47 protein-coding genes, 1 tRNA gene and 1 pseudogene (2 of these 49 cut by a window edge) are annotated in these 57238 nt (G+C 73.2%); 25 read left to right on the forward strand and 24 right to left on the reverse strand.

Features of this window, described 5'->3' with window-relative positions; all coding sequences use genetic code 11:
• Nucleotides 1-2294 carry the 5' portion of a carboxypeptidase regulatory-like domain-containing protein gene (locus tag PV364_RS09840; RefSeq protein WP_319659397.1) on the reverse strand. 655 nt of this gene lie to the left of the window's left edge, so 2294 of the gene's 2949 nt are visible here — the first part of the coding sequence; the start codon lies at nt 2292-2294; the stop codon falls past the left edge of the window.
• A 505-nt stretch (nt 2295-2799) separates the two neighbouring features.
• Nucleotides 2800-4002 (reverse strand): cytochrome P450, encoded by a 1203-nt coding sequence (locus tag PV364_RS09845; RefSeq protein WP_319659398.1) that lies wholly within the window; start codon nt 4000-4002, stop codon nt 2800-2802.
• 237 nt (nt 4003-4239) lie between these two features.
• Between PV364_RS09845 and PV364_RS41220 the strand changes: the two are divergent.
• From PV364_RS41220 to PV364_RS09865, 4 genes and pseudogenes are all read left to right on the forward strand, one after another.
• A pseudogene (locus PV364_RS41220) lies at nt 4240-4428 on the forward strand (alpha/beta fold hydrolase); the annotation flags it as partial.
• 193 nt (nt 4429-4621) lie between these two features.
• Nucleotides 4622-5041 carry a hypothetical protein gene (locus PV364_RS09855; protein WP_319659400.1) on the forward strand — a complete coding sequence of 140 codons (420 nt, stop codon included), beginning with the start codon at nt 4622-4624 and terminating at the stop codon, nt 5039-5041.
• Between the two features lie 122 nt (nt 5042-5163).
• Nucleotides 5164-6210, forward strand: a complete 1047-nt coding sequence (gene mgrA / locus PV364_RS09860) for an L-glyceraldehyde 3-phosphate reductase (protein WP_319659401.1) — start codon at nt 5164-5166, stop codon at nt 6208-6210.
• Between the two features lie 131 nt (nt 6211-6341).
• On the forward strand, nt 6342-7079 hold the full coding sequence (locus PV364_RS09865) for a hypothetical protein (RefSeq protein ID WP_319659402.1): 738 nt from the start codon (nt 6342-6344) through the stop codon (nt 7077-7079).
• Nucleotides 7080-7284: 205 nt separating this feature from the next.
• Here PV364_RS09865 and PV364_RS09870 read toward each other — a convergent pair whose 3' ends face one another.
• A complete protein-coding gene (locus PV364_RS09870; protein ID WP_319659403.1) occupies nt 7285-7869 on the reverse strand; it encodes a hypothetical protein in 585 nt (194 codons plus the stop codon).
• 73 nt (nt 7870-7942) lie between these two features.
• Here PV364_RS09870 and PV364_RS09875 point away from each other — a divergent pair, with 73 nt between their 5' ends.
• The 6 genes from PV364_RS09875 to selB all read left to right on the forward strand — a co-directional run bounded on the left by PV364_RS09875 (nt 7943) and on the right by selB (nt 18399).
• Complete coding sequence (locus PV364_RS09875) at nt 7943-9124, forward strand: cysteine desulfurase family protein (RefSeq protein WP_319659404.1); 1182 nt, start codon at nt 7943-7945, stop codon at nt 9122-9124.
• A gap of 83 nt (nt 9125-9207) precedes the next feature.
• Nucleotides 9208-12501, forward strand: coding sequence for a formate dehydrogenase (gene fdh, locus PV364_RS09880; RefSeq protein ID WP_319659405.1), 3294 nt, complete (start codon nt 9208-9210; stop codon nt 12499-12501).
• Nucleotides 12498-13517, forward strand: coding sequence for a 4Fe-4S dicluster domain-containing protein (locus tag PV364_RS09885; RefSeq protein WP_319659406.1), 1020 nt, complete (start codon nt 12498-12500; stop codon nt 13515-13517). Before fdh ends, PV364_RS09885 begins: the two co-directional genes overlap by 4 nt.
• Nucleotides 13514-14587 carry an NrfD/PsrC family molybdoenzyme membrane anchor subunit gene (nrfD, locus tag PV364_RS09890; protein WP_319659407.1) on the forward strand — a complete coding sequence of 358 codons (1074 nt, stop codon included), beginning with the start codon at nt 13514-13516 and terminating at the stop codon, nt 14585-14587. Before PV364_RS09885 ends, nrfD begins: the two co-directional genes overlap by 4 nt.
• Before the next feature lie 684 nt (nt 14588-15271).
• Nucleotides 15272-16615 (forward strand): L-seryl-tRNA(Sec) selenium transferase, encoded by a 1344-nt coding sequence (gene selA, locus PV364_RS09895; protein ID WP_319659408.1) that lies wholly within the window; start codon nt 15272-15274, stop codon nt 16613-16615.
• Between the two features lie 2 nt (nt 16616-16617).
• A complete protein-coding gene (selB, locus tag PV364_RS09900) occupies nt 16618-18399 on the forward strand; it encodes a selenocysteine-specific translation elongation factor (protein WP_319659409.1) in 1782 nt (593 codons plus the stop codon).
• A gap of 23 nt (nt 18400-18422) precedes the next feature.
• Here selB and PV364_RS09905 read toward each other — a convergent pair.
• Nucleotides 18423-18515 (reverse strand) — tRNA-Sec (locus PV364_RS09905).
• Between the two features lie 118 nt (nt 18516-18633).
• On the opposite strand from PV364_RS09905, the gene selD reads away from it, so the two are divergent.
• Nucleotides 18634-19662, forward strand: coding sequence for a selenide, water dikinase SelD (gene selD, locus PV364_RS09910; RefSeq protein WP_319659410.1), 1029 nt, complete (start codon nt 18634-18636; stop codon nt 19660-19662).
• 516 nt (nt 19663-20178) lie between these two features.
• Here the strand turns inward: selD and PV364_RS09915 are convergent.
• Nucleotides 20179-20727, reverse strand: coding sequence for a hypothetical protein (locus tag PV364_RS09915; RefSeq protein ID WP_319659411.1), 549 nt, complete (start codon nt 20725-20727; stop codon nt 20179-20181).
• 885 nt (nt 20728-21612) lie between these two features.
• On the opposite strand from PV364_RS09915, the gene PV364_RS09920 reads away from it, so the two are divergent.
• The 3 genes from PV364_RS09920 to PV364_RS09925 all read left to right on the forward strand — a co-directional run bounded on the left by PV364_RS09920 (nt 21613) and on the right by PV364_RS09925 (nt 25015).
• On the forward strand, nt 21613-23253 hold the full coding sequence (locus PV364_RS09920) for a phosphodiester glycosidase family protein (protein WP_319659412.1): 1641 nt from the start codon (nt 21613-21615) through the stop codon (nt 23251-23253).
• A 516-nt stretch (nt 23254-23769) separates the two neighbouring features.
• A complete protein-coding gene (locus tag PV364_RS41225) occupies nt 23770-23841 on the forward strand; it encodes a tryptorubin family RiPP precursor (RefSeq protein ID WP_401976997.1) in 72 nt (23 codons plus the stop codon).
• Nucleotides 23842-23962: 121 nt separating this feature from the next.
• Nucleotides 23963-25015 carry a cytochrome P450 gene (locus tag PV364_RS09925; protein WP_319659413.1) on the forward strand — a complete coding sequence of 351 codons (1053 nt, stop codon included), beginning with the start codon at nt 23963-23965 and terminating at the stop codon, nt 25013-25015.
• 231 nt (nt 25016-25246) lie between these two features.
• Here the strand turns inward: PV364_RS09925 and PV364_RS09930 are convergent, their stop codons facing one another.
• Nucleotides 25247-25744 (reverse strand): PaaI family thioesterase, encoded by a 498-nt coding sequence (locus tag PV364_RS09930; RefSeq protein WP_319659414.1) that lies wholly within the window; start codon nt 25742-25744, stop codon nt 25247-25249.
• Nucleotides 25745-25834: 90 nt separating this feature from the next.
• On the opposite strand from PV364_RS09930, the gene PV364_RS09935 reads away from it, so the two are divergent.
• Nucleotides 25835-26302, forward strand: coding sequence for a helix-turn-helix domain-containing protein (locus PV364_RS09935; protein WP_319659415.1), 468 nt, complete (start codon nt 25835-25837; stop codon nt 26300-26302).
• A gap of 60 nt (nt 26303-26362) precedes the next feature.
• Here the strand turns inward: PV364_RS09935 and PV364_RS09940 are convergent, their stop codons facing one another.
• Entirely contained in the window at nt 26363-26674 is a 312-nt protein-coding gene (locus PV364_RS09940) for a hypothetical protein (protein WP_319659416.1), read from the reverse strand.
• A gap of 760 nt (nt 26675-27434) precedes the next feature.
• On the opposite strand from PV364_RS09940, the gene PV364_RS09945 reads away from it, so the two are divergent.
• The gene (locus tag PV364_RS09945) at nt 27435-28667 is read left to right on the forward strand and encodes an MFS transporter (RefSeq protein ID WP_319659417.1); all 1233 of its coding nucleotides are present in this window, start codon (nt 27435-27437) and stop codon (nt 28665-28667) included.
• A gap of 51 nt (nt 28668-28718) precedes the next feature.
• Here the strand turns inward: PV364_RS09945 and PV364_RS09950 are convergent, their stop codons facing one another.
• Together PV364_RS09950 and PV364_RS09955 are read right to left on the reverse strand one after the other, a co-directional pair.
• Entirely contained in the window at nt 28719-29612 is an 894-nt protein-coding gene (locus tag PV364_RS09950; protein ID WP_319659418.1) for a LysR family transcriptional regulator, read from the reverse strand.
• Between the two features lie 118 nt (nt 29613-29730).
• A complete protein-coding gene (locus PV364_RS09955; protein ID WP_319659419.1) occupies nt 29731-30858 on the reverse strand; it encodes a PP2C family protein-serine/threonine phosphatase in 1128 nt (375 codons plus the stop codon).
• A gap of 407 nt (nt 30859-31265) precedes the next feature.
• On the opposite strand from PV364_RS09955, the gene PV364_RS09960 reads away from it, so the two are divergent.
• Entirely contained in the window at nt 31266-32162 is an 897-nt protein-coding gene (locus tag PV364_RS09960) for an alpha/beta hydrolase (RefSeq protein WP_319659420.1), read from the forward strand.
• On the opposite strand, the gene PV364_RS09965 is transcribed toward PV364_RS09960, so the two are convergent.
• Genes PV364_RS09965 through PV364_RS09975 form a run of 3 tightly spaced genes read right to left on the reverse strand, consistent with a single transcriptional unit; the run spans nt 32089 to nt 34834 of the window.
• Nucleotides 32089-32976, reverse strand: coding sequence for a metal ABC transporter permease (locus tag PV364_RS09965; protein ID WP_319659421.1), 888 nt, complete (start codon nt 32974-32976; stop codon nt 32089-32091). The two genes, PV364_RS09960 and PV364_RS09965, sit on opposite strands and share 74 nt — an antisense overlap.
• Nucleotides 32964-33878, reverse strand: a complete 915-nt coding sequence (locus PV364_RS09970) for a metal ABC transporter ATP-binding protein (protein WP_319659422.1) — start codon at nt 33876-33878, stop codon at nt 32964-32966. Before PV364_RS09970 ends, PV364_RS09965 begins: the two co-directional genes overlap by 13 nt.
• On the reverse strand, nt 33875-34834 hold the full coding sequence (locus tag PV364_RS09975) for a metal ABC transporter solute-binding protein, Zn/Mn family (protein ID WP_319659423.1): 960 nt from the start codon (nt 34832-34834) through the stop codon (nt 33875-33877). Before PV364_RS09975 ends, PV364_RS09970 begins: the two co-directional genes overlap by 4 nt.
• A gap of 176 nt (nt 34835-35010) precedes the next feature.
• Here PV364_RS09975 and PV364_RS09980 point away from each other — a divergent pair, with 176 nt between their 5' ends.
• Entirely contained in the window at nt 35011-35850 is an 840-nt protein-coding gene (locus tag PV364_RS09980) for a patatin-like phospholipase family protein (RefSeq protein WP_319659424.1), read from the forward strand.
• Nucleotides 35851-35917: 67 nt separating this feature from the next.
• Here the strand turns inward: PV364_RS09980 and PV364_RS09985 are convergent, their stop codons facing one another.
• The 4 genes from PV364_RS09985 to PV364_RS10000 all read right to left on the reverse strand — a co-directional run bounded on the left by PV364_RS09985 (nt 35918) and on the right by PV364_RS10000 (nt 42300).
• Entirely contained in the window at nt 35918-38809 is a 2892-nt protein-coding gene (locus PV364_RS09985) for a M4 family metallopeptidase (RefSeq protein WP_319659425.1), read from the reverse strand.
• Nucleotides 38810-39048: 239 nt separating this feature from the next.
• Complete coding sequence (locus PV364_RS09990) at nt 39049-40386, reverse strand: GAF domain-containing SpoIIE family protein phosphatase (protein ID WP_319659426.1); 1338 nt, start codon at nt 40384-40386, stop codon at nt 39049-39051.
• 301 nt (nt 40387-40687) lie between these two features.
• Nucleotides 40688-41635 carry a N(4)-(beta-N-acetylglucosaminyl)-L-asparaginase gene (locus PV364_RS09995; RefSeq protein ID WP_319659427.1) on the reverse strand — a complete coding sequence of 316 codons (948 nt, stop codon included), beginning with the start codon at nt 41633-41635 and terminating at the stop codon, nt 40688-40690.
• A 71-nt stretch (nt 41636-41706) separates the two neighbouring features.
• A complete protein-coding gene (locus PV364_RS10000; RefSeq protein WP_319659428.1) occupies nt 41707-42300 on the reverse strand; it encodes a CGNR zinc finger domain-containing protein in 594 nt (197 codons plus the stop codon).
• A gap of 137 nt (nt 42301-42437) precedes the next feature.
• Here PV364_RS10000 and PV364_RS10005 point away from each other — a divergent pair, with 137 nt between their 5' ends.
• Nucleotides 42438-43298, forward strand: a complete 861-nt coding sequence (locus PV364_RS10005) for a DUF427 domain-containing protein (RefSeq protein WP_319659429.1) — start codon at nt 42438-42440, stop codon at nt 43296-43298.
• Nucleotides 43299-43431: 133 nt separating this feature from the next.
• Complete coding sequence (locus PV364_RS10010; protein ID WP_319659430.1) at nt 43432-44148, forward strand: SDR family oxidoreductase; 717 nt, start codon at nt 43432-43434, stop codon at nt 44146-44148.
• 575 nt (nt 44149-44723) lie between these two features.
• On the opposite strand, the gene PV364_RS10015 is transcribed toward PV364_RS10010, so the two are convergent.
• Nucleotides 44724-45974: an MFS transporter gene (locus PV364_RS10015; protein ID WP_319659431.1), complete on the reverse strand. Its 1251-nt coding sequence runs from the start codon at nt 45972-45974 to the stop codon at nt 44724-44726.
• A 583-nt stretch (nt 45975-46557) separates the two neighbouring features.
• Between PV364_RS10015 and thrS the strand changes: the two genes are divergently transcribed.
• Complete coding sequence (gene thrS, locus PV364_RS10020) at nt 46558-47877, forward strand: threonine--tRNA ligase (protein WP_401976995.1); 1320 nt, start codon at nt 46558-46560, stop codon at nt 47875-47877.
• A gap of 18 nt (nt 47878-47895) precedes the next feature.
• On the opposite strand, the gene PV364_RS10025 is transcribed toward thrS, so the two are convergent.
• Entirely contained in the window at nt 47896-48357 is a 462-nt protein-coding gene (locus tag PV364_RS10025; protein WP_319659432.1) for a MarR family winged helix-turn-helix transcriptional regulator, read from the reverse strand.
• A 66-nt stretch (nt 48358-48423) separates the two neighbouring features.
• Here PV364_RS10025 and PV364_RS10030 point away from each other — a divergent pair, with 66 nt between their 5' ends.
• Nucleotides 48424-49953, forward strand: a complete 1530-nt coding sequence (locus PV364_RS10030; protein WP_319659433.1) for an FUSC family protein — start codon at nt 48424-48426, stop codon at nt 49951-49953.
• Nucleotides 49954-50618: 665 nt separating this feature from the next.
• Here the strand turns inward: PV364_RS10030 and PV364_RS10035 are convergent.
• Nucleotides 50619-51254 carry a flavin reductase family protein gene (locus tag PV364_RS10035; protein ID WP_319659434.1) on the reverse strand — a complete coding sequence of 212 codons (636 nt, stop codon included), beginning with the start codon at nt 51252-51254 and terminating at the stop codon, nt 50619-50621.
• Between the two features lie 169 nt (nt 51255-51423).
• Here PV364_RS10035 and PV364_RS10040 point away from each other — a divergent pair, with 169 nt between their 5' ends.
• Complete coding sequence (locus tag PV364_RS10040) at nt 51424-51789, forward strand: hypothetical protein (RefSeq protein ID WP_319659435.1); 366 nt, start codon at nt 51424-51426, stop codon at nt 51787-51789.
• 33 nt (nt 51790-51822) lie between these two features.
• On the opposite strand, the gene PV364_RS10045 is transcribed toward PV364_RS10040, so the two are convergent.
• On the reverse strand, nt 51823-52611 hold the full coding sequence (locus PV364_RS10045; RefSeq protein ID WP_319659436.1) for a hypothetical protein: 789 nt from the start codon (nt 52609-52611) through the stop codon (nt 51823-51825).
• 242 nt (nt 52612-52853) lie between these two features.
• Here PV364_RS10045 and PV364_RS10050 point away from each other — a divergent pair, with 242 nt between their 5' ends.
• Nucleotides 52854-53423, forward strand: a complete 570-nt coding sequence (locus tag PV364_RS10050) for an NAD(P)H-dependent oxidoreductase (protein ID WP_319659437.1) — start codon at nt 52854-52856, stop codon at nt 53421-53423.
• Between the two features lie 32 nt (nt 53424-53455).
• Here PV364_RS10050 and PV364_RS10055 read toward each other — a convergent pair whose 3' ends face one another.
• Entirely contained in the window at nt 53456-53644 is a 189-nt protein-coding gene (locus PV364_RS10055; protein ID WP_319659438.1) for a hypothetical protein, read from the reverse strand.
• A gap of 50 nt (nt 53645-53694) precedes the next feature.
• The gene (locus PV364_RS10060) at nt 53695-54663 is read right to left on the reverse strand and encodes an alpha/beta hydrolase (RefSeq protein WP_319659439.1); all 969 of its coding nucleotides are present in this window, start codon (nt 54661-54663) and stop codon (nt 53695-53697) included.
• A gap of 162 nt (nt 54664-54825) precedes the next feature.
• Between PV364_RS10060 and PV364_RS10065 the strand changes: the two genes are divergently transcribed.
• Nucleotides 54826-55290, forward strand: coding sequence for a MarR family winged helix-turn-helix transcriptional regulator (locus tag PV364_RS10065; RefSeq protein ID WP_319659440.1), 465 nt, complete (start codon nt 54826-54828; stop codon nt 55288-55290).
• A 9-nt stretch (nt 55291-55299) separates the two neighbouring features.
• On the opposite strand, the gene alsS is transcribed toward PV364_RS10065, so the two are convergent.
• A complete protein-coding gene (gene alsS, locus PV364_RS10070; protein ID WP_319659441.1) occupies nt 55300-56985 on the reverse strand; it encodes an acetolactate synthase AlsS in 1686 nt (561 codons plus the stop codon).
• A gap of 76 nt (nt 56986-57061) precedes the next feature.
• On the reverse strand, nt 57062-57238 hold the final stretch of the coding sequence (gene budA / locus PV364_RS10075) for an acetolactate decarboxylase (RefSeq protein WP_319659442.1). Its footprint extends 633 nt past the window's final position; only the last 177 of its 810 coding nucleotides appear in the window; its start codon lies off the right edge, out of view — the gene reads right to left on this strand; its stop codon occupies nt 57062-57064.

Raw genomic sequence — 57238 nt, forward strand, 5'->3', positions numbered from 1 at the left:
GCCCAGTGGTAGCCCCAGTTCGCGACGAAGTGGAAGCGCAGCTGGACGGCCTTGTGCCCGGCGAAAGCGCCGAGGGCCACGTGGAGCGTGCGGTTCTGCGCGGTGTCGCTTGACTTGGGCGAGGCCCAGGCGTTCGTCCAGGTGGCGCCGCCGTCGGTGGTGACGTCCACGCTCATCTGCTGGTTGTTCGGGTTGTACCCGTACTCGGTCCTGAAGGAGAGTTCGGCCGACTGTCCTGCGGAGAAGTCGTAGACCGGGCTGATGAGTTGGCTGTCCTGGTGCGGGCCGATCGGTCCGTTGTCGCTCTCGGCGACCGCGAAGGCGCCGCTGCCGCCGGTGAGGTTGCCGCGCTGGATCGGGTCGTCGAACTCCCAGCCGCTGTCGGTCCCGGGGGCGTTGACGACGCTCCAGCCCTGCGGGGCGCCGGCGGTGGAGTCGAACGTCTCGGTGCCGCCGACGCGTTCGAGGCTGTAGCCGACGGCGGTGGCCGCGTCGGGGTCGGCGGTCAGCGCGACGTCGGCGGTGACGGACCTGTGCCCGACCGTGACGCCCTGCTCCCGCGCCTCGTAGCCGGGCAGGCTGCTGGTGACGTCCAGGGTGTAGTCGGCGCCCTGGGGCAGGTCCAGCCGGTACGCGCCGGTGACCGGGTCGGTCCACACCGGGGCCTCCGGCGAACCGGCCACCGTGATCTTCGCGTAGAGCGGCCAGCCGTGGCCGGAACCGTCGGTGACCGTGCCGCGGACGTGCTCGCGCGGGATCGGGGTGAGCGCGACATCGCGCGTCAGGGACTGGCCGTCGGCGACGGTCAGGGTGACCGGGTCGGCGGCGGTGTAGCCGAAGGCCTTCACCGTCAGGTCCTTCACGGTGCCGGCGGGCAGGTCGAGGGTGTACGCGCCCTCGGTGTCGGTCGTAGTGACGTCCAGCCCGGAGCCGACGGTCGCGCGGGCGACCGGCTTGCCGGTGGCCGCGTCCTTAACGGTGCCGGACAGCGTGCCGTGCGGACCGCTGCGGAAGGCGGCCAGGCCCGCGGGCGTGCCGAGGCCCGTCGGTCCGTCGTAGCCGGGGCCGCCGGTGCACAAGTAGGCGACGGCGCAGGTGCCGTTGGAGCCGGTGGTGACGTCGTTGAGGCCCGCGCCGCCGGCCGCGTAGGGGTAGGCGTTGGGGTACGTGCCCGGGCGCGGGGGTCCGGCCAGGGCGTAGAGGGAGGCGATCACCGGAGTCGCGACGCTGGTGCCGCCGTAGCGCTGCCAGCCGGTCCCCTGGTCGCCGAACGTCAGGTAGACGGCGACGTTGTCGGCCACGGCGGAGACGTCCGCCACGCTCCGCCCGGTGCAGCCGGTGTCCTTCTGGAAGGCAGGCTTGACCTGGTTCTGCGCGCACCCGGAGCCGGGTCCGTAGTTGTCCCGGGCCCAGACCGTCTCCGACCAGCCGCGGGCGGACCCCGGGTCGGCGGTGAGGGTGGTGCCGCCGACGGCGGTCACGGTCGGCAGGGTCGAGGGGAAGGAGACCCCGTACTTGTTGTCGCCACTGGCCGCCACCACGGCGACACCCGGGTGGTCGTACGAGGCGCCGTAGGTGGCGAGGTCGTCGGCGGAATCACCGGGCCGGCCGTAGGAGTTGGAGACGTACTTCGCTCCGAGGGAGACGGCCTCGTCCACGCCGGCGGCGAGGTTGTCCAGGCCGTCGTTGTCGGTCTCCACGAGCAGGATGTGCGCGCCCGGGGCGGCCGCGGACACCATGTCCAGGTCGAGGGCGATCTCCCCCGCCCACCCCTGGCTGGGCTGCGGGTAGGAGGTGCCTCCGCGCTGGTCGACCTTCCGGAAGCAGCCGTTGGCCGTGGTGCAGGGCGACAGACCGTACTGCTGGCGGTAGACGGCGAGGTCGGCCTCGGCGTTGGGGTTGTCGTAGGCGTCGACGATCGCGATCGTCTGCCCCGCACCGCCGTCCGCGGGCAGGTTGTACGCGCTCTGGATGTCCTGCGGGCCCAGGCCGGCCGGGGTCGCCGAGGCGCCGAGGCGGAGGAGCGGCGGCTGACCGGTGGCGCGCAGCGCGTAGCAGGCGGCACGGCCCTTGGCGGGGGCGTCGCAGACGGGTTCGAGGTCGGGCGCGGTGTCCGGCGCGGCAGTTGTGCGGGCGGCATGGGTGACCGCGTGCACGACGGGGGTGGTCGGCCGGGCCTGTGCGGCCGGCTGGAGGCCCAGCGCCGCCAGGGCCGCGACGCCGAGGACGGCGGCGGCGCGACCGATTGCGCGGAAGGCCGGTGCGGCACTTCTCGCGGAGGGGGATATCGACACAATCAACCAATCCGGACAGGGCCCCGAATTCGGGGCCGGTGACGGCGGATTCACCGATCCACCGACGAACCATTACCGGACCCGCATTGACCGTGTGTCAATACCTCGCTTGGTGCCGTCACATGTCGCCGCCCTTTTGATGCGCATGATTCGAGCCACGGGTAAAAACGTTCCCAAAACTCGGCTCAACGTGCGGCCGGGCAACCCGGCGCGGCCGGATACGTCCTGGTGAGCAGCGTGATCCCGGACGAAGAGGCATCAGTGGCCATGAACGCGGGCAGACCGCCCGGCGCCGCACGGCCGGTATCGGGGAATTCCCGCCGACCGGGCTTCTCATATGTGCAGGCGCACATCTTCCCCCGGGTACCGGGTTGCCACGGGCGGCGGCAGCGGGCGAGAATCCGGTGCGGCCGACAAATGAACCGTGCACCGGCCAATCGGAAATGCGGTCATGGGACGGAGAATTCCCCGTGTCCGCGGGCGGTCCCCGGGGACGGCGGTCGCGTCAGAGGCGGACGGGCACCCGCGCCTTCGCGTTGAACACCGGTGTGGGCAGCGGTTCCAGCGCGTCGGCGGGCTCGGCGAGTTCCAGGTCGGGGAAGCGCGCGAAGAGGGCGGGCAGGGCGATCGCCGCCTCCAGCCGTGCCGGCGATTCCCCGATGCAGCGGTGAACTCCGTGGCCGAACGCCAGGTGCTCCTTGTCCGGCCGGTCGACGTCGAAGGTCGCCGCCGTTTCGCCGTGCACCCGCGGGTCACGGCCGCCGGCCCCGAAGCCCAGGAGGATCGCCTCGCCGCGGCGGATGACGACACCGTCCCCGAGGTCGATGTCCTCCAGCGCGTACCGCAACGGCATGTGCTGCACCGGCGCGTCCTGACGCAGCGTCTCCTCCACGACCGCGGACCACGGCGTCGTGCCCTCGGTGACGGCGAGCCGCTGCCGCGTGTGCCGAAGGACGTCGAGGACCGCGTTGCCGATCAGGCCCGAGGCGGACGGCACGCCACCGGCGATGGTGACGACCAGGGCGAGCAGGCGTTCCTCGTCCGTCAGGTGCGCGGCTCGCACAAGAGTCGTCGCCATGTCGTCCCCGTTGGCGTCCCGCTTGGCCGCCAGCAGGGCGGTCAGGAAGCCCATGGCCTCGCTCCTCCCGGCGGCGGCCGCCGCCGGATCGGCGGAGGGCTCCAGCAGGTGCCCGATCGCCTGCCGCGCGCGCCGCCGCTCCTCCTCCGGGACGCCCAGCAGGTCGCACACGGTCCCAGCGGCGATCACGTCCGCGTACGCACGGCGCAGGTCCACCACCCTGCCGGAGCCGTGCGCCTCCAGGGCGTCGAGGGCGGCGTCCACCTGCCGCCGCACCCGCTCGCCCAGCGCCGCCAGACGCGGCGGCGTGAACGCCTCCTCCATGACGCTGCGCAGCCTGCGGTGATCGGCTCCGTAGGCGTTGAGCACGGTGGGCGACAGGAGGAACGGCGCGAGCGGCCAGTCCGCCGGAACCCCGGCCAGCGCGGGCCAGTGCCGCCGTGCGTCGCGGGACACCCGGACGTCCTCCGCGAGCCGCCTGAGCAGGTCGTACCTCGTCACGGACCATGCCGTGACCCCGCCCGAGAGGTCGACCCGGGCCGCCGGGCCCACGCTCCTGAGCCGGGCGTTGGCCTCCTGGAGCCGGCGCCCGGTGGGGTCGAAGCGGAAAACCTCCGGATGCGTCTCCATCGCCGATCGCGCTCCATGCGGTGCTTGTGCCGTGCGGTGCGGTGCGCGGCGCCGTGGGACCGGCGCCGTACCGTCCCATCGTTCGACGCTTTTCCGCTGCGCGCACGGCGAGCGGCCACCACCTCGCACGTCACCGCTTCAGGGAGTCAGCATGGCACCGACGTGATCCACGCGACGCGCGAGGTGTCCCATGAACGACGCGACCGTCCGTGAAGGCGAGTGCTCACCGGCGACGGCGTGCGCCTGCGCTATCTGGAGTACGGCACCGGGGACCCGCTCGTCCTCGTCGCCGGCTTCTCGCAGACCGCCGCCGGGTTCGCCGGGCAACTCGACGGACTCGGCCGGCGCCGCCGCGTGATCGCCCTGGACCACCGCGGCCACGGACGGTCGGAGAGGCCCGCCCACGGCTACCGGGTCTCCCGGCTCGCCATGGACCTGCACGACCTGTGCGACGCCGCCTTGCTCGGACACTCCCTGGGCTGCGCGGCGCTCTGGTGCCACCGGGACCTCTTCGGCCGCGACCGCACCGGGCGCCTGGTCCTGGTCGACCGGTCGCCCGTCGTCGCCCGTCGTCGCGTCGCAATTGGCCGGTGCCGGGCAGGAGCCCCCGCCCGCCGCGGTGTTCACCCCGGAACTGGCCCTCGGCATCGCGGCGGGGCCGCGCGGCAGCGCCGCCACCGCGGCCGCCACCGCGCGGGCCGTCGCCGACATGCTGCACAGCCCGTCCCTGGACGAGAACCACGTGCGGTGGCTCGTGGAGCAGAACCGGCTGCTTCCGCCGCGCCACGCGGCCGACCCGCACCTGGACCACTACGGCGACGACTGGCAAGACGTCCTGCCCCGCATCACCGTCCCGGCCCTCGTCATCGGCGGCGAGCTCAGCCTTTTCCCGCCCGGCACGACCGAGTGGGTCGCCTCCCTCATCCCCGGGGCGCGCGCACACGTGTTCTCCGCGCAGGAGGCCGGCAGCCACCTGATGTTCTGGGAGAACCCGCAGCTCTTCAACCGTGTCGTGGCCGATTTCCTCGACGCCGCCTGAGCCGGCACCGCATTGAGAAGCCGCACCGCTCAATCCAAGAGGCGAGGACTGTTGGACTTCCGAATCACGACGCAGCAGGCTGGACGCCGCACCTGGCAACCCACACGTCGCGGAGAAGTCCCATGCCCCACGTCGCCAACCCCGATCGCTACGACGGCACGATGCGGTACCGCCGTACCGGACGCTCGGGGCTCGACCTGCCCCTGCTCTCCCTGGGCTACTGGCACAACTTCGGCGACGACAAGCCCTTCGAGCGGCAGCGCGAGATCACCTTGCGCGCGTTCGACCTCGGCATCACCCACCACGACCTGGCGAACAACTACGGCCCGCCCTACGGCGCCGCCGAACTCACCTTCGGCCGCATCATGAGGAACGACCTCGCGCCCTACCGCGACGAGATGGTGATCTCCACCAAGGCCGGCTGGGACATGTGGCCGGGCCCCTACGGCCAGGGCGGCGGTTCCCGGAAGTACCTGCTCGCCTCGCTGGACCAGTCCCTGCAGCGCATGGGCCTGGACTACGTCGACATCTTCTACAGCCACCGCCTCGACGCCACCACGCCGCTCGAGGAGACGATGGGCGCCCTCGACACCGCGGTCCGCCAGGGCAAGGCCCTGTACGTCGGCATCTCCTCCTACGACGCGAAGCGGACGAGCGAGGCCGCGGCCATCCTGCGGGACCTCGGCACGCCGCTGCTGATCCACCAGCCGTCGTACTCCCTGCTGAACCGCTGGATCGAGACCGAAGGGCTCCTGGAGACCGCGCACCACGAGGGGGTCGGCGTCATCGGCTTCACCGCGCTCGCCCAGGGGCTCCTGACGGACCGTTACCTCGACGGAGTCCCCGAGGACTCCCGCGCCGCGCACGGCTCGACGTTCGACGCCGCGTGGCTCTCCGAGGACATGCTGCGACGGCTGCGCGGCCTCGCCGCCATCGCCCGGGACCGCGGCCAGTCCCTGGCCCAGATGGCACTGGCCTGGGCCCTGCGCGACGAGCGCGTCACCTCCCTCGTGATCGGCGCGTCCCGGGTCGAGCAGGTGGAGCAGAACGTCGCCGCCCTGGGGAACCTCCACTTCGGCGCCGACGAACTGGCCCGGATTGACGAGTACTCCTTCGACGCGAGCGGCGTCGACCTCTGGCGCGACGCCCGCAACGGCGCCCTCGGCTGAGGCCCGTGCATTACCGTTCTCGCATGCGTTGATCTCCAGGGCGGCGGCCAGGCGCCGCCGCGGACGGTACCGGCGGCCCGGCGTGCGGGCCGCCGGCAGCCCTGCCCGGCCACCCTCCCGCGGAGATCACCGTGACCTCTCACCACCCGCTCACCTATGCGGCGTTCACCGAACGGGCCGTCGCCGACGACGCCGTCGTGGGCCTCGTCCTCAAGGGCTCCCAGGCGCACGAGGGCATGGCCACCACGCACTCGGACCATGATCTGTACGTCGTCCTCGCCGACGGCGCGGCAACGGACCTCACCCGCTTCGCGGGTCACCGCACCCCCGAACTCGACCTCGTCGTCGTCACCCTGGCCGGGTTCCGCGACGCCGGAGTGCCCGGCTTCGAGCGCTACGCCCTCGCCCGCGCCCGTGTCGTGCTGGACCGGCTCGACGGGGAGATCGCCCGGATCCTGGCCGCCAAGGCGCGCCTCGACAACGACGAGGCGTTCCGGGACTCCGGTGCCTGGCTGGACGCCTACGCCAACTCTCTCTACCGGTCGGTCAAGAACGCCCGTGACGGCCATGCCCTCGCCGCGCGGCTCGACGCCGCCGACAGCATCGGGTTCCTGCTGGAACTGCTCTTCGCCCTCGACCGCCGCCCCCGCCCGTACAACAGGTACCTGGAGTGGGAACTCACCCGCCACCCGTTGCCCGGCTGGGAATCCGCCGCGCTGCTGGAGGCGATCGACACCATCGCGCGCAGCGGCGACGTCCCCACGCAGCGGCGTCTCTTCGCCCGTGCCGAGGCGGCGGCGCGGCGCGCGGGACACGGCGCCGTGCTGGACGCGTGGGGCGAGGACCTGGCCCTGATGCGCCCGCGGTAGGCGTCCCGCGCGGGTGCCGGCGGCCGGCCCGGTCGCGGCACCGTGGCCACGAAGCACGGCGTCGTCGGGCTGACGGGCGCCGCGGCACTGGGCACTCGCGCCGCTCGTCGCCCACCTCCCGGGGGACAAGGCCGCCTGCCCGCGTCACCGGTGCCGTGCTCCCGATGCACGGCGGCGGCTGGACGGCCCGCCGCGCGGATCCCGCTCACGTGGGCCAGTGGTACCCGAGCGCGAAGTCGACCACGACGGCGAAGGTCAGGTACATGAGCCAGCAGGCGGTGAGGACGCGGAACAGCCCCATCACCCGCTCGGCGACCGGGACGCCGACGGACATGACGAGCTTGGCGGCGTAGACGCCGAAGAGGCCGATGAAGACGATGCCGACGGGCCAGTCGTTCACGGCGAAGAACACCGTCGCGCCCAGCGCCGACAGGACCATGTAGGCCACCGAGACCCCGGCGTTCACGCGCGGGTCGTTGCCCCGGTAGCGGTCCCAGCCCAGCGCGAACCAGTGGATGCCGTACGCGGAGAAGGCCAGCGCCGCCATGTAGAGGGACGGCGCCTTGAACACCTCGAACCACGTGAGTCCGACGAAGAGGATGACACCGGCCAACAACTGGCAGAAGCCCGGAAGCCAGATGCCCCAGGTGCCCAGCGCGCGGTCCACGCGCTCGTCGCGTTTGGGCCAGCCGAACAGCTCCTGCGGGCCCCAGATCAGGTAACCGGTGCCCAGGCCGAAGAAGCCGAGGGCGAGCGGCGGATACGCCGAAACGGGAAAAATGACGTCCATAAGTCGCTCATTCCCGGCAAATGGTAAATAATCCGCGGGTCCCCCGTCGCCGAATGGATGTGCAGGATCTCTCATGAACGTGCCGCCGCATCCGGGTCTCGACGGCGGCCCGGTGTACCTGGACCACAACGCCACCACTCCGGTCGACCCCCGGGTCGCGGAGGCGACGCGCCCCTGGCTGGAGCGCTGGTTCGGCAATCCCTCCAGCGGGCACGCCGTCGCCGCGGAACCGAGAGCGGCCCTCGCGCGCGCCCGGGAGCAGGTCGCCGCGCTCATCGGGGCCGCGGCCGACGAGATCGTGTTCACCGGCTCCGGGTCGGAGGCGGACACGCTCGCGCTGCGCGGCGCCGTGCTGGCCGCCGCGCCAGGCAGGTCCCGTGTGATCACCCAGGTCACCGAGCACCCGGCCGTTCTGGAGACCTGCCGCGCGCTGGCGCGTCTGCACGGGGTCGAGGTCACGCTCCTGCCGGTGGACGGCGAGGGTCTGGTGGACCCCGCCCGCCTGGCCGCCGCGCTCGACGAGCGGACCGCCCTGGTCTCCGTCATGGCCGCCAACAACGAGACCGGAACGCTCCAGCCCGTGGCCGAGCTGGCCCGGCTGACCCGGGCGCACGGCGCGCTGTTCCACTGCGACGCCGCCCAGGCGGCCGGCAAGGTTCCGCTGGACGTGCGCGACCTCGGGGTGGATCTGCTGACCCTCGTGGGTCACAAGATGTACGCCCCGAAGGGCGTAGCCGCCCTCTACGTGCGACGGGGCGTCCGCCTGGAGCCGCTGGTCCCCGGCGGCGGCCAGGAGAGCGGACGGCGGGCGGGCACGGAGAACGTGGCCTTCGCCGTCGCCCTGGGGGCCGCGGCCGGGCTGGCCGCCGCGGAGCTCGTCGGCGGCGGCGACCGGCGGGCCGCCGCGCTGCGCGACCGCCTGCACGACGGCCTCGCCGGGGCGCTTCCCGGGCGGGTCCACCTGAACGGCTCCGCCCGGCACCGCCTGCCCGGGACCCTCAACGTCAGCATCGACGGCACGGCGGGCCACGACCTGCTCGCCGCCGTGCCACTGCTCGCGGCCTCCACCGGTTCCGCCTGCCACACCGGAGTCCGCACGCCCTCCCCCGTCCTGCGGGCGATGGGCCTGGACGACGCCCGCGCCCTGGCCGCGCTGCGGCTGTCGGTCGGCCGCTGGACGACCCGGGCCGACGTCGACCTGGCCGTCGGGCTGCTCGTCGCCGCCGTGCGCTCCGCCGAGGCGGCCCGCGTCTGAGAGCCACCCGCCCGGACTTGCGGGCGTCCTCCCGGCCGGTAGCGTCGGAAGGACGCAGGGCCACCGCACGAAGGAGCAGGCGGATGGGCGTGAAGACGTGGATCTCGGCCTGGCCGGTGTACCGCCAGCTCACCGGGACGGACCCGCTGGGACGCGGTACGGCGACCCGCTCGAAGCGCTCGGCCGGACTCGGGTCGCGTACCGGGAGCGCGGACCGCGTGGTCGACTCGGTGTGCCCCTACTGCGCGGTCGGCTGCGCGCAGCGCGTGTACGTCAAGGACGAGAAGGTCATCCAGATCGAGGGCAACCCCGACAGCCCGATCTCGCGCGGCCGGCTGTGCCCGAAGGGGTCCGCGAGCAAGCAGCTCGTCACCGGCCCGCACCGTGAGCAGCGCGTGCTCTACCGGCCGCCCTACGGCGCCGCCTGGCAGGAGCTGGACCTGGACACGGCCATGGACATGGTCACCGACCGGATCCTGGACGCCCGGCGCCGGGGCTGGCAGGACACCGACGAGCAGGGCAGGAAGCTGCGCCGGACCATGGGCCTGGCGAGCCTCGGCGGCGCCACGCTGGACAACGAGGAGAACTACCTCATCAAGAAGCTGTTCACCGCCATGGGCGCCTTGCAGATCGAGAACCAGGCGCGTATTTGACACTCCGCCACGGTTCCCGGTCTGGGAGCCTCGCTCGGACGCGGCGGTGCCACCGACTACCTGCAGGACCTGGTCAACACCGACTGCATCGTCATCATGGGCTCGAACATGGCCGAGGCCCATCCGGTCGGCTTCCAGTGGGTGACCGAGGCCAAGGCCCGCGGAGCCCGGGTGATCCACATCGACCCGCGGTTCACCCGGACCAGCGCGCACGCCGACCAGCACGTCACGGTGCGCGCCGGCACGGACATCGCGTTCCTCGGCGCCGTGGTCAACTACATCCTCTCCAACAACCTGGAGTTCCGGGAGTACGTGACGGCGTACACCAACGCCCCGTTCCTGCTGAACGAGCGCTACCAGGACACCGAGGACCTGGACGGGCTGTTCAGCGGCTACGACCCGCACACCGCCGCCTACGACGCGTCGAGCTGGTCGTACGAGAGCGTGCGGACGCAACAGCGGCCGGGCTGCCACGCGAAGGAGACCTCCGAGCCCTACCAGCTCGGCGCCAAGGGGCCGTTCGTGGAGCCCGCGCCCGGGGAGATCGCGGCCGACCCCACCCTGGAGCATCCGCGGTGCGTGTTCCAAGTGCTCAAGCGGCACTTCTCCCGCTACACCCCGGAGATGGTGGAGCGGATCTGCGGAGTGCCCCGGGACCTGTTCCTGGACGTGTGCCGGGCATGGACGGAGAACTCCGGCCGGGAGCGCACCACCGCGCTGGTCTACAGCGTCGGCTGGACCCAGCACTCCGTCGGCGCCCAGTTCATCCGGGCCGGATCCATCGTCCAGCTCCTGCTGGGCAACATCGGCCGTCCCGGTGCGGGGATCTACGCACTGCGCGGTCACGCGAGCATCCAGGGCTCGACGGACGTACCCACCCTGTTCAACCTGCTGCCCGGCTACCTGCCGATGCCCGATGTCGCGCACGAGACCCTGTCCGACTACCTGGACGGGGTCCGCGGCCGGCACCAGAAGGGGTTCTGGGGCGACGCCGACGCCTACATGGTGTCGCTGCTGAAGGAGTACTGGGGCGACGCGGCGACGGCGGAGAACGACTACTGCTTCGACTACATGCCACGCGTCAACGGCGACCACGGCACCTACCGCACCGCCATGGACATGGTCGACGGGAACAAGATCTTCGGTTACTTCCTGCTCGGCCAGAACCCGGCGGTCGGCTCCGCCCACGGCCGCCTGCAACGCCTGGGCATGGCGAACCTGGACTGGCTGGTCGTCCGCGACATCACGATGATCGAGAGCGCCACGTTCTGGAAGGACGCGCCGGAGATCGAGACCGGTGAGATCGTCACCGACCAGTGCCGCACGGAGGTGTTCTTCTTCCCCGCCGCGTCGCACGTGGAGAAGGCCGGCACCTTCACCCAGACGCAGCGGATGCTCCAGTGGCGCGACCAGGCGGTGGATCCTTCCGGGGACCAGCGCTCCGAACTGTGGTTCTTCCACCAGCTCGGCGTGCGGCTGAAGGAGCGGCTGGCGGGCTCGACCGACGAGCGCGACCGCCCGATCCTCGATCTGGCGTGGGACTACGAGACGGAGGGCGACGAGCCGTCCCCCTCGGACGTGCTGCGCCACATCAACGGCATCGACCTGAGCACCGGCCGCACGGTCGACAGCTACCTCGACCTCAGGGCGGACGGCAGCACCGCGTGCGGCTGCTGGATCTACAGCGGCGTGTACGCGGGCGAGACCAACCAGGCCCGGCGCCGCACGCCGCGCACCGAGACCGGACCGTACGACCCGGAGTGGGGCTGGACCTGGCCGTTGAACCGCCGCGTGCTGTACAACCGCGCCTCGGCCGATCCGCAGGGACGGCCCTGGAGCGAACGCAAGAAGCTGGTCTGGTGGGACGAGAAGGCCGGCGAGTGGACCGGCAACGACACACCGGACTTCGAGAAGAACAAGCCGCCGGACTACCGGCCTCCCGAGGGGGCGTCGGGCCCCGCGGCACTCGGCGGCAGCGACGCGTTCATCATGATGCGCGACGGAAAGGCCTGGCTGTTCGCCCCGGCAGGGCTGGCGGACGGTCCGCTCCCCACCCACTACGAGCCGCACGAGTCACCCATGCGCAATCTGCTCTACGGCCAGCAGGGCAACCCGGTCCGCAAGGTCTACGGCCGCCCGGACAATCCGTCCAACCCGGCGCCCCCCGAGGCCCACAGCGCGGTGTTCCCCTACGTGTTCACCGCGGCGCGGCTGACCGAGCACCACACCGCCGGCGCCATGAGCCGGCAACTGCCCTACCTGGCCGAGCTCCAGCCCGAGCTGTTCGTGGAGGTGTCGCCGGAGCTCGCGGCGGAACGCGGCCTGCGGCACCTGGACTGGGCCCACGTGATCACCAGCCGGACCGCGGTCGACGCCCGCGTGGTCGTCACCGACCGGATGGCACCCCTGCGCCTCGACGGACGCGTCGTCCACCAGGTCTGGATGCCCTACCACTGGGGTTCGACGGGGCTCACCACGGGCGACGTGGTCAACGACCTGATCGGCGTGGTGTGCGACCCGAACGTGTTCATCCAGGAGAGCAAGGTGCTGACCTGCGACGTGCGGCCCGGACGCCGGCCGAGGGGCCCCGCCCTGCTCGACTACGTGGCCGGCTACCGCCGCCGGGCCGGCATCACCACGGAGACCGGCACCCGCATAGCGACAGCGGGCGGCCACACCTTGCGGGCGCACACCGAACCGGATCCGCCGGAGGAGCCGTCATGACGCACGAGCAGAGCCTGTACGGACCGCTCGAGGACCCCGCCGGCGACGCCGGCCACCGCGACCACCCGCCCCGCGTCGGCTTCTTCACCGACACGTCCGTGTGCATCGGCTGCAAGGCCTGCGAGGTGGCCTGCAAGGAGTGGAACGCCGTTCCCGAGGACGGCATCGACCTGCTGGGCATGTCGTTCGACAACACCGGGATGCTGGGCGCCAGTTCGTGGCGGCACGTCGCGTTCATCGAGCAGCAGCGACCGCTCGGGCAACAGGACGCCGGCCTGTCGGGACTTCCCGTCGGCCCCAGCGGCATCGACGGCACGACCGAAGTGGTGGCCGACGCCCTGGAGGTCGCCAAGCGCGGCGGCGGCGACCTCGGCACGGCACCCGTGGACCTGGGTTTCCCGTCCTTCGACCTGCCCGGGTCCGGCACCGGCGTCGAGAACCGCACGCAGTTCCGGTGGCTGATGTCCTCCGACGTGTGCAAGCACTGCACGCACGCCGGGTGCCTGGACGTCTGCCCCACCGGGGCCCTGTTCCGCACCGAGTTCGGAACCGTCGTGGTCCAGCCCGACATCTGCAACGGCTGCGGCTACTGCGTGTCCGGATGCCCCTACGGCGTCATCGACCGGCGGCCGGACGACGGACGTGCCTGGAAGTGCACCATGTGCTACGACCGGCTGCGTGACGGCCTGGAACCGGCCTGCGCCAAGGCCTGTCCGACGGACTCCATCCAGTTCGGCCCGCTGGACGAACTGCGTGAGCGCGCCGACCGTCGGCTGGCCGATCTGCACGAGGCCGGGGTGGCCGAGGCCCAGCTCTACGGCCGCGACCCCGACGACGGCGTGGGCGGCGACGGCGCGTTCTTCCTGCTTCTGGACGACCCGGAGGTCTACGGGTTCCCGCCCGACCCGGTCGTGCCCACCCGTGACCTGGTGTCGACGTGGAAGTACGTGGGCGCGGCCGCCTCGGCGATGCTGGTCGCCTCGGCCGCGGTCTTCCTGCGCGGGGGGCGGCGATGAGCGGCGACGGAACGACCCCTCGCGGCGAACGCGGGCCCCATGGCGACGGCCACGGCGACGGCCACGGTGGAGGCCGGGGCGGAGGCCGGGGCCGGGGACGCGACGACGACGGGAGCCGCGAGCAGCCCATGGTGCCGCGCGCCGACTTCCGCTCCTACTACGGGCGGCCGGTGCTGAAGCCGCCGGTGTGGGAATGGAAGATCCCGGCATACCTCTTCACCGGCGGGCTGTCGGCCGGTGCCGCCCTCATCGGGGCCGGCGCCGATCTGACGGGACGCCCCGAACTGCGCCGGGCGAGCCGCATCGGTGGCTTCGGCGCGCTGCTCGTCAGCATGTACCTGCTGATCGCGGACCTCGGGCGGCCCGAGCGCTTCCACCACATGCTGCGGGTCGCCAAGCCCACCTCCCCCATGTCGGTGGGCACCTGGGTCCTGGTCGCCTACGGTCCCGGCAGCGCGCTGGCAGCCGTCGCCGAGGTACTGCCCGCCTCGGTGCGCGCCACCCTGCCCGGCCGGCTGCTGCGGAGGGCGGCGCGCCCGGCCGGCCTGTCCGCGGCGCTCTTCGCTCCCGGGGTCGCGTCGTACACGGCGGCACTGCTCTCCCAGACGGCCGTACCGGCCTGGCACGGCGCCCGCCAGGAACTGCCGTTCGTGTTCACCGGCTCAGCCGCGGCCAGCGGCGGCGGCCTCGGCATGCTCGTCGCACCGGTGGCGGAGGCGGGCCCCGCCCGGCGACTCGCCGTGGTCGGCGCGGCGGCCGAGGTCGTCGCGTCCCGGCTGATCGACCGGCGGCCGGGCTTCGTGACGGGGGCCTACACCACCGGCCGTCCGCACCGGCTGCGCAAGGCGTCCGAGTACCTCACCCTGGGCGGCGCGCTCACCGCGCTGACCCTCGCCCGCCGCAGCCGCGCGGCGGCCGCCGTGGGCGGACTGGCGCTGCTCGCCGGCAGCGCCCTGCAGCGCTTCGGCACCTTCGAGGCGGGCGTGACGTCCACGAAGGACCCCGCCTACGTGGTGAAGCCGCAGCGCGAGCGTCTCGACGCGCGACGCGAAGGCCGCGACACGGAGTGAGCCGGGGCTCCCCCGTGCGGCTTACGCCACGCGCGTCGGCCGCGGGGAGGGAGGCGCCTACCGGCGCCCGGTGCAGTGCGGCGGCACGGGTGCTCGGCTCGGGCGGGAAGCGGCGTACGCCGTGACGATGTCGCTGAAGTGCGTCCGAGCGGGCGTGATCGCTCGTCGTCAGTGTCACGCCCGGCACTGGAGCGCGGCCCCGGCCCGCACGCCTTCCCCCAGCCGTGCGGACGCCGTCGACCGGCACCGCGATCAGCCCGATCATCCGCCGCGCGAAGACGCCGGGTCCCGTCCGGCGGGCCGCCGCGATGGCGTGCCCGCAGCGCCTCCCCCGACCACCCGCCGGCCCGTGAGCCGGACGCGATCGCCGCGGACACGATGCGCCACAGCCTGTCGTCCATGCCGAGAAGCGCCCAAGCGCCCGGCACCTGGCCGCCGCCCCGGCCCGGCCCACGTTCCCCCAGGCGTGCGGAGACACCGGCGGCCAGGGCATGGAGCCGGGTTCCATCCGGCGGACCGCCGCAACGGCGAGCTCGCAGCGCCACCCGACCACCCGCCGGCCGTGAGCCGGACGCGGGCCGGACCGCGGCACGACTCGGCGTTCCCCGGTGTGGCGCGGGCGCCCCGGGTCGTGACCGCGTAACCTGACGGGGCTTCAGCAGCGCCAGAGCGAAGGTGCATGGGATGGACCGCGATCACGCCTCCACCGCGCCGCCCGACGAGCGGCGCCGACTGCCGCGCACTGACGCGCTGTTGGCGGACCCCCGGCTCGCCGCGGCGGCGGAGCGGCTGGGACGGGGCCTGGTGAAGGACGTGGTCGTACAGGTCCAGGAGCGGGCGCGGGCGGGCGAGGTGCCCGTCGCGGAGGTCGCCGAGCACGTGGTGGCCGCGCTGCCGGCCACCGCGGCCGGGCTGCGACCGGTGCTCAACGCCACCGGGGTGCTGCTGCACACCAACCTGGGCCGGGCCCCGCTGTCGGCCGCCGCCCGCGACGCCGTCATGGCCGCGGCCGGGACCACGGACGTGGAGCTGGACCTGGCCACCGGCGGACGCTCCCGGAGGGGGCGGTCCGCGCTGGAGGCCCTGTTGCGGCACGTGCCGGACGCGGAGGCCGCCCACGTGGTCAACAACGGCGCGGCGGCGCTGGCGCTGGCCGCGACCGCGCTGGCCCAGGGCCGGGAGATCGTCGTCAGCCGCGGCGAACTCGTGGAGATCGGCGACGGCTTCCGCCTGCCCGACCTGCTCGTCTCCACCGGCGCCCGGTTGCGGGAGGTCGGCACCACCAACCGCACCACGCCGGCCGACTACGCCGCGGCCGTGGGACCGGACACCGGCTTCGTCCTGAAGGTGCACCCCTCCAACTTCCGGATCACGGGCTTCACGCGCGAGGTACCGGTCGCCGAACTGGCCCGGCTCGGTGTGCCCGTGGTGGCCGACATCGGCTCCGGCCTCCTCGCCCCGGAACCGCTGCTGCCCGAGGAGCCCGACGCGACGAGTTGGCTGCGCGCGGGCGCGTCCGTCGTCACCGCCAGCGGCGACAAACTGCTGGGCGGCCCGCAGTGCGGACTGGTGCTCGGCCGTGCCGGGCTGGTGGAGCGGATGGCGCGCCATCCGCTGGCCCGCGCGCTGCGCGTGGACAAGCTGACCCTGGCGGCCCTGGAGGCGACGGTCCTCGGGCCCGCCACGCCGACCCGTACGGCGCTGCACGCGGACCCCGCACGGCTGCGGCAGCGCGCCGAACGGCTGGCGGCGCGGTTGCGCGCGCAGGGCTTCGACAGCGGAGCGGTGGACACCGAGGCGGTGGTCGGTGGCGGCGGGGCGCCGGGGGTCACGCTGCCGAGTGCCGCCGTTTCCCTGCCCGCCGCGTACGCGGCCCTGCTGCGGCGGGCCGACCCCGCGGTGATGGCCCGCGTCGAGGACGGCAGGTGCCTGCTGGACCTGCGGGCGCTCCCGGAGGACGCCGACGGGGTGCTGGCGGCCGTCGTGGGCCGCGCCGGGCCCCGGCCGGACGGGGACGGGGAGACCTGAGGATGCACGTCGTCGCCACCGCGGGCCACGTCGACCACGGCAAGTCCGCCCTGCTGCGCGCTCTGACGGGGATGGAGCCCGACCGCTGGGCGGAGGAGCGGCGGCGCGGCATGACCCTGGATCTGGGGTTCGTGTGGACGCGGCTGCCGGACGCCGGGGACATCGCCTTCGTGGACGTCCCCGGCCACGAACGCCTGGTGGGCAACATGCTGGCGGGGGTCGGTCCCGTGCCCGCCGTGCTCTTCGTGGTGGCCGCCGACCAGGGGTGGCAGCCGCAGTCCGAGGAGCACTTGTCCGTCCTGGACGCCCTCGGGGTGCGGCACGGCGTCCTCGCCGTCTCCCGCTGCGACCTCGCCGACCCCGACGCGGCACGGGAACAGGCCCTGGCCAGGATCGCGGAGTCCTCGCTCGGCGACGTGCCCTGCGTGGCCGTAAGTCCGGTGAGCGGCAGGGGCCTTGAGGAGTTGCGGACGGCCCTGGCCGGGCTGGCGCACGCCCTGCCGGCCCCTGATCGCATCGCCGACGTGCGGCTGTGGGTCGACCGGGCGTTCACCGTGCGGGGCCGCGGCACCGTGGTCACCGGCACGCTCGGGGCGGGCACCGTCAGGGTCGGCGATCGTCTCCACCTCGCGCGCGGCGGAAGGCCCGTGCGGGTGCGCGGCCTGGAGTCCCTCAAGGAGCCCCGGGAGGAGGTCGGCGCGGTCGCGCGGGTCGCGGTCAATGTGACCGGTGCCGGGTCGGACGACCTGCGCCGCGGCGACGCGCTGCTCACCCCGGACCGCTGGCTGCCGTCCGATCAGGTGGACGTGCGGCTGCGCGGGGACGCCGCCGGGGACCTGCCCCGCGAGCTCACGCTGCACACGGGCTCGGCCGCGGTCCCGGTGACGGTCCGTCCGCTGGGCGACGACACCGCCCGGCTGCGGCTGGCCGCCCCGCTGCCGCTGCGCGTCGCCGACATCGCGCTGCTTCGGGACCCCGGACGCCATCGCGTGGCCGCGGGGATCACCGTCCTCGACGTCCGCCCTCCGCGCCTGACCCGGCGGGGCGCGGCGGCGGCCCGGGCGGCGGACCTGCGGTCGGCGGCCGGGCCCGCCGACGGGGCGGCGGAACTGCGCCGCCGCGGCCTGGTGCGGCGCTCGGAACTGCTGGCCATGGGGGTGCTCCCGCCGGCCGGCCCGGTGGCCGGGGACTGGCTGGCCGACCCGGCCCACTGGGACGACCTGCGGGAGCGGCTGCGCCGGGCCGTCGACGAGCACGCGGAACGCCACCCCCTTGAGCCGGGCATGCCCCTGGAGGCGGCCCGTCAGGCGCTCGGCCTGCCGGACCGCTGCCTGGTCGAGGCGCTGCTGACGGCCGAACCCGGGCTGCGCCACAGCGACGGGCGGCTCTTCGGCAGCCGTGACCGCCCCGCGCTTCCGCCCGCCGTGGCGGCCGCCGTGGACACGGTGCGCGCCGACCTGGCGCGTACGCCGTTCCACGCTCCCGACGCGGACCGGCTGGCCGAACTCGGGCTGACCCCGAAGCTGCTCGCGGCGGCCGAGGCCGCGGGGGCCCTGCTGCGGATCGGTGACGGCATCGTGCTGCTGCCGGGCGCGGACGCGCGGGCGGTGGAGGTCCTGGCGCGGCTGGAGCAGCCGTTCACCGCGAGTCAGGCGCGCCGCGCCCTGGACACCACCCGGCGAGTCGCCATCCCGCTGCTCGAGTACCTCGACCGGCACGGGCGCACCGTGCGGCTGGACGGGGCGCTCCGGCGCTGCCGCGCGGCGGGCCCGCGTGCGGAGTGAGGCGCCCGGGTGGGACGCGACGGCGGAGACGGACGGGAATCGAACCCGCCTGCCCGAGTTGCTCGAACACCTCGGTTTTGAAGACCGGGAGGGCCACCAGGCACCCTTACGTCTCCCTGACGTGCCGTCAGCACCGCCACGACGGCGTCGTTCCGGCCGCTCGCCCATCGAACCCCCGGCCCTCGGGCCTGTCAACGCGCCACACGGCGCCCTCACGAAAGGACCGACCCACCGATGACGGGAACCGACGTCCGCCAGGACAGCGTGCGGCTGACGCAGTACGCCCACGGAGGCGGCTGCGCGTGCAAGATCCCTCCTGGCGAGCTGGAGGAGATCGTGGCCGGGCTGACCGCCGGGGCGGGGGCGAACGGCGGTGCGTCCGGCCTGCTCGTCGGGCTCGACAGCGGCGACGACGCCGCCGTCGTCCGGCTGCCCGGCGCTCCCGGCTCGCCCGCGGTGGTCGCCACCGCGGACTTCTTCACACCGGTCGTGGACGACCCCTACGACTGGGGCCGCATCGCCGCCGCCAACGCGCTGTCCGACGTGTACGCCATGGGCGGCACGCCCCTTGTGGCCGTCAACCTCCTGTGCTGGCCCCGCGAGGTGCTGCCGTTCGACCTGGCCGGGGAAGTGCTCCGCGGCGGCCTGGACATCGCGACGCAGGCGGGCTGCTTCGTGGCGGGCGGCCACAGCGTCGACGACCCGGAGCCCAAGTACGGCATGGCGGTGACCGGCACCGCCGACCCCGCCCGCCTGCTGCGCAACGACGCCGGGCGGCCGGGGACGCCGCTGTCGCTCACCAAGCCGCTGGGTCTGGGCGTGCTCAACAACCGCCACAAGACGACCGGCGAGGTCTTCCCCCAGGCCGTCGAGACCATGGCGACGCTCAACCGGGCCGCCTCGGAGGCCGCGTTGGCGGCGGGCGCGGTCTGCGCGACCGACGTCACCGGCTTCGGCCTCCTCGGGCACCTGTACAAACTGGCGCGCGCCTCCCACGTGACGGCGGTGCTCGACCCCTCCGCCGTCCCCCTCCTCGACGGCGCGTGGGACGCCGCCCGCGCGGGCCACATCAGCGGCGGCACCCGCCGCAACCTCGCGTGGGTCGCCCCGCACACCGACTTCGGCGGCACCGACGAGCTCACTCGGCTCCTCCTCGCCGACGCGCAGACCTCCGGCGGCCTCCTGGTCGCCGGTGAGGTGCCGGGCGCCCCGGTCATCGGCGAACTGGTTCCGGCGGGCCCGGACGCCCTGGTCGTCCGCTGACGCGGCCGGTCCCGGCCGGCGGCCCGCGCGGTGCACCGACCCGTGTGCCGGCACTTCCCGTTCAGGAGTGCGCCAACGCCGCCCGGAGTGCTGCGCCGGCCCGTCCGTCGACAGGCGGCCGGACCGCATGGTGCGGTTGACGGCGCCGCACGGCGCGGTGGCCCGGCCAACCGCGGACACGGCCGTTCCGTGCTCCCGCGTGCGTGCCCGGCCCGCCGCTGACCGGAGGCGGCGGAGGGAACACGCCCTGGTGGACACGGTGCTCGGCGTCGCCGCATCTGCCGGCTGGGCGTCGGCCCGGCGGAGCCCCCGGTGCACCGTGGGTACCGGGGGCCCGTATGCCGTTCCGCCACGCCCACCGGGGGTCACCCGCGCCGGACGCCGCACCGCCGGTATCCGGAGGCACGGCGTATTCGGGTACGCGATCTCCGTCCCACGGGAATCGCGGAGCGCGCGGCGCACACCTTCACACGCCTCTCCGGCGGTGTGTCCTCCGCGCGGCGGGCGGCGATGGCGTCAGATGGCGGCGCGGTAGAGGCCGCGGCCGGCGCGCTGGGCGCGGGAGGCGCCGACCAGCCGGTCGAGGGTGCTGCGGACGGCGTTGATGCTGCCCGCGTTGGCGTCCCGGCCGAGGGCGGCGGCGACGTCGCGGGCGCGGACCTCGGCGCCGTCGGTGGTGGCCAGGTACTGCAGGATCTGCTCGGTGAGCCTGCCGTAACCCGGTTGCACGGCCGGGTGGGCGTCGTCGCCCTCCACGCCCGGCTCAGCGGCTTCCGCGTCGGACACGCTCGGCACCGGCACGGACGCGGTCACGGCCGTGAGGTCGGTGTACCCGCTGACGAGCGACGACGGGTAACCGGTCCGGGGGCGCCCGATCGTGGCGGCGTCGAGGGCGGTGGGCGGCAGGAGCTTCCGGAGGGCGTCCAGAGCCTTGTGCACGGAGCACAGGTGTGCCGAGACGGCCGCCAACTCTCGCTCGAGACCCTGCTTCTGGGTCTGGAGCCGCTCCGCCTCGTCCCTGAGGGCCGCTGCCGTGGCCTCAATGTCCCGGGGGGTGTGCGTCATTGACTCCCGGTGTCCTCTCGTCCTCGGCCGGCCGGCGGCTTCCGATACGGCACGTTCCGGCGTTCCTGATATCCGTCGTGGCGGGTAAAGCCACAGCGGACGGACACCCGCACGCCGGATGACAGATTAGTACGCCTCACTGTGAGGTGATCACAACAGATCGTGCCGGATCCCTTGCCCGGGAAATCGTTACCATCCGCTCGATGTGACGCATCTCGCAAGGGCGTCCCACAGTCCCGCGGGACGCCGACATCGCAGGTGGGCTGCCCGCGAGGGCCGGTGCGGCAGCCCCGGCACCCGGCTTTCCGGCGCAGGGCAATGCGCCCTGCCCCGCGGCCGGACGGCTGCACTTCCCCTCTTTGGCGTTGTCGCTCACCGATGTCTTGCGGGGAGCGGTCGCCGCCCGCAATTGAACACACACGAGGGAATGGACACCGGCGGTCGTGGGACTCGGTCCCGGAGGACGCGGTCGCCCGGGGACGTGCGTGGCGAAGGTGGGTGGTGAAGGTGCGGCCGGTGGCCTTGACGCCGGGGTGCGATCGACGGCTTTCCGGAGTGGTCACCGCATGCGCCTTTCGTTCGCCCGACCGTTATGGACCGCCTCGTACACAATAGACCTTCCGGACTGGATGGTCAAAAAACTTTCACCCCGAGGCGGCGGGCCCCACAAGGACTCGGCGGGTCCGGCCCGGAACTGCCGCACGGCAGCGCAACTGACGGGCTGTCACCGGGCGTGGGCGCCGGGCAACCGCCGACGCTTGTCACCGAAGGTTCCCCCAGGGGCCCTTGGCCCTTGACGTGCGTGTCTCCGCGCGGGAGTGGAATGGCGGTCGATCACGGTGCCGGGACGACCGGCGCCACGAAGGACCGTACGTCAGGAGAGGTATGTCCGTGACAGCCGAGAGGGCGCGCCGCCGCACGAGCCGGGTACGGCAGGACACGTGGAGAGTGGCCGCGCTGGGCACCGCCCTCGCTCTGGTGGCCCTGGTCCCGCCCGCGACGGCCGGGGCGTCATCCACCGCGTCCACCGCGTCCGCCCCGCACGGAATCGCCTGGACGACGCAGACTGTGGCCCCCGGCGTCCAGCTCCGCACCGGAGTCCTCCGGGACGCCGACGCCGCCGGTGAGTGGACGGCCACCGTGCAGGCGCCCGCCGTCAACCGCCTCACCGGAGCCGCCACGTGGGCCCCGCTCGGGGACCGCGCCTGGGCCGACGCCACCGCCGCGCGACTGCGGGACGCGGGCTTCGAGCCCCGGCTGGAGCGTGTGGCGTGGGACGACTACGCCGACACCCCGCACGGCACGATGGGCTGGCAGGTCCGCGTCGGCCGGTACGCCACCCAGGCAGAGGCGGCGCCCGCCGGCACCGCGCTGGCGGCCGCCGGTTTCCGGACCTCCGTCGAGTGGACCGGCTACGACGGCCGCCAGGCGGCCGACGGGGAGCGCATCCACGTCGCCGTTCTCGACCCGAAGCACCTGCGCGCGACGATCGCGGCCAGCGACGGCGGCAACACGGCCGACCGGGAGAAGACCTCCACGGTGGCCGCCCGGCTCGGTTCGCTGATCGGCGTCAACGGCGGCTTCTTCATCACCTCGGACGCGGACGGCGTGCAGGGCACCATGGCGGGCCTGTCCGCCGTGAACGGACAGCTGGAGTCCATGGCCGTCGGTTCGCGCGCCGCGCTGATCCTCGGCAACGGGGGACGGCGGCCGCGTATCGCCGACCTGTCCACCACCGTGACGGTACGGGCCGGCAGCGCGACCTACGCGGTGCAGGGCATCAACCGCGTCCCGGGCAAGCTTCGCAACTGCGGGCGTCCGGGCGCCGTTCCCATCGCCCAGCCCCGGCACGACACGACCTGCACGCTCGCGGACGACCTGGTGAAGTTCACCTCGGCCTTCCGGGCCGCGCTTCCCACGGGCGCGGGCACCCAGGTGGTCCTGGACCGGCGCGGCGTCGTCGTCTCCATGGGCGAGCGCGGCGGCGTGGTGCCGGAGCACGGTTCCGTCCTCCAGGGCACCGGCGCCGCGGCGGACTGGCTGACCGGCCACGCGCACACGGGCGTGCGGCTGTCGCTGCGCGAGGTCGTCCGGGACTCCTCCGGGCGCGCGGTGCGGCTCGGCCCCGACGACAGCATCGTCAGCGCGGCTCCGACCCTCGTCGAGAACGGCCGCGTCCACATCGACGCCGCCACCGAGGGCACGCTCGACCCGCTGGACCTGTCCTTCGGCTTCGCCTGGTCCAACGTCCGCCAGCCGCGCACCCTCGCGGGCATCGACCGGCACGGCCGTCTGCTGCTCGCCACCGTCGACGGACGTCAGCCCGGCGTCAGCGAGGGCTTCACGCTCGGCGAGGCCGCCCGCTTCATGCGGTCGCTCGGCGCGGTCCAGGCCCTGAACCTCGACGGCGGCGGCTCCACCGCCATGACCGTCAAGGGCGCCCTCGTCAACGTCACCTCCGACGCGACCGGCGAGCGCGCGGTCGGTGACACGATCCAGGTGGTCCCGGAGACGGGCCGGCACTGACCCGACCGGGTCCCGGGGCGGCGTCCGTTCGGGCGCCGCCCCTCTTCGTGTTCACCCAGTTCACCCAGGGCTCCCGGGAGTTGGAGGATCGGTGGCCGGCCAGTGGCGCGAAGGCGCACGCCGCGGAACGTGCGGAGATTAGAGGGCCGAAAGGCGCACGCACAAGACAACCTCACGAAACCGGCCGCTCAATGGCGGGATTGCACACGCCCGCTCACCCGACACCTGCCTTTTTTGGGAAATCCTTTTCCCACGGCATGTTTGTGCGAGATACCACCGATGAAGCGCGCGAAGCATGGCCGCTCCGGACAATCGGGGTGCACGCGACCCGAAACACAAGATGCCCCCAGCACCGAGTGATTTACGTCACATTGACATGAATCCTTCAGTCGGAGCACTTTTGAATGGCGCCAAGCGGAAGGCCCGGACCTGCCTCTTCACATTCGGCCCGGGCGCGCCGCAATTACCCGTCCAGCGAAATCCCCCTTTCCCGATGGGAGATGTGCCGTGAAGGTCATGCGCTCGATCACAAGGAAGTTCAAGGCCGAGAAGAGCCTGAAGTCGTACGCCTGGTACATCTGGTACTGAGCCGCGGCCCCTGGTCCGACGACAACCGCTGTTGAAGTCCCGCTGTGCCCGGCGCGCCCTGACGGCCGCCGGGCACGGCCGATTCGACGCGCCCCCCATTTCGCAGAGGGAGAATGCCGAAATGCGCCGCCCCCCTTCGGTCGCCACGGGTAATCGTCTCACCGTCTTCACCCCTCGCATCGACGCCCTTCTGCGCGAACACCGCGGCGCCGGCCTCTTCCGACTGGACCAGGACACGGTGGGAGTTGCCGATCCCGAACTGATCGACGCAATACTGCGCTGTCGGCCCGCCAACGCATTCGAGCGGCCGACATTCAAACCACTGCAGGGCCGCGTCATTTCACGTCCGGAATCATCGGCCGTCATGCGCGCCGTCTCCCGGGACGTCAAGAGCGCGCTGACCCGCCCTGTCGCAGAGGGCGTCGACCTGACCGGGGAGTGGCCGCACGTCGTCCACGCCCACCTGCGGGATCTGGTCTTCGGCGCCGATCCGCACCGGCTCAAGGCCATGGTGGACCGGCGCCTGGAGCTGACGCCCCGGCTCACCTGGTCCGTGATCGCGGCGGGCGCCGCGCTCCGCCTGCGCCCTCGGCCGGGCACGGGGGTGTCGCACCTCGGGGAGTTGCTGGTCGAGGCGGGCACCTACCAGGAGCGCCGGCACGCGATGGGCCTGTACCGGCGCGCGGCCGCGCCCGTGTGCTTCACCGTCGCCGCGCTCGTGACCGGTGCGCTCTGGCTCGGGGCGCCCTTCGACGACGACGTCCCGAATCGTCACATCATCCACGAAACGCTGCGATTGCTGCCCGTGTCTTGGAATCTGCTGCGCGTGGCCTCCCCGGAGTTCCACGCCCTGGACGACCGGATCGGGACCCACGACGACGTGCTCATGCTGCCGCTGCTCACCCACCGCGACCCGGCGCTGTGGGACGACCCCGACGCGTTCCGCCCCGAGCGCTGGAACGGCATCGACCCGGACGACCACCCCGGCTACCTGCCGTTCGGTCACGCCAACGAACGCTGCTGGGGGCGCCACATGGTGATGCCGCTGGCCGAACGGCTCCTCGACATCGCCCGGCGCGACCGCCTCACCGTCGACCCGCTCCAGGACTCCGCGCGTGTCCCGCTGCACGGGTTGCTCGGTGTCACCGGCGTCCGGGTGGTCCGTTGGGCCTGACACCTCCCGGGGCGTCGCTCTCGGACGTGTCTCGTGCAGCCCGGGTCAGCAGACGAACGCGGTGGCCGGCAGCGGAGGGCGCGTGCTCTGGCTCGACACCACCACCACAGCCTTCGACCTCGTCACCCGGGCCCGCCCGGCGGGCCGTTACCGTGACCCTGTCCTGACCGGGCGGGCCCCGCGGGGCCCGCGTGGCCCGCCCGGGCGTTGGCCTCCCGGGGCCGTGCAGCGCTAGCCGCGCGGCGGCAACGGGAAGAGCATGCAGCTGCTCGTCGCATGGGCGAGCAACCGGTCCTGGGCGTCGAACAGTTCGGCCTGGGCGAGGGCGGTACGGCGGCCCTGGTTGAGGACACTGCCGACGGCGCGCACCTTGCCGGTGTCCACGTTCATCGGACGCAGGAACTTCAGGCTCAGGTCGAGCGAGGTGTAACCCATGCCCGCGGGCAGGACGGACTGCACGGCGCAGCCGGCGGCCGAGTCGAGGAGCGTGGCGTAGACACCGCCGTGGACGCTGCCGATCGGGTTGTAGTGCTCCTCCCCCGGTTCCATGGTGAAGACGGCACCGCCGAACTCGACCTGCTCCAGCGTGAATCCGAGCGTCGCGGCGATGGGCGGGGCGGGCAGGCGTCCGGCCACGATGTCGTGGAGGAAGTCCAGTCCGCTGCGCTGCCCGACGGCGGCCGCGGAGACGCTCGGGTCCTTCCACTCGAACGTACGTGACCGGGTCATTGCCGCCCTCTCTCCAGCTGACTTCGCCATCCGAAGTTAGAGGGTCGCACATCTGGCTGTCAATGGCGAAGCCAGCCTACGATGGCCGGCATGACCTGGCTGGAGACCAGCACCGAGAACTGCACGGTGCAACGCACCCTCGATCTGATCGGCGAGAAATGGTCGCTGCTGGTGCTGCGCGAGGCGATGAACGGCGTACGCCGCTTCGACGACTTCCGCCGGCACATGGGACTGTCCGAGGCGGTGCTCGCCGACCGGCTGCGCAAGCTCGTCGCCGCCGGGCTCCTCGACACGGTCCCGTACCGCGAGCCGGGCAGCCGCACCCGGCACGAGTACCGGCTGACCCGAAAGGGCTGGGACCTGTGGCCCGCGATGATCGCCCTCAAGCAGTGGGGCGACCGCTACACCGCGGATCCCGACGGACCGCCCCTGGAGGTCCTGCACCGCGAATGCGGCGCACCGGTGGAGACCGTCGTGGTCTGCACGGACGGTGACGGACCACTGACACCCCGTCAGGCCGTCACGCGCCCCGGGGCGTCGGCCCGAGCCGCCGGCTGAGACGGGGCAGCCCGTGCCCGGACCTGGAGGTCCGGGCACGGGCCGGGTGCTGCTCAGCGATCACCGGAAGCCGTAGCCACCGAAGCCGCCGAAGCCGCCGTAACCCCCGTAGCCTCCGAAGCCGTAGCCACCGAAGCCGCCATAGCCTCCGTAGCCACCGAAGCCGCGGTAACCGCCGTAGCCGCCCCAGCCGCGGCCCCAGCCGCCACCCCATCCGCCGCCCCATCCGCCGCCACCGAAGTGGGCGGACGTCACGGAGGCGTGGGTGACCTGCGGGGTGGCGGCGTTGGCGGCGCCGGCGCCGGCGAGTGCGAGAAGCGGTGCCGCCAGGGCGGCCGCGGCGACTCGACGAGCAGTGATGTTCGCGCGCATTGGATTCCCCTTCGAGACGGGAACGTCGGATCGCGGTCCGCGTGGGGCGACCGCTGTCGCACCGGCCGTACGTGGTGACCGGTACGACGTGGGCGCCTCGTCCGAAGACGTGGTCCCGCCGTTACAGACGTGACCAATGTGGCCAAAGCCACGAAAAACGCCCAGATATGACCGTGACACGAGGGGGTCGCGGAGTCAAAAGATAGGCAGGTGGGGGCAAAGTGCGGCCCGGAGACCAGGGATGTCGCCACATTTCCCACTCTCCGTAGTCAGTTGATTACTGAGCGTGCATCCAGGGAGCCCGCGCACCCGTCCCGTCCGTCGCACTCCGGGACTCCCACACCCACCCACGCGCCAAGTCCTTTGCCTGTCAGGGGGGTTGCCCTCCGCCCTCGCCGCCCGGCCGACCGGGCGTCGTCGCGCACGCCGGCACCGGGACCACCGAACTCGCCGCGGAGCCTCACGGATCGTCGCACAGCCGTCACTCTGCGTGTCGTGGCGATGGCCGCGATTCCGCGCAGAAGCGGGCCGCGACCTCCCCCGACGCCCTGACCCCGGGGCCCGGCGGACGGAGCCCAACCCACGGTCATCCCTGATGGAGATAACTGACATCATCATTCATCTCCGAGACATGGGAAGCGTCCGCGCCTCCCCGACGCTGGACCACCTGGAAGGGCGGCAGCGTCGAACGGTCCCGCCCGGACGGGAGCCCCATCCGAACCGCACGAAGCGGTTCCGCACCCGAGGAGAGACAGCGTCCGTGTTCGCAACATCCGCTCAGAAGGCCACGCGCCAGTCCGCGCCCGGCAAGGAGGCACCCGGCGTTCCGGGCTGGCTGGTCGCGCTCCTCGCCGTCGCCACCGGCATGACGGTCGCCAACCTCTACTACGCCCAGCCGCTGCTCTCCTCGCTGAGCCGGGTCTTCCACCTCAGTACGACCGCCGCCGGTGCGCTGATCACCGTCACACAGGTCGGTTACGTGATCGGCATGCTCTTCCTGGTGCCGCTGGGCGACCGGCTGGAGAAGCGCCGGCTCATCACCGTGCTGCTGGCCGTCACCACCGTGGCCCTGGCCGTGGCCGGTGTGGCCACGACTTTCCCCGTACTGCTGATCGCGTCCCTGGTGAGCGGTGCCACCTCCGTGGTCGCGCAGATCCTCGTCCCGTTCGCCGCGAGCCTGGCCCCCGACCACGCGCGGGGCCGGGTCGTCGGCCGCGTCATGAGCGGGCTGCTCACCGGCATCCTTCTGTCGCGCACCCTCAGCAGCCTGGTCTCCGACGTCGCCGGCTGGCGCTACGTCTACCTGGGCTCGGCCGTGCTGATGGCGCTGCTCGCCGTGGCCCTGCGCGTGGCCCTGCCGCAGCACGCCCCGACGATCTCCATGCCGTACGGCCAGGTCCTGCGGTCGACGGTGCGGCTGGTCCGCACGCACCCCGCGCTGCGGCGCCGGGGTCTGTACCAGGCGGCGATGTTCGGTGGGTTCAGCGCCTTCTGGACCACCGTCTCCTTCGTGCTGACCGGGCCCCGCTTCCACTACTCCCCCATCGGCGTCGCCCTCTTCGCGCTCGTCGGGGCCGCCGGTGCCGCCGTGGCCCCGCTGGCCGGGCACTGGGCCGACCGCAAGCTGGTGCGCCCCATGACGGCGGCCGCGTTCGGCACGGCCGCGGTGGGCTTCGCCGTGGCGGGCTTCGGCGGGCACCACATCGTCCTGCTCGCCCTGGCCGCGGTCCTGATCGACATGGCCGTGCAGACCACGATGATCCTGGGCCAGCACACCGTCTACCAGCTGGACCCCGACGCGCGGGCCCGGCTCAACAGCGCCTTCATCGCCATCTTCTTCACCGGCGGCGCCCTGGGGTCCCAGCTCGGCTCCCTCGCCTACCACGCCGCCGGCTGGACGGCGGTGAGCGCCCTGGGTGCCCTCCTGCCGCTCCTCGCCCTGGCCTACTGGGTCACCGAGCTCCGGCAGCCGCGGCCGCTCACCGCGAACTGAAGAACCGGACGCGACGCGCCCCCACCGGACACCGGCGGGGGCGCGCCCCCGTCATGCCGGCTCCGCGGTCTCCGCCACCGCGAGGGGCGTGATGTGGCGCAGCAGGGCCTCCACGGCCGGGGTCGGCTCGCCCTGCGGCCGCACCACCATCACCTTCCAGGCCGGTACGTGATGGGTGAACCGTCGCAGCGCCAGGCCGGGGAAGCGGGCCGCGATCGACGCGGGCATGATGCTGACGCCCAGGTCGTGGCGGACCAGCTCGGAGGCGGCGACGATGTCGTTCACCTCGTACGCGGTGCCGCGTTCCACGCCGGCGGCGCGGAACGAGCGGTCGACGGCGTAGCGGACCGCCCACCCCGGCGAGAAGTCGACGAAGGGCAGCCGGGAGACCTCGGCGTGCGACACCACGTCGGTCTCGGCGAAGACGCGCTCGGGCGAGGCGACGAGCAGCATCTCCTCACGCAGCAGCAGGCGGGTCACCAGGCCCCGCTGCTGCTGGCGGGCGAGCGCGACGACCGCCAGGTCGACGGTCCCTTCCCGCAGGGCCTGCCGGATGTCGGCCACGGCCGCCTGCCGCAGGCGGACGCTGACGCCGGGATGGTCCCTGCGGAGGCTGGCGAGGGCATGGTGCAGTTCGGCCCAGACCCCCTGCATGGTGCCGACGGTGACCAGGCCCCGCAGTTCGCCCCGTACCGCGTCGACCGCCGCCCGTGCGTCGGCCGCCGCGCGCAGCGCCGTCCGCGCCGCGGGCAGGAAGGCCTCACCGGCCGGTGTGAGCGACACGCGGTGCGTCGTGCGGTCGAAGAGCGGGCTGCCGAGCTCCTTCTCCAGGGCGCGCACCGTGCTGGACACGGCGGACTGCACCACGTGCAGACGCCGTGCCGCCGCGGTGAAACCGCCCTCCTCGGCCACGGCGACGGCGACCTCCATCTGCCGCAGATCCATGCGCGCCCACCACCGTCCTCGCGTGTCCCGGGCCCTTGCGGGCCGGCTCTTCCAGGAGACGGCCCGTACCCGTGATCATCGCATCCGCCGTCCGCGCCTCGGGTGCGGGCGCGGAGGTTCACGCGGAGGGTTCGCGGGCCGGCACGCCGTTGCACTGGACGGCGACGGCCGCGATGTCGTCGCCGAGCCGGCCCCCTCCGTAGCGGAGCAGTTCCTGGTGGAGCCGGTCCAGCAGCTCGCGGGGCTCTCTGCGGCCCTGGCCGCGGATCCAGTCCGCGAGCGGGAAGAAGGCGCCGGTGCGGTCCCGGGTCTCGGTCACGCCGTCGGTGTAGAGCAGCAGCTGATCGCCCGGGGCGAAGGCGAAGGTGTCGATCCAGTAGCGGTCCCCGATGAGCCGCGCGAGGTTCAGCGGCGGCGAGGGCATCGTGGGCTCCAGCACCCGGATCTCCCCGCGGTGGATCAGCAGCGGCGGCGGATGCCCACAGTTCAGGATCCGGACCTGGCCGCTGCCGTGCGGGATCTCGGCGAGGACGGCGGTGGCGAAGCGCTCCGGCAGGTCGGGCCCCGGGAAGGTGGCGCTGTGCCGGGCGATGCTGGTCTCCAGGCGCGGGGGGATGCCCCGCAGGTCCGGCTCGTCGTGGGCGCTCTCCCGGAAGCAGGCGGTCACGGCGGCTGCCGCGCCCACCGCGGACAGGCCCTTGCCGCGCACGTCGCCGATGAGCAGCCGGACGCCGTGCGGGGTGTCGGCCGCCTCGTAGAAGTCGCCGCCGATCCGCGCCTGCTCCTGCGAGGCGAGGTACAGCGACTCGATCTCGACGCACTGCATACGGTGCGGCAGGGGACGGAGGAGCACCTGCTGGGCCGCGTCGGCGACGAGCCGCACCTGGAAGAGCGCCTCCTCCCGCTGGAGCCGGACGTGGCTGGCGTAGGCGGCCGCCAGGGTCACGGCGACGATCGCGGCACCCGTGTAGGGGGTCCCCAGGTCCGGGTAGACCATGCCGAGGCCGATCATGACCAGGAGGCAGCACACGCCCAGCAGGATCGTGGGGATCACCGGCCACATCGCGGCCGCGAGCGCGGGCGCGGTGGGAAGGAGCCGGCTGAAGGCGATCTCCCGTGGGGTGGCGAACGCCAGGACCGCGATCAGGACCGTCAGGAGCACCGGCGGCAGCAGGGCGGCCCGCCACCGGCCGATGTGGCGGAAGCGATGGCCCCGTAACTGCCTGCGCGCGATCACGAAACGCATCATATCGGCATAAATAGGACAGCAGCAGTCCCTCGGTCCGGGATGGGCGGCCGCCGGGGACGCGTACGGTCGCTCAGGCAGCGGGACGGCTCACCCCGCGGACGCGCGCCGTGAACGGCCGCGGGAACCGCGCCGGCGGAGCTGACCGGTGATCACGGTGCCTGCGTACGGCGCACCTTGGTCCGGTCGCCTTCCCTCTCCGCCCTGACGTGGGTACTCATCGTTCCGGACCGCTTCCGCCGGACGTCGCCACTCACCGTGGACCGGTCCCGCGGGCGGTCGCTCTGCCGGCGCGGTGGCCCGCGCCCGCGCCGCGACCCAAGGCGCACCGGCCGGCACGCGCCCCGGCGGTGCTCCGAGGACCTGCCCGTGCGAGCGGGAGAAAGGCGGCCGCATAGGCTTCGCGGGTGTCCGACGAAACATCGCTCTCCGTCTTCGCCCTGCCGCACGGGGCCCGCCGTACGACGCTGCCGACCCGGCGCGGCGCATTCGCCGCCCTGGAGGCCGCTCCCGAGAACCCGGCCCGGGGCACGGTCCTGCTGCTGCCCGGCTACACCGGCAGCAAGGACGAGTTCATACCCCTGCTGGGCGCCATGGTCGACGCCGGCTACCGCGCGGTCGCCGTCGACGGCCGCGGCCAGGACGGGACGAAGGGCCCGGACCAGGAGGCCGCCTACGCGCAGGAGGCCCTGGTGGCCGACGTGCTGGCCCAGGCGGAGGCCCTGGCCACACCCGTGCACCTGCTCGGCCACTCGATGGGCGGACAGGTCGCCCGCGCGGCCGTCCTCACCGACCGGCGTCCGTTCCTGTCCCTCACCCTGATGTCGTCCGGGCCCGCGGAGGTCGGCGAGGAGCGCGGCCTGCTGCTGAAGCTGCTCCTGGACGCCCTGGTCACCATGACGATGCAGCAGATCTGGGACGTCATGCAGCAGCTCAAGCCGGCCGCCGCGACGCCGGCCGACACCGAGCTCCTGCGGCAGCGCTGGCTGCGCAACAGCCCGGTGCAACTGCGGGTCGCCGGTGCCCGGCTCCTGGAGGAGCCCGACCGGACGGACGAGCTGGCCGCCGTCACGGCGCTGCCGCTGCACGTCCTGTACGGCGACCGGGACGACGCCTGGGCACCGGACCTCCTCGCGGACATGGCCCGCCGGCTCGGCGCCCACCGGACCGTCGTGGCGGACGCGGAGCACTCGCCCAACCTCCAGCAGCCGGCCGCCACGGCCGCCGCCCTCACGCGGTTCTGGGACGGGCTGCCCGCCACGGGCGCCGACGGCCCGCCAGACGGCAGCACGCGTAGATCGTGAACGAGATCGTCGTCACGTAGGGGCTGATGGGGATGGTGCTGCCCAGCGCGAGGAGGATGCCGCCCTCGATCGAGAGGATCGCGAATCCCGCGCTCAGCGCCGCCAGCAGCACCGGTGAGGCGGTCACACGGGCCGCGGCGGCCGCGGGGGTGACGACGAGGGTGAGGACCAGCAGCGCCCCGATGATCTGCACCGACAGCGCGACGGCCGCCCCGAGCGCGAGCATGAAGGCGAAGGACAGCCCCTTCAGTGGCACGCCGCGTGCCGCCGCGACCTCGGGGTCCGCGCTGGCGAACGTCAGCGGCCGCCACATGATCGCCAGAACGAGGAGGACGAGCGCGGACGTGCCGATCAGCCAGGTCGTCTGAGGGGTGTCGACGGCCACGATCTGCCCGGTGAGCAGGCCGAACTTGTTGGCGGCGCGACCCTTGTAGAGCGCGAGGAAGAGCACTCCCAGGCCGAGCCCGAACGGCATGATGATGCCGATCGCCGAGTTGCGCTCACGGGCCCGCGCGCCGAGCAGTCCGATCGCCCCGGCCGCCACCAGGGAGCCGACGATGGAGCCCGCCACCACGTTCACCCCGAGCAGCAGGGCGCCCGAGGCCCCGGCGAAGGACAGCTCGCTGATCCCGTGCACGGCGAACGGCAGGTCCCGCATGATGACGAAGACCCCCACCAGACCGCCGACCAGGCCGATCACGGCCCCGGCGATCAGCGAGTTGCGGACCAGGGGCAGGAGTTCGCCGTAGTGGTCGAAGACGAAGACCTGCTGCCACAACCCGTCGGCGAGCGTCGTACCCGTCATGTCTGCCATGTCCGTCCTGCCTGTCCTGTCTGCCGGGCCCGCGTCTCTTCCGGCGGTTCGGCGTGGTGGGGAGGGCCGGCCGCCTCGTCGGGCGCGCCGACGACCGTGACGCGGCCGCCGACGCGGACGACGTCGACCCGGGTCCCGTACAACCGGGACAGCGAGTCCGAGGTCAGCACCTCGTCCGGGGGCCCGGTGCGGTGGCCGCCGCGGGCGAGGTAGAGGACGCGGTCGGCGGCGCCCAGCACCGGGTTGATCTCGTGGGTCACGAACACCACGGCGGTGCCGTGCGAACGGCGCCGGGCGTCGACGAGCCCGGTCACCGCCCGCTGGTGGTGCAGGTCCAGGGAGAGCAGGGGCTCGTCGCACAGCAGGATCCGCGGATCGCCGGCGAGCGCCTGCGCGACCCTTACGCGCTGCCGCTCGCCGCCCGACAGCAGCCCGACCGGTTCGTCCGCGTACGCCTCCGCCCCGACCGAGCGCAGCACCTCGTCGACACGGCGGCGGACCGCGCGGCCGGACCGGCGCGGCCCGAAGACGTGGCCGTCGATGCCGAGCCGCACCAGGTCCCGGGCCCGCAGCATGGTCTGCGCGGACAGCGCGGCCTGCTGCGGGATGTGGCCGATGTGCCGGCTGCCGCTGCGCGGGGGCTCACCCAGGACGGTCAACGTCCCCGCGGACAGCGGCCGGTGACCCAGCAGAGCCCGCACCAGACTGGTCTTGCCTGCCCCGTTGGGACCGAGTACGGCCAGGAACTCACCGGGGTGCACGTCGAGGTCCAGCCCCTCCCACAGGACACGCGAGCCGTAGGCCAGTGCGCCACCGCGCAGGCTGATCACCGGTGCCGTGCCGCTGCCGGGGGAACCGCCCTGGCGGGCCGGGGGGATGCGGGGCGCGGCGGGGTCGCTCATGCGCCCAGCGCGCCGGCGAGGGCATCGACGTTGGCGGTCATCCAGCCGAGGTAGTCCTTGCCCTGCGGGAGCGTCTCGGTGACGGGGACGACGGGAACACCGGCCGCCTCGGCCGCCTTCTTGACCTTCTCGGTCTGCGGGCCGGAGGTCTGCTCGTTGTAGACCAGCGCCTTCACCTTCTTCCCGGTGAACAGGGCCAGCGTCTCCTGGAGGGTCCGCGGGGAGACGTCGTCGCCCTCCTCGACGGCCTCGCTGAAATCCGGGGGTGTCGCGTTGCGCAGGCCGCTCGCCTCGATCAGGTAGAGCGGCACGGGCTCGGTGATGGCCACCGCCTCGCCGCCGTGCGCGGCCTTGATGCCGGCCTCCTTCGCCGTCAACGGCTGCAACTTCGCCTTGAAGGCGGCGGCGTTGGCCGTGTAGCCGCTCGCGCCCGCCGGGTCGGCCGCGGCGAGCGCGCCGGCTATCTCGTCGGCGAGTCCGGCGACCGAGGGGAAGTCGTACCAGACGTGCTCGTTGAGCTCGCCGCCGGGCGGCGCGGTCTTCCCCGACACCTTCACCGCGTTGATCACGCGGGCGGAATCGTTGCCGGCGCTGCGCAGCATGCGGTCCACGAAGTCGTCGTAGCCGCCGCCGTTCTCGATCACGACCTTGGCCTTCGACAGGGCCAACTGGTTCTGCGTGCCCGCCTCGTAGGAGTGCGGGTCCTGGTCGGGGCTTTCGATGATCGAGGTGACGTCGACCCGCCCGGCACCTATGCGGCGGGCGATGTCCCCGTAGACGTTCGTGGAGGCGACGACAGGCACGTGTGCGGACGGGGACGGGGACGAGGCCGAGGCCGAGGCCGAGGACGGGACCGTCTGCGACGAGGCGCCCGAGGTGGTGCCGCATCCGGCGGCAAGGGCCGCGAGGCAGAGCCCGGCGCCCAGGGCCAGGGGCCGGGACGGGGACATGGGCATGGGCATGGATTCCTCCGGGGAGTTCGTGGTGGGCTCTGCCGAGGACTATACACAAACGGTTATCGTTTTCAATAAGTCCTTCGAGCCGTCCCGCGTCCCTGTCGGCACCGCCGCGGGCCAGGGGTGGAGGATGTTCCAGGGTCCCCGGACACCGGGGCACGACGAGAGGGCGGGACATGACCGAGGCACTGGTACTCGGCGGAGGTGGCGTCGCCGGAATCGCATGGCTCACCGGGCTGCTGACCGGACTCGCGGACGCGGGCCGGGACGTCACCGGGGCCGATGTGCTCGTGGGCACCTCGGCGGGTTCCACCGTCGCGGCCCAACTGGGCAGCGGACTGCCCCTGGAGGAGCTGTACGCCCGGCAGACCGAGCCGGCACTGCAGGCCGCGGAGATCATGGTCGACGTGGACCTGGGGACCCTCGGCGAGCGGATCGGCGGTGCGCTGCGGGGTGCCACCGGCATCGTGGACATGCGCCGCGCGGCGGGAAGGTTCGCGCTGGGCACCGAGACGGTGGCGGAGGACGTCCGGCGTGCGGTCGTCGCGTCACGCCTCCCGTCGCACGTGTGGCCCCGCCGCGCCCTCAAGATCGTCGCCGTGGAGGCCGCGACCGGGGAGCCGCGGGTCTTCGACAGCGGCTCCGGTGTGAGCCTGGTCGACGCCGTCACGGCGAGCTGCGCCGTGCCGGGCGTCTGGCCGCCCGCCACGATCGGCGGGCGCCGCTACATCGACGGCGGCGTGCGCTCCACCGTCAACGCCGACTACGCGCAGGGCGCCTCCCGGGTCCTGGTGCTGGCGCCCATGGGGAGCACCGACCTGTTCCCCACCGAAGTACCCCTGGAGCAGGCAGTCGGTGAACTGCGCGCCGACGGTGCGGAGGTCGCGGTCGTCGAGCCGGACGAGGCGTCGCTCGCCGCGATCGGCACCAACTCGCTCGACCCGTCCACGCGCCGGCCCGCCGCCGAGGCGGGACGCGCGCAGGGACACGCACTGCGGCTCCCGTGGAGCCGCTGACGGGTCATGGCAGTGGGCCCCCGCCGCGACACGTCGCGACGGGGGCCCACTGGTGCGGCGGTGACGGTCAGGAGCAGGTGCCCGCCGGGCGGTTGCGGGTCACCAGGTCGGTGTCGGTGGTCGTGGTGTCCAGCCACAGGACGCGCCTGCCGGTGTCGGCCGCCGCGTTGGCCTGCTGGCCGTGGCTGCAGGAGACCCGGCCGAGCGGGGCGCCCTGCGGGGTGAACTGGTAGAGCTTGGCCAGGGAGTCGTTGTAGTCGTCGAAGACCTGGGTCCAGGACGAGTAGACCGTGAGGGTGACCGCGGTGTCCGAGGCGGTCAGGCCGTAGGCCCGGACCGGGTGCGCGCTCTTCTCCGGTATCAGGTCCGTGACATGGGAGCCGTCGAGGTCGGCACGGCGCAGCGTGGTCAGGTCGTCGTCGGTGTAGTCGGTGTCGATGAGCCAGTACACCCCGGAAGCCGTGATGACCGGGGCGCTGATCCACTCCGGCTGCGAGGGCGCGCCCAGGCTCGTGGTGGTGCCGGTCGCGATGTCGTAGACCTCGACGGCGACACCGTAGACGCCGTCGAACATGCCGTCCTGGAGGTACGCGATGCGCCCGCCGCGCACCGCCGGCTCGACGGCCTGGTTGTAGTCGTGACTGAGCGGGACCCGCTGCGGAGTGGTGGCGCCGCCCTTGAGGTAGAAGACCCGCTGGAGCCCGGTCGACTCGTCGCGGTAGGACCAGGCCACCGTGTCACCGTCGACGCTCAGCCCGCTGATCTCGGACGTGGTGCTGAACAGCGTCTTCGGCCGGCCGCCGGTGACCGGCGCGGCCAGGATGTCGTAGGTGTGCGCGTAGGGGTCGTCCGGGGAGACGTCCCCGACGGCCACCCAGACCACGCGCTTGCCGTCGGTGACGGGGCTGAGGTGGGTGCGGCCGTCGTCCGGCGAGACCTGCCGGGGCTTGCCGGCGCCGTCGGTGCGGCCCACCCATATCGCGTACGGGGCCGTGCTGTCGGCGCTGGACTTGGGCGCCGCCCACCAGCCGTTGCCCGCGCTGGGGTTGTTGCCGCTGCCGACGTACGACATCAGGGTGCCGACCCGGCCCATGAGGACGTCGCTGTCGAGGCCGAGGGACTTCTCCCAGCCGGGGACGATGCCATGGGCGTCGAACGCGCCCTTGACGACCGCCAGTTGACTGCCCTTGACGCCGAGCGACCGCGCCGCGGCGAGCACCGCGTCCCGGCCCTCGTCGAAGCCGTCGAGCGGGGCGATGTACGAGGTCAGCGCGCGGTAGACGATGCGGTCGGCGAGCGCGCCGCCGAGGCGCTCACGGATGTCCCACAGGGCACCGCTGAAGATGGTGGAGTTCATGTGGACTCCACCGTTGTCGTACGAGGAGCCGAGCGGCAGGCCGACGAACTTGGCAGTGGAGGCGCCGTCGTTGAGGTCGCGGAACGCGCACTGCCGCGGCGTGCGGGTGCGGCAGAGGTCGCCGCCGATGAGGCCCGCGTCGGGGTCGGTCATCGGGGTGTGGTTGACGGTGACGTCGATGGTGTTGCCGAAGTAGTCGGCGATCGCCTCGTTCATCGCGCCGGACTGGCCCGCGTAGACCAGGTCGGCGGTGTGCTCGACCACGCCGTGGGTCATCTCGTGGCCGACCACGTCGAGATCGGAGGCGAGCGAGCGGTACTCGTCGTCACCCGTGCCGTAGACCATCTTGGTGTGGTCCCAGAAGGCGTTGACGAACGGGGAGCCGAAGTCCGTCACGCCCACCAGGGAGTTGATGGTCATGCCCTTGCCGTCGAGGCTGTCGCGCTTGAAGGTGTCGCGGTAGAAGTCGTACACCTGGCCCGCGGCCCAGTGCGCGTCCACCGCGCCGGTCTCGGTGAGCTCGGGGCCCACCTTCGGCGTGGGCGAGGCGAACGGGACGATGCCCTCGGGCCAGGCGCCGGAGACGTCCTGGTACCAGACGCTGGAGGCGTCCCAGGTCTGGATCACGCCGTGCTGCTTGCTGTCCGCCATGTGCGCGGTGTCGCGCAGCAGGTACGCGCCGGTGCCGGTGTCCTTGGTCAGGTACAGCGGCACGGTGCCGCCGTTCAGGAGGGTGCCGCTGCCGGTGACGCTCCCCGAACCGGCGCCGGGCGCGGCCGGCTTGCCGGGCCTCATCGAGGTGCCCTCGGTGTGGACGGCGGCGGCCGGGGTCGGCGCCGCGAAGGTGGGAAGGCCGCCGGACTCGAAGAGCGTGACGCCAGTGGCGGCGTCGACGTAGACCTCCTGCACGAGCGGCATGCGGGTGGCGGGGTCGGTGCCGCGGACGGTGACGTGCCGGGCGAGCACGCCCTTGCCGACCGGCAGGACGGTCAGGCCCCGGTCGGTGCCGGACAGGTCGTCCGCGGCGGTCCTGGCGTGGGCCGGGCGGTATCCGCCGCGGGCGAGTCCGGACCGGATCTCCTGCACGGCGCGCCGGACGGCGGTGGCCGCCGGGAGGGCGGGCCGTGCGGTGTCGACGTCCAGGGCGGTGAAGTAGGCACCGGAGGTGCCGGTCACGGTCCGCTTCCCGTCGCGGTGCGCCATGCGCACCACGTACTGCGCGCCGAGCACCGGCACGCCCCGGTACCTCTGGCCCAGCCGCACGGTCTCCGAACCGTCGGCCTCCGTCGTCACCGAGTCCGTGACCAGGTCCCGGTCCGGCGCGGGAATCCGGTACCGCTCCCGGTGACCGGCCAGATGCGAACGAGCCGCCTCCGCGGCCGGCGCCGACGCGTCCACCGCGTCGTCAAGCCCCTCCACCAGAGCGGGAGTCGCCGTATCGGGAGTCGGCTCCGCACCGGCCGGCGCGGCCGGCTCCGCTTCCGCGGCGTGTACGGGGGACGTCAGGCCGGCGACACCCAGCGCCGTGGTGACGGCGAGCAGGGCGGCCAGGCCGGCGCGGCCGGGTCTGTGAACGGGCCGGCGCCGTGTACGAGATGACATGGACAACGTGCCTCCGACGGCCCGGTACGACCCCGGGCCCGGTAGTGGGACTTCAGATGCTCGGCGCACCATCGCGCCCGCGGCTCGTCCCGACCCTCGCCGTCCCGCGCGCGCATGACAAGAGAAGATCCCGTAGGAGTACGCGCAATTGCGCAGGTGCGAAGCGCGGATGACCGTCGCGGCGCGCGGGGAGCGCAGGGCGCACCGGACCCGCGGTACGCCGGAGGCCGTGGACCGCGTCAGTCCGTGGGGGTGCGCAGGGCCAGGACGGCCAGGTCGTCGTGGCCGTCGCTGGGGTGCTGGTCGGCGATGACGGCGCAGAACCGGTCGACCGGCAAGTGGGCGTGCGCGGAGGCGAGTTGGGCGAGGGCCCGCAGGCCGATGTCGACGGGCACGTCGCGGTGCTCGACCAGTCCGTCGGTGTACAGCACGACCGTGGAGCCGGGTTCGAGGCGGTGGGCGTGGTCGTGCCGCCGCACGGAGATGTCCACGCCGAGGGGCAGGTCAGGCTCGGGGGACAGGAAGCGGGCGTGGCCGTCGGGGGTGACGAGCAGCGGCGGCGGGTGGCCGGCCGTGCTCCAGTGCAGGGTCCACGCGTCCGGGCCCCTGGTCTCGATGCGGACCAGGCAGGCGGTGGTCACGCTCTGCTCGTCGAAGGCGTCCTGCGTGCTGTCCAGCCGCGACAGGACGGCGCTGGGAGGCGTGCGCAGCTCGTAGAGGAGCGCACGGAGCATGCTGCGGGTCTGGGCCATGGCGGCGGCGGCGCGCAGATCGTGTCCGGCCACGTCGCCGACGACGGCGGCGCAGGAGCCGTCGGGCAGCAGGACGGCGTCGTACCAGTCGCCGCCGATGTGCTCCGGCTGCACGGGGGGCCGGTAGACGGCGGCCGCCTCGACGGGACGCAGGTCGGGCAGGCCGGGCAGGAAGAGGCGCTGGAACTCCTCGTTGCGGTCGCGGACGCGCTCGAAGAGGCGGGCGTTCTCGATGGCGACGCCGGCCGTGCCGGCCAGTGCCACGAGCATCGCCTCGTCGGACTCGTCGAAGGGGCCTCCGTCCACGCGCTCGGACAGGTAGAGGTTGCCGTAGACCTGCTGGTGCACGCTGATGGCCACCCCGAGCAGGGTCCGCATCTTCGGGTGGCCGGGCGGAAAGCCGACCGACTCCGGGTGCCGGGCGATGTCGGCCACGCGCAGCGGCTCGGGGTGGCGGATCAGATAGCCGAGCAGGCCGCGGCCGCGCGGGAGTTCCGTACCGGCCAGGCGTTCCCGCTCGGCGTCGTCCAGGCCGACGGTGAGGAACTCGGCCAGGCCCTCGCCCTTGGCGTCGAGCACGCCGAGCGCTCCGTAGCGCGCACCGACCACGTCCACCGCGGCCGACACGATGCGGGACAGCACGACTTCCAGATCGAGCTCGCGGCTGATCGCCAGCATCGCCGCCATCAGCAGATGCAGTCGGTGCTGGGCCCGCGCCAGGTCGTTCAGCTCCGTCGAGATCCGTTCCAGGCCCGGATCCAGCGGGAACCACGCCCGGCCCAGTTCGTCGCCGGAGTCCCGCCCGGCGCCACTCACCTCACCCATAGCAGCGACACTCGCCCACGACGATCCGACAACGGCAGGAACCGCACACGACACCACCAGACACCACGATGCAGAACAAAAGCTTCGGTGGTGCCCCAGCGGTCCGCCACCGCGCACCGCACCGCCATCAGGGTGGCGGCGCGCGCCGGGACACCTGGCTGCGGGACGGTGCCCGCCGGGCCCGCGGGCACCGTGGGGGGCGAGGCACGCCCATGCACACGGACGGGCCGCGGGCCAGTCGGGGCGGCCCGGGACATCACCGGCATGGCCCACGACTCTGGGGGCGACCGGCCGGACGGCCTCACGCCACGCAGCGGGGGTGCAGTTCCGGCCCGGTCGAACTGTCGGTCATCACCGCGTAGACGCTGCCGTCCTGACCGGCCGCACCACCGTGCCGGCCGTCGGGCGTGAGGGCCAGCGCCCGCAGTTCGGCGCGGTAGTCGTCGGGCAGACCCGCGGTCTCCTGGAGCGCGATGCGGCAGGCGTCGGCGGGCTCCTTGCCCAGCGCGAGCAGGTCGACGACGGTCCGCGCGGTGCCACCGCGCATGCTCAACTCGCCGCGTCCCGTGCAGGCGGCCCCGCCGCCCCGCAGGTCGCACCAGTTGCCCGCGCCGGGGACCGCGGAGTCGCCGACCCGCCCCGGGTACTTGAACGGGTAGCCGGAGGTGGAGACCCCGACACACAGCTCGCCGCTCCCGTCCAGCGCGATGATGTTGACCGTCCCCCACGGACCCTCGTGCGGCGCCATCCGGCGCACCAGGTCCAGCGCCGCGCGCCGGTAGCGGTGGTCGCCGTCCGCCGCGGCGGTGTTCTCCCCCTCCACCGAGTCGACGGCCGTCAGCAGCTGCTCCCGCCACAGGGCGCGGGCCTCGTCGGTCAGCAGCTCGGCGGGGGCGAAACCGTTCTCCTGGGCGAACAGCGCCGCGCCCTCGCCGACCAGCAGGCAGTGCTGCGGCAACCGCTCCAGCACCGCACGGGCCACCGATATCGCGTTCGGATACCCGCGCAGTGCGCCGACCGCGCCGAAGCGGCGGTCGGAGCCCAGCATCACCGACGCGTCGAGTTCCACGACGCCCTGCGCGTTGGGCAGTCCGCCGGTGCCGACGTAGTGGTCGGCGAGATTGTCCTCACAGCGGCGCATCGCCGCTTCGACGGCGTCCAGCGCGGAGCCGCCGCGGCGCAGGACGTCCATCCCGGCCGGCAGACCGGTCTCACTGCGCTCGCTTCCGATGATGACCGTGCTCACCATGGGTCAACCCTTCGCCTGCGGTGGTCGCGTGACGCCCCATGATCACCGCCTGCCGGGGCGCAGGACAACCGTCAGCCCGCGTGGGTGCGCGCGTAGTGGCGCGCGACCCGGGCGCGGTTCCCGCAGATGTTGCTCGTGCACCACTTGCGTCGCGGGTTCTCGGCGAGGAACAGCATCGAGCACTCGGGGTTCGCGCAGCGCCTCAGCAGCCGCAGCCGGTCGGGGCTGCCCAGGAGTGCGATGGCCTCGCCCGCGATCGCGGCGAGTGCGGCGTTCCCGCCGTGCTCGGTGTGCCAGCGGGTGGCGGCGCGCGGCCCGTCGCCGGTGACGACCAGGCGCGGGCTGGCGGGGACGGACGAGGCCGCGGCGTTGATGTCGTCCACGGCGGCGGCGTCCGCGGGCCGGTCCTCCAGGTGGGCGTCCAGTACCTCCCGGATCGCGGCGCGGAGCCTGCGCGCCGCCACCGGGGCCGGGGCGGGGCCCGGGGGAAGCCGGCGCGACTGGATCTCCCACCAGGCGGCAGCGGCGGAGGCCGGTTCCATGAGGTCGACGGGCGGTTCGGCGACCATCATCACAGTGTCGGCGAGATCCAGGGCCACCAGGGGCTCGCCCCCCATCGGGAAGCCCGCGGCCTGAACCTCCTCGACACGTACTTGAATGCTCACACAGCGATGCTATCCATTAGCCGCAGTGACGTCCAGGTTGCGTTCCACACCCGCCTGTCGACAGGTGTTGCCTTCATCACCTAATGGAATTACGGTCGAGGTAGGCATTAGACATCGAATACGGAAGAGGGACCGCCATGGGACTGTCATGGCAGCAAGGACCGCTCTCCACCACCAGGCACGGACGCTTCCTGGTCCCGGACCCCCTGCCCGAGCGGATGCTGTTCGCCGAACGGCTGCGCCGCCGCATGAGGGTCCGGTACGCGAACGAGTGGATCGCCGACAGCGAGGACGTGGTCCTGCTCCACGAGCCCGGGCGCTATCCGGTGGCCTACTTCCCGCGGGCCGACGTCCGGGACGGGGTGCTGCTCGCCACCGACCGCACCACCCGGCACCAGGACCTCGGCGAGACCTCCTGGTTCACGGTGCGGGCCGGCGACCGGCAGACCGAGCGCGCCGCCTGGGAACTGACCGCGCTCCCGGAGCACGCGAGCGAGCTGCGGGGACACGTCGCCTTCGCCTGGCGGGCGATGGACGGCTTCTACGAGGAGGACGAGCGCATCCTCGGGCACGCCGCCGACGCCTACCACCGCATCGACATCCGCGACACCTCGCGCACCCTGGAGGTGCGCTCCGAGGGCCGCGTCGTGGCCCGCTCGGAGCGTCCGGTGGTGGTGTACGAATCCGGGTTCGCGCCCCGCTGGTACGTGCCGCGCGCGGACGTCGACGAGACGGCGCTGACCCCCGTCGAGGGACAGACGTTCTGCCCCTACAAGGGCCTCGCCGACTACTACGACATCGACGGCTCGCGGAAGGCCGCGTGGTCGTACCGCGACGCCTACGCGCAGGTCGGACGGGTCAGGGGCCTCGTCTCGTTCGAACCGGACCAGGTCGAGGTACTGCTCGACGGCAAACGGCTCGCCCTCGAACCCGGCCAGCAGGTCGTCCCCCACGGGGTCGACCGCGGCCTGGACGCCGCCGAGGTCCGCGGCACCTGACCCCGGGGGCGGCGCGCCGGCCGGCCGCGGCGCGTTCCCCGTCGTCCCCGTCATTCCTCGTGCTTCCCGTCGTTCCCCGGTCCGTTCCGTCCGCCCGCGCCGTCCGCGGGCGGCACCGTCGAAGGAGATCCCCATGCCCACATCCCTCAAGGACCGGTCGGTGCTCGTGGTCGGCCGCGGCAGCGGGATCGCCCGGGCGATCGCCGACGCGGCGCTCGCCGAGGGCGGACGCGTCGTGGCCGCCGGACGTACCGTGACCGGCCTCGAGGAGGCGTACCGCGACACCGGCGTGACGGTGCGGCACGTCGACCTCACCGACGAGGCGTCGATCGCGGCCCTGGCCGAGGACCTCGGCGCCGTCGACCACATCGTGTCCGCGGCCTCCGCACGCGCCAGGGGCCTGGTCGGCGAGCTGAGCCCCGAGGCGATCGTGCTGTCCTTCCACACCAAGGTCGTCGGCCCGATCATGCTGGCCAAGCACTTCGCACCCCGGATGCCCGCGGACGGCTCGTTCGTCCTGCTCTCCGGTGTCGCCGCCCTCGAACCCGATCCCGACTTCGTCGGCGTCGCCGCGACGAACGGAGCGGTCAACACCATCACCCGCTCCCTGGCGGTCGAACTCGCCCCGATCCGCGTCAACGCCATCTCCCCCGGCACCATCGACACCGGGGCGTGGGACGCGCTGGGCGACCGGAAGAAGAGCGACTTCTTCGCCCGGCTGTCCGCCGCCAATCCCGCCGGGCGGATCGGCACCACGGAGGACGTCGCCCAGGCGGCGGTCTTCGCGATGACCAACACCTTCATGACGGGCGTCTCGCTGCCCGTCGACGGCGGCCAGCCGCTCGTCTGATCCTCCGCCCGCCCCGGGCTGGTCCCGTTTCGTCACGAGCCGGCCCCGGGCGTCGCCGTGCCCTGAACCAGGCGCGCCCTCGCCCGTGTTGTCGGCCGTGGCGAGTGGGCGGACGACGGGGGGCAGTTGGGCGCACGGCACCTTGTACGACTGGCTCGACGCGTGGGCGGCCCGGGTGAGCGCCACCTCGCCGCTCGAGGACAGCTCGAACCGGTCACCTGCCGGCCCGTGGCCCTCCCGTTGTCAGCGGCCCGGATCCACGAGTAGCCGCGGTGGGCCGGATCCGGTCGGTGCGGACTCGGGCCGAGTTCCCGCGGATCATCTCGCTCCAGGCCGCTCACGGTTCCTCCGCCGCCACCACTTCACGCCAGGGGGTACCGCTTCCTCGACGATGCCGTCATCGACCTGCCCGAACTGCGGCCCGGCAGCCACCGGCTCCCGATGCGCTGCAACCGCGGCACGGGTGAACACGCCTCTTACCGCTGGCGGCCCCGCTGTGGCCGAGCCCGCACGGCGCGACACGCCCCGACCGGCTGCTTCGGCCTGACACGGCCTCCCCCCGGCCCGCGGCGGCGTCACTCGGGGGCGGACGTGGGGGTCCGGAGCGGCTCCGGGGCGGTGCGGGCGGGCGGCGCCGGGTGGCGCACCCGGTTCCAGACCGTGATCGCGGAGGCCAGGGCGGGAGTCACGGCGAGCGCGAAGCAGAGTGCAAGGGGAAGCCTGCCGATGACGAGGCCGACCGCGGCTGTCCCGCTCGCGGATCCGGCGTTGATCGCCGTGTTCACCCAGGCGCCGGCCCGGTTGCGCGTTCCGGCAGCGGCGGACTCGTCGGCGATCAGGTAGGCGGTGCTCAGGGCGGGTGCGACGAACAGGCCCGCGAGTGTCACCACGGCCGCGAGACTCCACGGATCAGGGGAGATCCCGGCCGCGGCGAGAGGGATTGCCATGCCCACGATGAGGATCGGCAACCGCTTCCGGGCGGGGCTGCGCCAGGACCGCGCTCCGTAGGCCAGGCCGCCGACCGCGCTGCCCGCGGAGAGCGCGGCCAGGATCCAGGCGACCGCTCCGGGTTGGTGCTGCCGTTCGGTGACGGCCACGACCAGCAGATCCAGGGCTCCCAGGCACACGCCCGCACCGGCCGTGAGCGCGATCGCCTGCCCCAGCTCGGGTCCGGGCTTCCACCGCGGGGCCGGTCCCGCCGCGGGGCTCTCCCCCGCCTCCTCGGCCGCCCCGCTGCCGGTCCCGTGGCCGGCCGCGGCCGGGATCGCGGGGGACGAGACGAACGCGAACGTGCCGGTGAGGACCAGGGCGGCGCTCACCGCGACGGCGACCGCGGGCGTGGCGAGTGCCACCAGCAGGCCCACCAGCAGGGGCCCGGTGACGAACAGCAGTTCCTCCGCCACGGCGTCCAGACTGAACGCCCGTTGCCGCAGCTGGTGGTCCGGCATCAGCGTGCCCCACACGGTGCGCATCACGGGGCCCAGCGGCGGCGTGCAACTGCCGGCGACGACGGCTGTCAGAGCCAGGAGCAGCCCGGGAGCGCCGGGCCTCCAGGTGGCAGCGGCCAGCACGACCAGGAGCAGCGCGTACGCGCAGGCCATCGGGGTCAGTGCCCGGCGCGGCCCGTGCCGGTCGACCAGAGCGGCCCGGACAGGGGAGAGAAAGACGCTGGTCAGACCGAACAGGGCCATGACGGCGCCGGCGGTCCCGTACGACCCGGTGGATCCCTTGACCGCGAGCATCAGCGCCAGGGAGACCATCCCGTAGGAGAGCCGGCCCAGCAGAGCCGCGCCGAACGTCCGGAAGGCATGGGGGGTCCGCAGCACGGCGGAATACGACGGTGTGCGAGAGGACGAATGCACAGAAGGTTCCTCGAATGGGCAGCGCGCGAGCGCGCGCTGTGAGCGTGCGGGGACATCGGACGACCGGCACCACGGGGCACGGCTGGCGCGACGTTCTACGCACGGGAGAGGAACACGCCGGTCACCGTAGCAGAACCGGCCGTGCGCGGATCGCCCTGGACCGGCGATGAGGGCGGGGTCGACACGGCAACCGAGGTGCACCGAAGCGGCGTCGATCCCCAGAACGACGCCACGTCGCCGCGACGACATGCCGGAATGACCGGACGGCGACCGCAGCACGCCCGCCCGCGGCGAGGTCGGGGCGGCCGAGGCGGCGATCTGCACCAGGACGGCGGCGGCGTGGAACGGGCCCTCCCCCCGCGGCGGTTGGATGCCTGAACATGGGAGAGAGCGATCACAGGGCCGCCTCGCCACCCCGCCCCGTCACGCCCGGCCGGCCGGCCGGCCGGCCGGAAAATACCCGGCATCCACGACCCACCCCTGTTACCGTCGTCCGCATGAAGCGCGCTGCCATGACGACGACGCCGGAAAGTGTCCCGGCGCGCTGATCGATGCCTTCAGTCAGAAGCCCCGGGGCGAGTGCCCCGGGGCTTCTGCGTACCCGCGGTCGCTCGCCCCGCCACCCCGCGAGGAGACCGCCGTGCACGACCACCGCACACTCGGCCGCGAACTCGGCCTGTTCGACACCGACCCGCTGATCGGCGCCGGCCTGCCCTACTGGCTGCCCGACGGCGCGACCGTACGCCACGCCCTGGAGGGTTACGTCCACGAGGCCGAGCGGCGTGCCGGCTACCGGCACGTCCACTCCCCCGTCCTCGGCAAGCGCGAGCTGTACGAGATCTCCGGGCACTGGTCCCACTACAGCGACGACATGTTCCCGCCCATGGACATGGGCGGCGAGCAGGTCGTCCTGCGGCCCAGCCTGTGTCCGCACCATGCGCTCATCTACCGGTCCCGCGGGCACAGTTACCGCGAGCTGCCACTGCGCATGGCCGAACTCGGCGGCATGTACCGCTCGGAGATGTCGGGCGTGCTCGGCGGACTGACCCGCGTCCGGGCGATCCAGCTCAACGACGCACACATCTTCTGCACCCTCGACCAGGTGGCCGACGAGGCCCGCGGGGCCCTGGAGTTGATCCGCCGGGCGTACGGGGCACTGGGCATCACCCCCGCCCGCTACCGGCTCTCCCTCCCCGGACCCGGCGGCAAGTACGTCGCGGCGCCGGAGCTGTGGCGCAGGTCGACCGCGCTGCTCACCGAGGTGCTGGACGGCTCGGGTCTGCCGTACGAGGCGGTGGAGGGCGAGGCCGCGTTCTACGGGCCGAAGATCGACGTGCAGGTCGCCGACGGCGCCGGCCGCGAGTCGACCCTGTCCACCGTCCAGGTCGACTTCCATCAGCCTGAGCGCTTCGACCTGCGGTACATCGGCGCGGACGGCGCGAGGCACCGCCCGGTCATGGTCCACCGCAGCGTCATCGGCAGCGTGGAGCGGGCCGTCGCCCATCTCGTCGAACAGCACGGCGGCGCGTTCCCCGCCTGGCTGGCGCCGACCCAGATCGCGGTCCTCCCGGTCTCCGCGGACGAACTGCCCGTCGCCGAGGCGCTCGCCGAGCGCTGCCTCGACCTGGGGCTGCGCGCCGAGGTCGCCGGGCCGGAGCGCGGCAGCCTGGGCGCACGGGTGAGGCAGGCCCGCCTGGTCCCGTACCAGGCCGTCATCGGTGCCGAGGAGGCCCTCGACGGTCGTGTGGCGCTGCGGCTGCGCGACGGCAGGCGGCTCGCGCCGCGCCCCGCCGGGGATGTGCTCGCCCGCGTCCGGGCGCTGACCGGCGCGCACAGCACCGACCTGTGGGACGAGGAGGGCGCGTAACCGGCCCGACCCCACGGCTCACGGGTCGCAGAGGCGGTCCATCAGGCGTCCGGCCAGGCGCAGCACCTCGCGTTCGGTCTCGCTCAGTCCGGCGAGCGCGGACGCGAGCCAGGCGTCGCGTTCGGCCACGTCCGCCAGGAGGGCGGCGTGGCCGGCCGGCGTCAGGGCGAGGAGGGTCTGGCGGCGGTCGCGTTCGCCGGCGGCGCGGGAGATCAGGCCGTCACGTTCGAGCTCGGCGAACACCCGCGTCAGGGACTGCGGTTGCTGCCGGTCGGCCGTGGCCACCTCGCCCGGGGTGGCGGGGCCGTGGCGGTAGAGGTGGCCGAGCACGCCCACCTTGTTGGCGCTGAGCGCTCCGGGGGAACGTTCTGCCCGGAGCCTGCGGGCGAGCCGGGACGCGCCACGGCGGATCTCCGACGCCGCCCCCAGAAGGGGCTGCGGCTCCTCTTTGCGCCCGGGTCCTACCGTCTCCTCCGTCATATCACTACGCTATCACTTGCTACTCTTGCGCCCGTTGCTGTGCTCTGACCTGAAAGCAGTACGCGAATGCGCAGTATTTTTCGCGGGATACCCGACGCCGCGGTCACCTCCGCCGCCCTGCTGCTCGCGTTCGGCGCCGCCCTCCGGCTCAGGGGGTTCGGGCTCGACGACGGCATCGTGGTGCTCACGGTCGCGCTCACCCTGACGCTGGCCCGTGTCCAGCGGGGGGCCGCGCTGCGCCGCCGGCTGCTCGGGCTCGCAGTGCTGCCTGTGGTGGCGGTGGCGACGTCGGGGGTGGGGTGGCTGCTGTTCCGGCTTCCGGCGATCGGCAGCACCGTGTTCGCCCTCGGTGTCGGCGCGGCGATCTGGGTCCGGCGCTTCGGCCCCGTCGCCACCGCGGCCGGGACGCTCGCGACCCTGCCCTTCGTCGCCGTCCTCGTCACACCGGTGGCGCCCGGCTCCGGCGGCGCGCGGTTCCTGTGGGCGGCCGTCGCGGCGCTGATCGCGTTCCTGAGTGTGGCCGTGTGCCAACTCGCCGCCGCCCGGGCCGGGATCGTCGGGTCCGCCGCTCCCCCGGCCACGCCCGCCCCGCGGCCCCGTACGGCCACCGGTCCGGCCGTCAGCGACCGCATGGCCTGCCAGATGGCCCTGGCGCTGGGCACCGCGTTCCTCGTGGGCCGGCTCGTGTTCCCGGACCACTGGAGCTGGACCGTGCTGACCGCGTTCATCGTGTGCAGCGGCAACCGGGGCCGCGGCGACGTCGTGCACAAGAGCGTCCTGCGGATCGTCGGCGCGGCAGCGGGTGTCGCGGTGGCGACCTCGCTCGCGGGGGCGTTCGCCCCGGGCGACCCCTCCTCGATCGCGGTCGTCCTCGCGGTGCTGGCGGTGGCCTCATGGCTGCGCGGCCTCAGTTACGCGTACTGGGCGGGGGCCGTCACCGCCGCGCTCTCGCTGCTGTACGGCTACTACGGCCAGACCGGCGCCGACGTCCTGGTCATCCGGCTGGAGGCCGTCGTCCTCGGCGCACTCGCCGGTGTCGCCGCCTCCTGGTTCGTCCTTCCCGTCCGCTCGGGCGACGTGGCCCGGCGCCGCACCGCCGACGCGCTGGCCGCCCTCACCGACCTGCTGTCCGCGTTCCGCGGTCATGACGCCGCGCAACTCGGCGCCGCACGTGCCCGGTTCGACGACAGCCTCCTGCGTCTCGACGAGATCGCCGCTCCCTTCCGGGCCCACCGCACGCTCTCCCGGCTTCTGCGCCGCGCGGCCCCTCACCCCGCCGACGCCCTCGACGCGCTCCGCGCCTGCGCCGAGCCCGTCGGCGCCCTGGCCCTGCTCCCCGTCCCGCCCGAGCCGGGCCTCGCCGTCCGTGCCGAGGCCCTGACCGCCAATGCCGTCGCCGTCCGGCGCGCCCTCGGCCGCCGCCCTGGCCCGCCCCGCCGCGCCCTGCCGGCGCCGGCCCCGCACGGCCCCGTACCGGCCCACGCCGCTCTCGACCGCATCGACGACGCCCTGCAACGCCTCACCGCCGTCCACGGCCACCCGCCCCCGCCGACGGCGCGGCCCCACGACCGTGACCCCGCCCACAGGACGTCCTGAGCCGTGGTGACCGTCGAGCGATACCGGCCCCGAACCCCGTCCACCGGCGCCGCACCGCCGTCCTGGGCCTGTGGCGGTGGCGGGCGCCACTGCTCGCCTTCGAACTGGACCCGGAATGGGGCACCGACCAGGGCCGCATCGGAGTCGCTGTTCCGACGGGTGGCGGCGCCTGCCGGTCAGCGGCAGGACCGGGCCTACCGGCGAGCGTTCGCCGAGCTGTCCGCGGCGCCGCTCTTCACCTCAGAAGTCGAGCCGGACGCCGTCCGGCTCGTCCAGTCGGAGACCGTCAACAGCCTGCAGACCGTCGACGGTTCCTGGACACGTCCGGCGCCGAGGCGGCGGAGCGCGTGGTCGAAAGCTCGGCCGAACTGGCGGGCCGCCTCGACGGCCTCGTCGAGAACCCGTTCTTCTCCCACCCCTCGGAGGAAGCCCACCGCCGGTACCTCGCCGGCCTGGGGGACCGCGCGCACGAGGGCTGTTTCGCGTCACGCGACTCCGCGGTCGAGTCGGCTCGCCTCGATGGCCTCCGGGTTCTCCCGAGTCCGCGGGGCTGCTCGATTCGTCCACCGGTCGCGCGTTGCTCGCCCTGTGCGAGGACTTCGGCGAGGAACTCGTCACCACACTGCGGTGGATCCGCACAACGGTTTCCAGCCCGACATGCCCGCTCAGACGCCCGCGGCCGGTCCCGACGCCGCCGCGGGGCGGGGCTCCTCGTAAGGGATGCGGTTGAGGTGCAGGATCTCGCCGAGGGTGCCCCACTCGTCGGCGCCGAGCTTGGTGAGCGGGCGCAGCAGCGGGGCGCTGGGGCGGCCGTCGGCGAGGACGTCCTCGTCGGCGACGGCGTGGAGCACGCGTCCGAAGACCAGGGTGGAGTTGCCCATCCGCACGGTGGTGTGCGAGCGGCACTCCAGGGCGATCGGTGAGCCGGCCACCCTCGGTGGGCGCACCCGCAGGCTGGGCTCGCGCTCGATGTCCGCGTAGTCGAACTCGCTGACGGTGCGCGGGAAGTCGGTGGCCGTGGCATTGATGAGGCGCAGCAGCTCCTCGGAGGCGAAGTTGACCACGAACTCGCCGGTGTCCTCGACGTTGCGCAGCGAGTCCTTGCGGCCGATCGAGGTGAACTGCACGATCGGCGGATCGGTGCTCGCGATGCTGAAGAACGAGTGCGGCGCGAGGTTCGCGATCAGTCCGTCCGGTGTGACGGTGGAGATCCACGCGATCGGCCGGGGGACGACCACGGAGGTCATGAACCGGTAGAAGGCGCCACTGCTCATGGCCCCGGGATCGAAGTCGACGCGCATGGCCGCAGTATCCCCGCGCATGCCCGCAGCCCCCGCCGCGTGACCACGGCCCGGCGTGTCGGGAGGATGATCCACAGCGGCCGCGGAGGCTACCATCCCCGGCACGACCTGCGCGACTGCCGTCGCGAACCGCTCCACGGATTGATCAAGTTCCCTTAAGCTGCGCGTCATGCACACGACCCTGACCGAGCACGCCCGGTGCCTGTACGGAGACGAGTACCGGCCCACGCGCGATTGCGTGCTCAACCACCAGGAGCAGCACTTCGTCGAGGAACTGACCTTCGCCGACGCCGACTCGATCGTCGCGATGCTGCGCGACCTCAGCCCGCACGTGGTCGACGGACTGCTTCCGGTGTGGATCCGCAACCTCGCCTACCGGCTCGCCCTGCTCCAGCGTCCCGACGACCCGGCGCTGTTGCGCGAGGCGGCCGACAGCCTCTACCTCCACGGGCCCGAGTGGGACGACATCGCCGCCGACCTGCGGCGCCGGGCCGAGGCACTGGACCAGCAACCGGCGGGGCCGCCGAGCCACTGACGGCACGTCGGCAGGGGCCGCCGGGGGCGCCGGCTACCGCGCTCCTCGGAACGGCGCCAGGTGCACGCACATCGAGACGGGGAAGGCGGGTTCCTCGCGCCGCACGTCCTGGCATCCGCCGTGCGTCCCGTGGACGATCGGCACCCAGCCGGCGGGCTCCGCCCGGAAGAACCAGCGGTCGCCCAGCCGGGAGGAGCACTCGGGGGCCTCTCCGTCGCCGCAGACGGGTCCGGTGCGCCAGGAGAAGTCCAGCACGAGCCACTTCCCGTCGCAGACCTCCGCTTCGCGGTAGGTGTGCTCGGGGGCGTCTACGGCCATCAGCGCCTGCTCGTAGGAGGCGGCGGTGCAGCCCGTGGCGGGCGGACGGCAGCCCAGTGGCCCGCACAGCCGCAGCGCGGGCGGGTGGGCGCCGTCGGCGGTGAAGACCGTGGAGTTGTCGACGATCAGGTCCCGGGCGCCCAGTGGCTCGGGCAGCCGGACCCGGGCGGTGGCCGTCGTCACGCCCGTGCACCCCGAACGCCGGTCGCCGGAGGGCGAGGAGTAGGTGATCTGCACCCACGTGTGCTGCGGCACGGTGTCGGTGACCACGGCCCTGAGCCCGCGGACGCACGGGTGCGGGCCGTGCGGCACCTGGGCGTCGAGGGCGAGCGTGCGGTGGTCGTCGCCCAGCCGGGCACCGGTGACCGAGATCGGGGCCGCAGTGGTCCACGGGATCGGCCCGCCGGCCGTCGACGGGTCGGTCACGCCCCCGTCCCGGCCGGCCACCCGGGTCCCGCACGCACCGAGGAACAGCACCACGACGACACCGAGCACGGCGGCCATGACCGCTCCACGCTTCCCACCTGATCGCAAGCCGTCCAGTCCCCCGCGTCGCACCGGCATCGTCCGGGGCCACCATAGCGCCGCGTCCGAACCGCCCCGTGCTCACCCGTCCGGCGCAGCGGCCGCCCGGCGATCGGGCGAAGCGGCACCCGGGCCCGGTTGCCGGACGGGCCGGCATGGAACGTGGCTCAGGCACGCCCTCCCGCCGGGCCCCGGCCGGCCGACCGCCCAGGAGCAGCGCCATGACCAGGATCGCCGTCATTCTCGGCAGCACGCGGCCCGGCCGCAACGGGGCGGCCGTGGCGGAGTGGGTGTACGACAACGCCGCAGGGCGGGACGACGCGGAGTACGAGCTGGTGGACGTCGACGACTACGGGCTGCCGCTGCTGGACGAGCAGGCGCCGCCGTCGATGGGCCACTACACCCGGCCGCACACGCTCGCGTGGGCGGAGAAGATCGCGTCGTTCGACGGGTTCGTCTTCGTGACCGCCGAGTACAACCACTCGATCCCCGGCGCGCTGAAGAACGCCATCGACTTCCTGTACGCGGAGTGGAACAACAAGGCGGCGGGATTCGTGAGTTACGGCAGTGCCGGCGGGACGCGCGCGGTGGAGCACCTGCGGGTGGTGATGGCCGAGGTGCAGGTGGCCACGGTGCGCGCGCAGGTGGCGCTGTCGCTGTTCCGCGACTTCGTCGACATGAGCCGGTTCGAGCCGGGCCCGCGCCGTGCCGGGGAGCTGGGCGTCGTCCTGGACCAGGTCGTCGCCTGGAGCGACGCGCTGGCGCCGCTGCGCCGGACCCCCACCGGCTGACCGGTCCCCGTCGCGCGGCGGCGGGTCCGGGTTCAGCCGGAGCAGGCGGTGCGCTGGGCCTCCTGCCACTCGCAGCGCGGGCAGAGCGGGGTGCCCGGGATCCGCGCCTTGTACTCGGTCGGCTCCCGGCACAGGGTGCACTCCGCGACGGGCTCCCCGGGGGCCGCCGTCCAGTCCACGGAGACCGGCACCGGGATGTCGCAGTACGGTTCGCTGGTCATGGATCGCCTTTCGCAGGTGTGGCCTGAGGACCGGAGAGGGACCCCGTCGCTCAGACGGTACCCAGAGCCTCGCGCAGGACGGTGACCGCCTGGGCGATGGCGGCCTGGGCGGCGCGGGTTCCGCGCAGGGCGTCGAGCATCACGAAGTCGTGGATGATGCCCTGGTAGCGGACGGCGGTGACGGGGACGCCGGCCTCGCGGAGCTTGGCGGCGTAGGCCTCGCCCTCGTCGCGCAGGACGTCGGCCTCGCCGGTGACGACAAGGGCCGGGGGCAGACCGGCGAGCTGCTCGACCGTGGCACGCAGCGGGGAGGCGGTGATCTCGGCGCGCTGGGCGGGGTCGGTGGTGTACTGGTCCCAGAACCACCGCATGCCGTCACGGCGCAGGAAGTAGCCCTCGGCGAACTGACGGTAGGAACCGGTCTCGAAGTTCGCGTCGGTGACCGGGTAGAACAGCACCTGCTGCACCAGGGGCACGTCGCCGCGCTCCTTGGCCATCAAGGTCAGCGCGGCGGTCATGTTGCCGCCGACGGAGTCGCCGGCAACCGCGATACGGGCGGCGTCGAGGTTCTTGGCGGCGCCCTCGGCGACGATCCAGCGGGCGACGGCGTAGTTCTGCTCGATCGCCACCGGGTAGCGCGCCTCGGGCGACAGGTCGTACTCGGGGAAGACCACGGCGGCGCTGGCTCCGGTGGCCAGTTCACGGACCAGTCGGTCATGGGTGTGCGCGTTGCCGAAGACCCAGCCGGCGCCGTGGATGTAGAGGACCACGGGCAGGACGCCGGTGGCGCCGGCGGGGCGGACGATCCGTGCGCGGACGCTGCCGGTCGGGCCGCCCTCGACGGTGATCCACTCCTCGTCCACGTCCGGCTTGGCGATGTCGCCGGACTGGACCTCGTCGACGGCCTTGCGGCCCTCGGCCGGGGCCAGGTCGAACAGGAACGGCGGCTTCGCGGTCGCCGCCGCGAACTCCGCCGCGGCGGGCTCCAGGACAGGGGCGGTGGGCACGTATTCGGACATGGCCGACTCCTTCGAGAGCGGTCACCGGACCCTTGCGGCCGGCTGACGGAAGGAAACCTATCCCACGATTACATCGTGCACAAGCTAATCGCTGGCGTTGAAATCGCGCCCCCGGTGGGGTAGGGTCCACGGAACACGCGCGAACGAGAGAAGGGGCGCGCCATGGACCGAGCCGGCGCTTCCGCGGCCGACCGCACGCAGGACTTCTCGATGCTGCTGGACGACCAGCTCTGCTTCGCCCTGTACGCCGCGTCCCGTGCCGTCACCAACCGCTACCGGCCCCTGCTGGACGAACTGGGCCTCACCTACCCGCAGTACCTGGCCCTCCTGGTGCTCTGGGAGCGCGGTCCGACCCCCGTCGGCGACATCGGCACGGCGCTGCACCTCGACTACGGCACGCTCACTCCCCTGGTCAAGCGACTGGAGGCGGCGGGGCTCGTCCGCCGCGAACGCCGGCCCGACGACGAACGCACCGTGCAGGTGAGCCTCACCGAGGCGGGCGTCGCACTGCGCGAGCGGGCCACGACCGTCCCCTCCTCCATCGGGAACGCCATGGGCCTCACGCCGACCGAGTCCGACGACACGAAACGGGTCCTGCGGCGGCTCACCGCCAACGTCTCCGCGTGACAACGGGCCCTACTCCAGGACCCCTTCGTGGAGCTGGGCGAACAGCTCGGTGTTGCGGCTGTAGTCGACCGGGACGTCGATGACCGTGACGCCCGGCTGGACACGGGCCTCGCGCGACAGCGACTCTCCGAGCACCTTGGTGAACTGCTCGTCGGTGTGGACCCGGTAGCCGTGCGCGCCGAAAGCGGCGGCGTAGTGGGAGATGTCGTAGTCGCCGAGGCGTACACCGGAGGTCCGGCCGTATTTCAGCTCCTCCTGGAAACCCACCATGTCGTAGCTGTTGTCGCGCAGGATGACATGGGTGAAGTGCAGGCCGAGCCGCGTGGCGGTCTCCAGTTCCTGGGCGCTGAACAGGAAGCCGCCGTCACCCGAGACGGACACGACCTGCTTGCCGGGACGCACCATGCAGGTCGCCATCGCCCACGGCAGGGCCACGCCGAGCGTCTGCTGACCGTTGGAGAACAGCAGGTGCCGCGGTTCGTAGGCGCGGAAGTGACGGGCCATGTAGATGTAGTGGGAGCCGACGTCGCAGGTGATGGTGGCGTCGTCGTCCACCATGTCGCGGAGCGTGAGCAGCACCGACACCGGATTCAGGCCGCTCCCGTTGTGGCCGGCCATGCGTGCCGACTCGTCGATGCCGGCCGAAGTCCGCCGCAGCTCGGCCAGTTCGCCGAGCACCTCTTCGCCGAGCCGCAGTCCGGGCAGCTGCCCTGCCAGCTCCCGGAGGGTGGCCGCCACGTCGCCGCGCAGTTCCACGGCGGGGAGGTAGTGGTTGTCCACGTTCGCGGGGAGGCAGTCGATGTGCACCAGGGTGCGCGACGGATCGGTGTTCCACAGTTTGGGGTCGTACTCCACGGCGTCGAAGCCGACGGTCACCAGCACGTCGGCATGGGCGATCCCGATGTCGCCGGGCTGGTTGCGGAAGAGCCCCACGCGCCCGAGGTAGTGGTCCTCCAGTTCCCGCGAGACCACGCCGGCCGCCTGGAACGTCTCCACCACCGGCAGGTCGGTGTCGGCGATCAGCTCGCGCAGCGCCGCGCACGCCTCGGGTCCCGCCCCGCGCAGCCCGACGAGGAGGACGGGGCGCTCGGCGTCGCGGATCAGGCGTGCCGCCCGCTCGACGGCGGAGGCCGGCGCGGAACCCTGGGCCGGTACCGGCACCGCCTCGGTGATGCGGGCGGCGGTGGGCGTGGCGAGCACGTCGGCCGGCAGCACCACGGCCGCGGCCCCGCGGGGCTCGGTCACGGCGGCGCGCAGGGCGTTGGCGACGGCCTCCGCCGTGTTGTCCGCGTCGTCCACCTCGCCGGTGTACTTGGTGAAGGGCTTCAGGGCGGCGGTGGCGTCCATGGACTGGTGGCTGCGCTTGAGCCGGTCGGCGCGGGGCACCGCGCCGCACAGGGCGACCAGCGGGTCCTGTTCGGTGGTGGCGGTGAGCAGTCCGGTGGCGCTGTTGGACGTGCCCGGGCCGGAGGTCACCACGATCGCCCCCGGCACCCCGGTCAGCCGGCCGACCGCCGCGGCCATGAAGGCCGCGTTCTGCTCGTGGCGGCACACCACCAGTTGGGGACCGCCGTCGACCAGCGCGTCGTAGATCGCGTCGATCTTGGCGCCGGGAACGCCGAAGACATGGCTGACGCCGTACGCCGAGAGCACCTCGACCGCGCGCTGGGCGGCGCGTACTTCCGATGCGGTCATGGGAGACCCCTTTCGCCGTGGACTCGGTGGGAGAACGTGGAGGCGGCTGCCGCGGCAGTGCCCGGACCGCCGGCGGTCAGCCGCCCTCGGCCTGCCGGATCTGGTCGGACAGTCCGGAGGGGCTCAGGTCGGACGAGAGGAACTGCGGCGTCGTCGGCAGGCTGAGGTGCAACTCCGAGCGCTCGGCGAGGGCGATCGTCCCCTGGTCGAGCCGGAAGTCCAGGCAGTGGCCGCCGCGGGTGCGGCCGTCGTC

The organism is Streptomyces sp. MI02-7b, assembly GCF_033793585.1.
In the GTDB taxonomy this organism is placed as follows: Bacteria; Actinomycetota; Actinomycetes; order Streptomycetales; family Streptomycetaceae; genus Actinacidiphila.

Bases quoted from the DNA above. Each gene is read 5' to 3' on its own strand.
- PV364_RS09930 (WP_319659414.1), bottom strand. From the start codon at position 25,744: ATGACCCGGTCACGTACGTTCGAGTGGAAGGACCCGAGCGTCTCCGCG.
- selB (WP_319659409.1), top strand. From the start codon at position 16,618: ATGCACGTCGTCGCCACCGCGGGCCACGTCGACCACGGCAAGTCCGCC.
- PV364_RS09940 (WP_319659416.1), bottom strand. From the start codon at position 26,674: ATGCGCGCGAACATCACTGCTCGTCGAGTCGCCGCGGCCGCCCTGGCG.
- PV364_RS09970 (WP_319659422.1), bottom strand. From the start codon at position 33,878: ATGAGCGACCCCGCCGCGCCCCGCATCCCCCCGGCCCGCCAGGGCGGT.
- selA (WP_319659408.1), top strand. From the start codon at position 15,272: ATGGACCGCGATCACGCCTCCACCGCGCCGCCCGACGAGCGGCGCCGA.
- PV364_RS10045 (WP_319659436.1), bottom strand. From the start codon at position 52,611: ATGGCCGCCGTGCTCGGTGTCGTCGTGGTGCTGTTCCTCGGTGCGTGC.
- PV364_RS09950 (WP_319659418.1), bottom strand. From the start codon at position 29,612: ATGGATCTGCGGCAGATGGAGGTCGCCGTCGCCGTGGCCGAGGAGGGC.
- PV364_RS09870 (WP_319659403.1), bottom strand. From the start codon at position 7,869: ATGGACGTCATTTTTCCCGTTTCGGCGTATCCGCCGCTCGCCCTCGGC.
- PV364_RS09885 (WP_319659406.1), top strand. From the start codon at position 12,498: ATGACGCACGAGCAGAGCCTGTACGGACCGCTCGAGGACCCCGCCGGC.
- PV364_RS09955 (WP_319659419.1), bottom strand. From the start codon at position 30,858: ATGCGTTTCGTGATCGCGCGCAGGCAGTTACGGGGCCATCGCTTCCGC.
- PV364_RS10005 (WP_319659429.1), top strand. From the start codon at position 42,438: ATGGGACTGTCATGGCAGCAAGGACCGCTCTCCACCACCAGGCACGGA.
- PV364_RS10050 (WP_319659437.1), top strand. From the start codon at position 52,854: ATGACCAGGATCGCCGTCATTCTCGGCAGCACGCGGCCCGGCCGCAAC.
- PV364_RS09915 (WP_319659411.1), bottom strand. From the start codon at position 20,727: ATGACGCACACCCCCCGGGACATTGAGGCCACGGCAGCGGCCCTCAGG.
- PV364_RS09920 (WP_319659412.1), top strand. From the start codon at position 21,613: ATGTCCGTGACAGCCGAGAGGGCGCGCCGCCGCACGAGCCGGGTACGG.
- PV364_RS09995 (WP_319659427.1), bottom strand. From the start codon at position 41,635: ATGGTGAGCACGGTCATCATCGGAAGCGAGCGCAGTGAGACCGGTCTG.
- PV364_RS10025 (WP_319659432.1), bottom strand. From the start codon at position 48,357: ATGACGGAGGAGACGGTAGGACCCGGGCGCAAAGAGGAGCCGCAGCCC.
- alsS (WP_319659441.1), bottom strand. From the start codon at position 56,985: ATGACCGCATCGGAAGTACGCGCCGCCCAGCGCGCGGTCGAGGTGCTC.
- PV364_RS09925 (WP_319659413.1), top strand. From the start codon at position 23,963: ATGCGCCGCCCCCCTTCGGTCGCCACGGGTAATCGTCTCACCGTCTTC.
- PV364_RS09985 (WP_319659425.1), bottom strand. From the start codon at position 38,809: ATGTCATCTCGTACACGGCGCCGGCCCGTTCACAGACCCGGCCGCGCC.
- PV364_RS09845 (WP_319659398.1), bottom strand. From the start codon at position 4,002: ATGGAGACGCATCCGGAGGTTTTCCGCTTCGACCCCACCGGGCGCCGG.
- nrfD (WP_319659407.1), top strand. From the start codon at position 13,514: ATGAGCGGCGACGGAACGACCCCTCGCGGCGAACGCGGGCCCCATGGC.
- PV364_RS09965 (WP_319659421.1), bottom strand. From the start codon at position 32,976: ATGGCAGACATGACGGGTACGACGCTCGCCGACGGGTTGTGGCAGCAG.
- PV364_RS10030 (WP_319659433.1), top strand. From the start codon at position 48,424: ATGCGCAGTATTTTTCGCGGGATACCCGACGCCGCGGTCACCTCCGCC.
- selD (WP_319659410.1), top strand. From the start codon at position 18,634: ATGACGGGAACCGACGTCCGCCAGGACAGCGTGCGGCTGACGCAGTAC.
- PV364_RS09980 (WP_319659424.1), top strand. From the start codon at position 35,011: ATGACCGAGGCACTGGTACTCGGCGGAGGTGGCGTCGCCGGAATCGCA.
- PV364_RS10065 (WP_319659440.1), top strand. From the start codon at position 54,826: ATGGACCGAGCCGGCGCTTCCGCGGCCGACCGCACGCAGGACTTCTCG.
- PV364_RS09990 (WP_319659426.1), bottom strand. From the start codon at position 40,386: ATGGGTGAGGTGAGTGGCGCCGGGCGGGACTCCGGCGACGAACTGGGC.
- PV364_RS10035 (WP_319659434.1), bottom strand. From the start codon at position 51,254: ATGCGCGTCGACTTCGATCCCGGGGCCATGAGCAGTGGCGCCTTCTAC.
- PV364_RS10040 (WP_319659435.1), top strand. From the start codon at position 51,424: ATGCACACGACCCTGACCGAGCACGCCCGGTGCCTGTACGGAGACGAG.
- mgrA (WP_319659401.1), top strand. From the start codon at position 5,164: ATGCCCCACGTCGCCAACCCCGATCGCTACGACGGCACGATGCGGTAC.
- PV364_RS09875 (WP_319659404.1), top strand. From the start codon at position 7,943: ATGAACGTGCCGCCGCATCCGGGTCTCGACGGCGGCCCGGTGTACCTG.
- PV364_RS09935 (WP_319659415.1), top strand. From the start codon at position 25,835: ATGACCTGGCTGGAGACCAGCACCGAGAACTGCACGGTGCAACGCACC.
- PV364_RS10060 (WP_319659439.1), bottom strand. From the start codon at position 54,663: ATGTCCGAATACGTGCCCACCGCCCCTGTCCTGGAGCCCGCCGCGGCG.
- PV364_RS10010 (WP_319659430.1), top strand. From the start codon at position 43,432: ATGCCCACATCCCTCAAGGACCGGTCGGTGCTCGTGGTCGGCCGCGGC.
- PV364_RS10055 (WP_319659438.1), bottom strand. From the start codon at position 53,644: ATGACCAGCGAACCGTACTGCGACATCCCGGTGCCGGTCTCCGTGGAC.
- PV364_RS09975 (WP_319659423.1), bottom strand. From the start codon at position 34,834: ATGCCCATGTCCCCGTCCCGGCCCCTGGCCCTGGGCGCCGGGCTCTGC.